Genomic DNA, 49,169 nt, shown 5'->3' on the forward strand with positions numbered 1-49,169 from the left:
TCACGGTTGCCCGTCGTCGTCAGGAAGACGTCGCCGACTTCGGCGGCCTCGGCCATCGGCATCACGTCGTAGCCCTCCATGTGGGCCTCGAGCGCGCGGCGGGGCTCGACCTCAGTGACGATGACGTTCGCGTTCTGGCCCGCTGCCTTCTTCGCGACGCCCTTGCCACAGTAGCCGTAGCCGGCGACGACGACGTTCTTGCCGGCCCACGAGAGATTGGTCGTCATCGCGATGGAGGCCAGCGAGGATTCGCCGGTGCCGTGGACGTTGTCGAACAGCCGCTTCATCGGCGTGTCGTTGACCGCGAAGACGGGGTAGTCAAGCGCCCCGTCGTCGTCCATCGCGCGCAGGCGGTGGACGCCGGTCGTGGTCTCCTCGGCACCGCCGATGATGCCGTCGATCAGTTCGGGGTAGTCCTCGTGGATCGCCGCGACGAGGTCCATCCCGTCGTCGACGGTGATCGTCGGCTCGTGGGCGATGACGGCCTCGATAGCCTCGTAATACTCCTCGTCGTCGACGCCGCGTTTGGCGTAGCTGGTGATGTTCTCGTGGGTATCCAGCGCCGCCGAGACGTCGTCATGAGTCGAGAGCGGATTACAGCCCGTGACGGCGACCTCCGCGCCACCTTCCGCGAGCGTCTCGACGAGGATCGCCGTCTTCGCCTCGACGTGCATCGCCATCGCGATGCGCTCGCCCTCGAAAGGCTGGTCGGCGACGAACTCTTCGCGGACGTGCTCGAGAATCGGCATGTGCTGGCGGCCCAGTCCATCTTCCGGCGTCCCTCCGCGCGAGCGGACTCGAGATCGTCCAACTGCTCGCTGATCGGGGATACGCAGTATCGGTCATAGATCGATTGAGTGGGAGCGCGGCAAAAACGCTACCGAACCGCTCCGGCGGCCGATTTCTGCCGGCGGTTCGATCGTGGCAGGGGTGACATGTCTCGAGCGGGTTCGAAATAAACAGCGAAAACGGTGGGTGAGTCGTGATTACTACGTGCCTGATCGATCGGGGTGGCCACGGTTCGGTGGCGAGCGCCGCGATCGTGGTTCAATACTGGCGATAGCTGACGGACCGTACGCCAGCGTCAATCCTTCGACCGACGGTCGAGAGCGATATCAGTTCGGACCGGCGTGGCTGGGTGGGCCGCCGCCGTTTCCGTTATTTCCGCTGCTACCGCTGCCGCTATCGTCGCTGTCGCTGTCTTCGGTGTCGTCGTCGTCGCTGTCTTCGGTGTCGTCGTCTTCGCTGTCTTCGGTATCGTCGTCGTCATCCACATCGTCGCTATCAGTCGGCGGGCCCGCGTGTTCCGGTGGCCCCCGTTTGTCGTCATCGTCGTCGTCAACGTCCTCGCTGTCGTCGTCAGTCGGCGGACCAGCGTGTTCCGGTGGGCCTCGTTTGTCGTCTTCGTCTTCGTCATCATCGTCGCCCGGCGGGCCAGCGTGGCCCGGTGGACCGGCGTGGTCCGGTGCGTTACCCGGGTTGTGCTCGACGACAAAGTTCGCGATTCGAAGGCCACGCGTCGTGTCAGAGTCGGATTCTGCCTCTTGCTCCTCGGCGAACGCGGAGACGAGCGCGCCGAAGTTCTCGTACTCGGCTGCCTCGAGCGTCACCGTCGTCTCAGCGGATTCGCTGTCGGCCGTCGCGGTGATGGCGACCTCGACGCTGTCGTTCCCGACGGCGCGGACAGACTCACCGTGCCGTTCTCGTCCGTCGTGTACGTGCCCTCGTCAGTGTAGGACACGTTCTCGTCGACGGTCGAGACGTTGACCGTCGCGTTCGGAGCGGCAGTGTCGTTCTCCGTAACCGTCACGGTGACGTCGTCATTGTTCTGTTCGACGGAGATGTCGAGCCCTTCGGATTCAGTCTCGGTCGTCGGCTCGAGCATTGCCACCGTCGTCCCCGAAGCGTTTCCGGACGACGCGTTGACTGTCACGTTGACTGTCGTCTCGGGAGCAGAGAGGTCGAGCGTGCCGTTGGTGTCAGTCGTCCCGTTTGCGGCATACGAGACGTTCTCGTCGAGGCTCGTCACGTTGACAGCCGCGCCCTCGACCGTCCCGTTCTTGGTGGTCTCGTTTTCAAATGCACTCTCGTTCCACGTAACCGTCACAACGGTGTCGTCGACGGATACGTTCAGCTCGTCTGTCTCATCGGGCGATACATCAGTATTGGCTGCTGCTGCCGCCGACACTGTTCCCAGCGGGGCGGCCACAGACAGGATCATCGCGGTAGCCAACGCCACCACGACAATCGATTTTGCTTCATCTCATCCAAGAAATTCAGGCATTCATGAATAAAGCCACCCGGCAGTTCTCAGTGTTTTCCGGATCCAGAAAACTAGTAGAAAATAGTTTTTTAGAGTTTATAGCAACTTCTGAGCGTTCAGTTTTCGTTCACCAGCCTGAATGGAAGGCGGCCCAGAGATCAGTCTTCAGCGCGGGCGATCAGCGCCTCAGCCGCCTCGAGCGCTCGCTCACGAACCGCCGTTCGTCCAGCGTCAGCACCTCGCGGTCGCGCATGAGTACCTGTCCGTCACAGACGGTGTGGCGGACGTCCGACGCCGCGGCCGCGTAGGCGAGGTGACTGACGAGGTCGTGCGGCGGGGTGAGGTGAGGTTGCTCGAGGTCGATTACGGCGAGATCGGCCGGCGCACCAGCCTCGAGCCGGCCCGACTCGAAGCCGATCGCGTCGGCGCTGCCTCGAGTCGCCATCTCGACGACGGCCTCGGCGGGCACCGCGCTGGCGTCGTCGGCCGCGAGTTTGCCGAGCATGGCCGGTCGCGGGCCTCGTCCAGCATGGAGAGGTCGTTGTTCGAGGCCGCGCCGTCGGTGCCGAGCCCGACGGTGACGCCGGCCTCTCGCATCCGCTGGACGGGGGCCATCCCGCTTCCCAGTTTCATGTTCGACGCCGGGCAGTGGATCACGGCGGTCCCGGCCTCCGCGAGCAGGTCGATCTCGCGGTCGTCGACGTGGACGCCGTGGGCGACGAAGTCCTCGGGCTCGAGCATCCCGTGCTCGGCGGCGTACTCGAGCGGCCGCTGTCCGTGCTCCTCGACGATCGGCGTGACTTCGGCTTCGGTCTCGTTGGCGTGGTAGTGAACCGGGATCCCTGCCTCGCGCGCCTTGGGGATGAACTCCTCGAGATACTCGCCGCCGACGGTCGTCAGCGAGTGAGGCTTGAACGCCGTCGAGATCCGACCGTCTGCCGCGCCGTCGTACTCGCGGGCGATCTCGAGGCTCGTCTGGGCGTCCTCGCGGGCGGCCTCGTCGTCTTTTCCGACGGTGACGATACCGTGACCGAGTCGCGCCCGAACGCCGGCGTTCTCGACCGCCGCGGCGACCTCGGGGACGTGAAAGTACATATCCGCAACGGCAGTTGTTCCGGATTTGATCAGCTCGAGCAAGCCGAGTTCGGCACCGATGCGGACGTCCTCGGGGGTCATCTCGCCTTCGGCAGGCCAGATGTCCTCCTGAAGCCACGCGTCGAGCGGTTTGTCGTCTGCGTACCCCCGCAGGAGCGTCATCGCGACGTGACAGTGGCCGTTGACGAATCCCGGCGTCACGAGCGAACCGGCAGCGTCGAGCGTCTCGTCGGCGTCGGCCGCCAGTTCGGGGGCGATCTCGCGGATCTCGCCGGTGTCCTGATCGACCAGTACGTCTGCGGTTGTCACCGTCAGATCGGGCCGGAGTACCTGTCCGTCGGTGATCGCAAGTGTCGTCATTAGATTGGGGTTCTCGCCGGGCGGCCTTAGCCTGTCGATGACCCGCGACGAGCCGAGCCGCGGGGTTTATGGAACAGTTCGACAATATGAAACTATGGACAATCGGACCCAGCGCGAGCGCGACCGATCCAACAGCGGCTATCCACCCGTGCCGCGCTCGCCGACGCGTGGGACGAACACAGCCGATACGTCGGCTTCGCCGCCGGCCTGTTCGCGGTCGGGATCGTCGTCGGCATCGCGCTCATGATCGCCGGCTACAACTTGCTCGAGATCATCCAGGAGGTGGTCGGCGAGCCGCTGTTTCCCGACATCAGCGACCGGAGCCGGCTCGAACTGGCACAGTTCCTGCTCGTCAACAACAGCCGGGCGTTCCTGCTGTCGATCCTCGGCGTCCTGACGCTCGGGCTCCTGACGGCTTGGGCGATGGTGTTCAACGGGATCATCGTCGGGAACGTCGGTGCCTTTATCGCCGGCAGCGTCGGCGTCGGCTACATCCTCGTCGGCCTGTTACCTCATGGCATCTTCGAGCTCCCCGCGCTCTTTATTGCCGCCGGCGTCGGCTTCCGGCTGCTCTACCGCGTCGGCCAACGGATTCGAGGGTCCCGCAGTTCAATCATCACGAAACGCTATCTCTACCGGACCGGGCTGCTCGTCCTCGCGGGCTGGCTCTTGCTCGTCGTCGCCGCCGTCGTCGAGGCGTTCGTCACGCCTGCGCTGCTCGAGACGCTGTTTGCCGACCGGCTCGAGGCGATGGGGTCATCCCCGTAATCGGGGCCGTTTATCCAGTTTATAAGCTGTTGAACGGTCGTAAACGGATCGAATCGTCGTCCCCCTTTTTCTCGAGATGGTGACTGTGCTCGGATATGAACAGACGCACAATCCAACTCGTATTGGTGGCAAGCCTCGTCGCCATCGCCGGCTGTGCCGGTGGGATGGGCGGCAACCCGGGAACCGACGCGCCGACTGACGACAGCTCGATGACGGACTCGAGCGGCGGGACGGGAACGGCCGCGTTCTACGTCAGCGACGAGCCGAGCGTGATCGACGACTTCGAACACCTCAACGTGACGATTACGAAAGTCGGGTTCAAGAAGACCGACAACGTGACCGCCGACGCGACGAACGAGACCGACGGTAACGTCACCGATGGCAACGTCACGGAGGCCGAGTCGGACAGCGCCGGCAACGAATCGACGACCGAAACGCCAACTAACGAGACGGCCGAGAACGACAGCGAGGACAGTGCGGCCGACGAGCAGTGGATCGAGCGCGAGGTCAACGAAACGACCGTCGACCTCACCGAGCTGAAAGGCGCGAATGCATCCATGATCGACGAGTTCGAACTGCCCGCCGGTGAGTACGAGACGGTCTTCATCTACGTCAGCGACACCGAGGGCGTCCTGACCGACGGCACGGAGACGCAGGTGAAGCTGCCGAGCAACAAGCTCCAACTGCACACGACGTTTACCATCGGGAACAACGAGTCGGTCGACTTCGTCTACGACATCGCGCCCCACAAAGCCGGTAAGAGCGGGAAGTACGTCCTCAAGCCGGTGATCAGCGAGAGCGGAACGGGCGACGAAGTCGAGATCCACGACATCGACGAGCAGAAGCCTGACGAATCGACGGACGGTGAGCAGCAAGACGACACGACGGGAGACGAAACCGAAGCAACGCAGGCAAAAAGCGGCGGACAGCAGCCCACGGACACACCACAGCAGGGCTAACGCGACCGACAGCCGTCACAGAACGCACGGAGTGGGCCGTCGACACTAACAGCGGTGGCACCTCACTCGCCACCCGAATCGAACGCTATTTTGCAGGCAGATCGACAGCGCAGAAGCAGTCGGCTCGAGCCGTCAACGCCGGAGCCACCCGAACAGCCGGTAGTCGTGGTCGGGCGTGTACCGGCGGAACAGCAGGCTGTTCGAGAGGACCGACACCGACGACAACGCCATCGCACCGGCCGCGAGCACCGGCTGGAGCAGGCCCAGCGAGGCGAGCGGGATCATCGCGGTGTTATAGCCAAGCGCCCAGACGAGGTTCTGCTTGATCTTGTCCAGCGTGGCCTGCGAGATCCGGATCGCCTTCACCACGTCGAGCGGGTCGTCGCGCATCAGCGTTACGTCCGCTGCCTCGATGGCCACGTCCGTCCCCGACCCGATGGCGGTACCGACGTATGCGACCGCGAGCGCGGGCGCGTCGTTGACGCCGTCGCCGACCATCATGGCCTTGCGACCCCCGGACTGGATGTCTTCGACCGCGTCGGCCTTGTCCTCGGGGAGGACACCCGCCCGGACGTTGTCGGGGTCGATCCCGACCCGTTCGGCGACGGCGCGGGCCGTCCGCTCGTTGTCGCCGGTGATCAGCATGACGTCGAGGTCGCGCTCCTGCAGAGCCGCGACCGCGTCAGCCGAACTGTCCTTGACCGTGTCGGCGTCCGCGACCACGCCCGCGACCGCGCCATCGACTGCGACCAACATCGCGGTCTTGCCCTCGTGCTCTAAGCGTTCCATCTCGTCGGCTGCAGGCGCAGGGTCGACGCCCTCGCTCTCGAGCAGCCGCCGATTCCCGACCAGCACCTCGCGACCCTCGACGGTCGCCCGGACGCCCTGTCCAGGGACGTTCTCGAACTCGTCGGGGGAGGCGGGCTCGAGACCGCGTTCCTCGGCACCCTCGACGATCGCCTGTGCGAGCGGGTGTTCGCTGTTGCGCTCGGCGCTGGCCGCGAGGCGGAGCACTTCGTCACCCTCGAGCGGCGCTCGAGTCGCCACTGCGCCGCCGTCGGTCGCCGGTTCGCCACCGTCGGTCGCCGCCCGATCGCCCTCGAGGGCGACCACGTCGGTCAGCGTCATCTCGCCGGTCGTCAGCGTCCCGGTCTTGTCGAAGACGACGGTGTCGACGTCCTTCGCGCGCTCCAAGACGTCACCGCCCTTGAACAGGACGCCGTTTTGTGCGCCGAGGGTGGAGCCGACCATCGTCGCCGCGGGCGTTGCCAGCCCGAGCGCGCAGGGGCAGGCGATCAACACGGCGGAGGCGAAGACGACAATCGCGAACTCGAACGTCGAGAGCGCCGCCGGGCCGCCGCCGACCAGCCCCCACAGCGGCAACGCGCTGACGAAGCCGGCCAGCGCCTCGGGGAAGAGGAACCAAATCAGTCCCCAGAACGTCGCGTTGAGGATGACTGCGGGGACGAAGTACGCCGAGATGCGATCGGCGAGATTCTGAATTTCTGGCTGGCGCGCCTGTGCCTCTTTGACCGTCTGGACGATCCCCTGTAGCGCCGTGTCCTCACCGACTTTCGTCGCCTCGACGACCAGCACGCCGTTCTCGTTGATCGTCGACCCGATCACCTCGTCGCCGTCCTCCTTCTCGACGGGGACGGACTCGCCGGTCACCATCGACTCGTCGACCGCGGACTGGCCGTCCACGACGACGCCGTCGGTCGGGATCTTCTCGCCCGGCCGGACCTTCATCCGGTCGCCCACGTCGACATCCTCGAGTGGCACCTCACGCTCGGTGCCGTCGTCGTCGTCGACCAGCGTGGCCGTCTCGGCCTCCATCTCGAGCAGCTTTCGCAACGCATCGCCGGCCTGGCCCTTCGAGCGGGCCTCGAGGTAGTTGCCCAGCGTAATGAACACGAGGATCATCGCGGCGGTGTCGAAGTAGAGGTTCCCCGCGAGGAGGTCAAGCAGGACGACGAGGCTGTAGATGTAGGCCGTCGACGAGCCCAGTGCGATCAGGACGTCCATGTTGGCGGTCCGGTTTTTGACGAGCGCCGTGTACGAGTTCGCGAGGAACTCGCGGCCGAGCACGACGTAGACCGGCGTCGCGAGCAGGAACTCGACCCAGCCGAAGGTCACGCCGAAGACCGTCTCAGGCAGCAGCTCCCCGCCGAGCAGGAACCGATTCGCAAGGAAGAACAGGAACGGGGCCGATAGCACCGCGCCGAAGAGCGTCAGCCGAAGCTGCTTGCGGATCTCGGCCTGTCGGGCCGCGTCGCGGCGCTCCTGGTCCGACTGCCCCTCGCCATCGTCGCCCTCCTCCTCGCGAACGGGCATGTAGCCAGCGTTCTCGATGGCTGTGTACAGCTCCTCGAGCGAGGCGTCGACGGGGTTGTGCTCGACCTGGGCCTCGTCGGTCGCGTAGTTGACCTCCACGTCGATGACGCCGGGGACGGACTCGAGTGCCGTCTCGTTGGCCTCGGCGCAGTTCGCACAGGTCATGTCCGTAATGCCGATCGACCGGCTGGCACGGTCGGCGTGGTAGCCGGCGTCATCGATCGTCTCGTAGATCGTGGCGAGTGACACCTGCTCGGGATCGTACTCGACGGTTCCCTCGTCGGTAGCGAAGTTGATACTCGCCTCGTGTACGCCATCTGTGGACTCCAGGGCACTGTTGATCGACTGCGAACAGTTCGCACAACTCATGCCCCGAATATCCAGGTGTGCGGTCCGGGTACTCATTAGTAACTACTAAGGAGTGGTGACTTACCCTCTTTACTGGTTAGAACGCAAAGTTTCGAGCCGTGATTTCTTTCGAGTCGTAACTCATACTGCCAGACAGAACGACGTGCAGCCGGTCGCGACTTCGCGGCCGTCCCCAGTGACGGCCGCACACATGCGACCGGCGTCGTCGTGACTGCTGTCCAGTAGTATCACGCGGCCTCCTCGAGCCGGTCGTACCGCTCTTCGAACCGGCCTCGACAGGATTGACAACAGAAATGGTACACTTCGCCGTCGATGCGGGTCGACTCGCCTTCGCTGTCGACGGTGTTGCCACACTCCGCGCAGGTGAGCGCGAACGCCGTCCCGTCGAGCGACGGTGTCCACTCGGCGTCGTCGATCAGCGTCACGTCGTAGTCGACGCCGTCGACGGGAAACAGTCCCTCGAGCCACTCGTGGACCCGCTGGAGTTGCGCGCGCGCGTAGAACCAGCAGTCACCGTCGGCGGTGACGAACACGTGTTCGACCGCGTCGGCGTCGACGAGCGCTGCCTTGCAGTCGGCGACAGTGCCCGGCGGAACGGTCGCGCGCACGAACACCGGAACGCCCGCCCGAAGCTGTGACTGGTCGACATCGACAGTGAAGCCGTTGATGACGCCCGCCGCCTCGAGGCGCTCGACGCGGTCGGAGACGGCCGGCCCGGAGAGGCCGACCGCCTCAGCGATCTCGCTGTACGGTCGGCGAGCGTTCTCGGCCAGCAACCGCAGGATCTCCATGTCTGTTTCGTCGAGGTCGCGCATACAGACGGGTGGTGCTCGATAGCAAAGAGTGTAGCGGCAGCTACTTTCGGGTCGAAAGTTTCGGTCGCGCTCGGTTTGGAATCGAAAGTAGAAATGTACAAAGATCGGGTGTCCATACACGGCCGTATGAGCCAGACGATCACCGTCGAGGGGATGTCGTGTGAACACTGCGAACAGAGCGTCGAAGAAACGCTCGCGAACGTTCAGGGTGTCCAGTCGGTCGAGGTCGACCTTGACGCAGCGCAGGCGACCGTCGAAGGTGACGCGGCGACTCAGGACCTCGTCAGCGCGGTCGACGAGGCCGGCTACGACGCGTCAGCGTAAGTACCGCCTCGAGTCGGTCACCGACCGGACGATCAGACAGCGTCCACTCGGTGGGACGGTGATACTGCCGGACAGAACGACGTGAAGATCGGTCGCGGATTCGCGGCCGTCTCCACCGGTGACGGCCGCAGCAGAGCGACCGACTTCGTATTGACTTCTGTCCGACAGTATGAGAAGAGCGCTATAGTAGCAACTGAAACGATTTACACACCGATCGCACAGTCGTCGTGCGATCGGGTGTGCAGTAACGTTCAGTGGCTACGATAGTTTTTCAGCGGAGCGCAGCGGGAGTCAGTGATTCTCGTGTGACCGGTCGGCATCCGAAATGCGCGGAGAGGTGTCCGCGAATTGGGCAGGTGCATCCTCGAACGCCCGCTTGCAGGCAGTCGAACAGAAGTAGTACGTCTCACCGTCGTGTGTGGCGCTCGGGCCGTCGACATCAGTTCGCATCCCACAGACCGGATCGCGGTACTGGCCGGGTGCACCGAGTCCATGGCGATACACGTACAGGAGGAAGCCGGAAAGCGCGAACGCGACGAGGTTGAGGTGGAAGGTGTAGTTGACCGCGAAGTACGTCTGCTCGGTCGCCGTCTCGCCGCCAGCCAAGTTCGGGACGATGCCGAGCGCGTCGAAGAGCAACTCCATGAGGAACCCGGTGAAGGCCATCGTCACGAAGAAGACGCCGAGGATGTAGAGCATGACCGACCAGCCGTAGTACTTCCGGTAGACGTTCAACACTGGGATGGTGATGAGATCGGCGTAGACGAACGCGATGACGCCGGCAAAGCTGATGCCGCCGCCCCAGAGCGCGACGGCGAACGGGACGTTTCCCATGCTCCCGACGAAACTGATGACGGCGATCGTGACGCCCATGATCGCGTTTTCGGCGGTGATTAGGAGCCCATCGCCCTCGAGGAACAGCGCGTTCCAGACCCACTGCGGGACGAACACGATGACGAACCCCGAGATGAGAAAGCCCGCGACGATGTCCGTCCAGATCATCGACCACTCCTTGCGGTACTGGTTCCCGAGTTGGTACCAACCACCCCACGAGCGGAGGTCGTCGTACCACGCGCCGCTGCCCGCCGTCTGCTGACGGTAGGTCTCCAGACAGCCCTCAGAACAGAACTGCAGCGTCTCACCGCCGTCGGTGACGATCGTGTGTTCGTCGGACCCCTCCATGCCACAGGTCGGGTCCACCATGGCGCCGTGATCGTGGTCCTGGCGGGTGAGTTCCGTGCGAACGTCGTCGAACAGCGTCTCCGGGAGCGTCAGCCGGACGATAAGCGCCATGACCGCGATGAGGACGAGCCCACCGAGCAGTTCCGCGACGAGGAACTCCCAGCCCAGCAGGATCAAGATCATCAGGCCGAGTTCGACGATGAGGTTCGTCGAGGCGAACATGAACGCGAGGAAGTTCACCACGTGTGCGCCCTTCGCGAACAGCCCCTTGCCGATGGCGACCGCACCGAAACTACAGCCGCTACTCGCCGCGCCGAACGCCGTCGCCATCGCGAGACTCGAGAGGTCGTCGTCCCCGAGCACCCGCGCCATTCGTTCCTTCGAGACGTACACCTGGACGAGACTCGTAATCGTGAGTCCCATGATGATCGCCCAGGCCGCCGTCCAGAGGAATCCGAGCCCGATCCGGAGCGACTCGAGAACCCCTTCGAGAGGTGGCACCACCATACATAGTCTATCGGATGGATCGGCTATTGCGATTGCCCTTCGAAAATCGGCATCGTTGGCCCCTCAAACGACCGATTCGAAAGTGATCGACCCTGTAGGGTTAGGATAGCAGCGTGAGGACGATCGATATCTCGACGCGCCAGTACGGAGGTTTCGAGGCGACCATCGCACACTCGAGACGCCGCTACAGACGGACACGACGCTGCATAGGACCGCGAGCACGTCGCGTACCCCCTCGAACGTCTGATTGTGACGACGTGCGATTCAATCGCGATAGTTGAATTGATCGGATCTAGAGATCGAAGTTTACTCTCCCACAGGCATTGGATTTGAAGGGAGAACTGCATTGACTTGGGAGGCCGTACACCTAATTGGAGACGGGACGCTCCGTCGCCGGTGAATGAACATGGCAACAGACACACGCGATACACGACTGGTCACAATCGTCCTCATCGTCATCGGCGCTCTCGTCGTGCTGCCGATGGTCTTCATGGGGTTCGGAATGATGGGCTTCGGGCCGATGATGGGCGGCATGTGGGGCCACGGAACCTGGGGTGGCGGAACAGTACCCGGCTGGATGCCCCTCGTCGCCGTCCTGATGCAACTGCTGTTCGTCGCCGCCATCGTCGGTGGCGGCTATCTCCTCTATCGAGCGGTCACTGGAACGGACGGCGACGGCGACCGCGCGCTCGAGGAGCTTCGCCTCGCGTATGCCCGCGGCGAGATGAGCGACGAGGAGTACGAACAGCGCCGAGAAGCGCTCGAGCGCGACTCACGCTGAGGGAGACTCGCCAGCGTGTGACGTCTCCAGGGCCGTCCCGTCGCGCGGACAGTACTCGTACGCCGGATCACGTGTCTGAAACCCACAGACGGGACACGTTCGAACCGGTGGTTCCGACGACTTTCGTCCCGACCTACCGAACAGAAACGGAACGAAGGGAACGAACAGAAAGACCGCGACCGTATCGAACCGCCACCAGAGGACGGCACTCACGAGGAGACTCCCCAGCAGTCCGACCACGGCGGTCGCGGTTCGCGACCCGAACATACGGTGGTCTAGGTGGTCGTCGATGAAAGGCACAGCGGATCGACGCCGCCGACCCACGGCTCGAGCGAGGTCCACGCCGTCGGCGACGCCGACCGTTTGCCCGGATGAAAAGACAATTCCCCACTGCAATCCAAACGGTGTCACATGCGAATCGCCGTTCCCAACAAGGGCCGCCTGCACGAGCCGACGATCGATCTCTTAGAGCGGGCGGGGCTCCATCTCGAGAACGGAGCCGACCGGAAACTCTACGCCGATACGGTCGATCCCGATGTCACTGTGTTGTTCGCCCGCGCAGCCGATATCCCGGAGTACGTCGCCGACGGCGCGGCCGATCTGGGGATCACCGGCTTCGACCAGGTCTGTGAGGCCCGCGTGGACAACGTCGCAGAGTTGCTCGACCTCGAGTTCGGGCGCTGTCGGCTCGTCCTCGCAGCGCCCGAAGACGGAGACATCACGTCCGTCGACGATCTGGCTGGCAAGATCGTTGCCACCGAGTTCCCGAACATCACCGCCGATTTCTTCGCTGACACCGGCGTCGAACCCGACATTGTCGAGGTCTCGGGCGCGACGGAACTTACCCCCCACGTCGAGATGGCCGACGCCATCGTCGACATCACGAGCACCGGTACCACGCTGAAAATGAACCGGCTGGCCATCGTCGACGAAGTCCTCTCGAGTTCGGTGCGGCTGTTCGGCCGCGACGACGTCCTCGATGAACCGAAAGTCGGGGAGGTCAGGACCGCGCTGTCCTCGGTCAAACACGCCGAGGGCAAGCGCTACCTGATGATGAACGTGCCACGAGCCGAACTCGACGACGTCCGCGACGTCATCCCAGGTCTTGGCGGCCCGACGGTCATGGACATCGCCGATGAAACGGACGGCGACGGGAAGGTCGCGGTACACGCCGTCGTCAACGAGACGGACGTCTTCGAGACGATCACGGACGTCAAAGCGGCCGGTGCGAGCGACATTTTGGTGACCGAGATCGAGCGTCTCGTCGAGTAATCACGGGCGAGCGCGGCGCGGATTATTGTACCGACTGCTCGAGCGACTCGGACTCGAGCAGGGATTCGAACGCCGAGACGTTTACCGCTGGCCCGACGAGGCTTCGCGCCCGGTCGTAGCGAACGATATCGTGTTCCTCGAGCAGCGGCAGATGCGTCCGACACAGCGAGACGTGGATCCGCTGGCGGAGCTGGTGGATCGGCGTCCCGACCGTGGGATCGTATTCGGCGTCGGCAAGTTGGGCGACGAGCCGCTGGACCGAAATCAGCTCGTCGGCTGCGAGCACGCAGCGAAGCACCCCACGCCGTCGGTCGTTGTCGACGATACGGTCGATCGTCTCGCGTGGGAGCGAACGGCGATCGATCACGCCGTCGTTACCGAGGTGAAATCGATCCGAAACGGCGAGCGATCGATCAGAGTTGATCGTCATGGGCACGTGAGAGTCAGCGACGAGACACCGGATAAACGGAGTCGGTCGTTTCACTTACTATGGCCCGATTCAGGCCAGTAAGCCGCTCTGCGGCCGGAATGAACGGTCGATAATCCGGATAAAGTAACGATTATTCGGGTGATCGATACGGAAGTGACTGCGAACGATCCTCGAGACAGTTCCGAACGGCGGTACGTCATCACTCTTGAAAAGTAGTAAAAGCGGACGGTCGCGGGTGCGTGACCGACGGCAGTCGGTCACCGGCGATACGTCGCTGCAACTGTCGGACAACAGTCCGTGGAGACCGTCGTAGCTCGCGTGCGAGCGGCGTGTGAACCGTGTTGGCCGGCAGTATGAACGGACTGACGCTGGTGGCGTCGCCTCGAGTGAAACCGAACGCGGACGGCGTTACTCGAGCAGCCCCAGATCCTCGAGGCGGGAGACGATCTTGTCGACGGCGTGCTCGGCATCTTTTGGCTTTTTGCCCCCAGTGATCACGAGTTTGCCCGAGCCAAAGAGCAGCGCGACGACTTCGGGTTCGTCGAGTCGGTAGACGAGGCCGGGGAACTGCTCGGGTTCGTACTCGATGTTCTCTAAGCCGAGCCCGATGGCGATCGCGTTCAGGTTGAGGTTGCGGCCCAGGTCGGCCGAGGTGACGATGTTCTGGACGACGATCTCTGGGTCTTCGTTGACCTGAATCTGGAGTTCACGAAGCTTGTCGAAGACGATCCGCAGGCTCTCGTGGACGTCGTCGGTGCTTTTCGCGCCGGTACAGACGATCTTCCCCGACCGGAAGATCAACGCGGCGGATTTGGGATTCTGCGTTCGGTAGACGAGACCGGGGAACTGCTCGGGGTCGTAATCGGCACCCTCGAGGTCCATCGCGACGCTCTGAAGATCGAGTTCCTGTCCGATACCGGTCGACGCCACCACGTTTTCGATGTTGATAGTGTCCTTCGGATCCGTCATTAGTCGCTTAAAAAGACGTATTTAAGGTTTATAAAGGTTGGTGCCGACACCTGATATATCCGGTTCATACACCGGTACCGGTCCAGAACGCCCTGATTTTTGGGTGCAGGAGATCAAACGCAGCGACACTCTCCGGAAAGCAGACAGTTACTGCCGGACAGACCGACGTGCAGTCGGCCGCAAATTCGCGACCGGCGCGTATTGACTGCTGTCCAGTAGTAAATGGCAAACGAGTGCCATGAGCCGCCGACGAACGGCAACACGGCGGGACGCAAACCGAAGCCGTAGTGGGGTGTCGTTTACGAAAAGCGGTAGGCTCATAGCCGACCCGAAGTGACCATCGACCGTGTATCTGCTCGAGTTAGGTGGCGAGGACGACGCGTTCGCGGCCCGTGAAGCGGCACACGCCGCGACCGGCGTTGCTCGAATCGCACCAGGACTCGCCGTCGCGAAGACGATCGTTCCCGAGCGCGTCCGTGGGCTCGCCTATACCCACCGCGCCAGCGAGCTGCTCGGCCGCGGCGACGCCGACATCGCGAGCGCTCGCGCGGTCCTCGAGACCGCACCGATCGAACGAGAGGGGACGGTCGCGGTGCGGGCGACCGACGTCCACGGCTCGAGCGGCATAAGCACCGAGCGCGCGGAGCGTGAACTGGGACAGATCCTGGTCGATCGCGGCTTCACGGTGGATCTCGACGACCCCGACCACTGTCTGCGAGTCGTCTTTGCTGAGGGGACATTCGAGAGCGGAGACGCCAGCATACTCGAACCGCTCGAGGGCGATGAAGGGACCACAGGCGAGCAGGTCTCGGCCAGTGCGATCGGCTGGCTCGCAGCCGAGAGCGTCCGCGATTTCGGGACGCGCGCCCCGACGGACAAACCCTTCTTCCAGCCCGGCAGCATGGATCCGCTGTTGGCTCGCGCCGTCGCGAACATCGCTGGTGCGCAACCAGGACGGACGATTCTGGACCCGATGTGTGGCACCGGCGGCGTCCTCGTCGAGGCCGGCCTCGTCGGTGCGGACGTGATCGGGACCGACGCGCAGGCGAAGATGGCCGAGGGCGCGCAGACGAACTTACGGCACTTCCTCGCGCGCGACGACCCCTCACCGACCGGCTGCGACCGCGGAACGTGGCACGTCGGCCGTGGCGATGCGACCAGACTCCCCTTGGTCGACGACGCGGTCGACGGCGTCGTCTTCGACGCCCCCTACGGCCGCCAGTCGAAGATCGATACCCACCGGCTCGAGGACCTCGTCGCGGGCGCGCTCAGCGAAGCTCGGCGGGTAGCCTCGCGAACGGTCGTCGTCGCCGATCGCTCGTGGGCGAGCGAGGCCCGGGCGGCCGGCTGGGAGATCGAGTCAGTCTTCGAACGCCGCGTGCATCGGTCGCTGACGCGATACGTGATGGTGCTCGAAGATCGTCACAGCGACGGCGACCCCGCCGGGCAGGGTCAGTAGTCGGCCTCGATCGCGCGCTGACGAAGCCGTTCACCTTCCTCCGTGTCGACGGTGAGATCGGGAACCTGAACCGGTGAGCCGTCCTCGTCGATCGCGACGAAGGTAAACGAGGATTCGGTCGTCTTTTCGGTCTCGCCGGTTCGTGGATTCTCGCGTTTGGCCCGTAATGCGACGTGGACGCTCGTTTTCCCCGCGTCGTAGACGTAGGCCTCGACCAGTGCCGTGTCGCCGATCTGGATCGGGCGTTCGAACGCGAGGCTGTTGACCTGTGCGGTGACGCAAGTCTCGCCGGCGAATCGCATCGCCGCCATGCCGGCGAGCTCGTCGAGCCACTTCATCAGGTTGCCGCCGTGGAGCGTGCCGTTGCTGTTCGCATGGTTTGGCTGCACGCGAAAGCGATTCTCGATGTGCGTCTCACGAACCGTTGGCATACAGCGTGTTCACCCACAGCGCGGAGAAAGGTGCTTCGATCATACTGTCGGACAACAGTCAGTGAACACGCGATCGCCGTGTGAATCGTGTCGTCCGGCAGTATCACGAAGCGAGAGTCGGCTATTCAGCGTTGCGACCCAGTTCGGCCAGCAAGTGTGAGACGTGGACGCGGTCGCTGGTCCCCTCGTGCATCTCGAACTCGACGTCGGCAGCGAGCCAGTGGACCCGCGCCAGTTGTGCCCCCTGATAGCGCGTACGGGCCACCTCGAGGATCGACTCGACGACCTCGGTCCCGTCGAGGCCCTCGTCGACGAGCAGGTCGTCGAGCGTCGACCGGGCGTCGGTGAACGCGCCGGCCTCGGCGTCGTCGAGCATCGACTCGATCTCGTCTTCGAGGCCGACATCGCCGAGCGTCTCGTAGGCCGCGCTCATCGTGAGCTCGCCTTCGTCCTCGACGGTCGTCTGGGCCGCCAGGATCGCCTGCCGGAGGTTGCCATCGGCGTAGCCCGCGACGAACTCGAGGCCGTCGGCGTCGTAGTCGACGCCCTCGCGCTCGACGATGCGCTCGAGGACGGTCACGATCTCCCCACTGGTCGGCGACGGGAAGGAGACGGGGAAACACCGCGAGCGGATCGGGGGGATGAGCTTGGTGGGCTGGCGGGTCGCGACGATGAACTGGGTCGTCCGGTGGTGTTGTTCCATGATCCGGCGCAACGCCTGCTGGAAGTCCTCGCGGACGTTCTCGGCGTTGTCGAGCAAGATCGTAGTGTAGCCGCCCGAGACGGGGGCGTAGCTCGCGGATTCTTTGAGGACGTGGTTGATCATGTCCCGTTTGGACATCGACGAGCGGCCGACGAGGAAGTGCTCGAACCGGGGGTCGTTCTTGATCTCGGTTTTGGTCCGCCCGAAGAAGTCGGCGACGTTGATCTCGACGAAATCGTTGTCCGGATCGGCGTGGGCCTCGCGGGCCAGTGCGCGCGCTGCGGCCGTCTTCCCGCTCCCGGGTGGCCCCTGCAGGAGGAGGTTGATCGGCTCTGCGACGGCCCGTTCGAGGTACTCACGAGCGTCGTCCTGTGGCAACTCGGCCAGCTCCGGGGCGTGGGTTTCGGTCCACAGCGGCGCGTCCATCGCCAGCGGCTAGGATCGGGGCGGGTAAGAATCGGTCGGTTACTCGTCGCCGTCACCGGACTCGTCGGCCACGACCCCGAACGTGAACGACGTCCGTACCGGCTCGCCCTCAAACTCGAGCGGCGACGCCGACTCGACGTCACCGGGGTCGCCCGCGTAGAGGGTCACCGTCAGTTCGTCGTCCGCGTCGAACGAGACGTCATCGTCTACGTCGACGGTGACGTTCTCGTGCTCGCCGGGCTCGAGTCGCTCGCTCGTCCCGACGACCGACCCGTCGCGCTCGAGTGCAACGACCCCCTCCTCGGGAATCGCCGCGGAGACCGTCACGCTGTCGTTGCCCGCGGCGTCGACCGCGACGTTCGGCTCGGTGTGGAACTCGAGGTCGATCCGACTGAGTTCGCCGTCGTCGTCGGTGAAGACGCCGATCGACTGGTTGCCAGGTGGCGCGCCGTTCGTCTCCGTCTCGAAGGTCACGTTCCGGACTTCGCCGGGCTCGAGTTCGAACATCTGACGAGCGAAGACGGCCCCGCCGATTCGAACCGCGACGGGCTGTTGGGCTTGGAACTCGGTCGGATTGCGGATCCGGGCGCTCACCGAGATCGTCTCGTTGGTGGTCGCCGACGACGGCGCGTCGATCGATTCGACGACGAACGAATTGCTACCCGCGCTGTCGCCGCTCAACACCGTCGCGGTGGCGCTGACCGGGAACCCGTCCTCGAGATAGGGCTGGTCCTCTTCGCCATCGGTTGTCTCGTAGGCGTAGCCCTCCTGGGAGGCCGTATCCTGATGGACTGTCGCGGTGAGCTGTCCGACGAGCTCGCGGGACGCGTCGTCCTCACGCTCGATGGTCACGTTCTCGTGGGTGCCAGCCTCGAGCCGATCTGAGACGGCAAGTGGCACGTCACCGCCGTCGGTGATGACGACGTAGCCGCCGTCCGAGAGGGTCACCTCCTGGATCGTGACGCTGGTGCCGTCGCCCCGCTGGTCGTCGAACGTGATCGACGCCTCTGGTGGTTCCTCGACGCCGAAGATGGCAGGTGCCTGCCCGACGAGGATCCCGGCTGCGATGACGATCGCGATCGCGATCACGATCGCGCCGATCCGCTTGAGCGTGCTGAACGTCACTCTCGAGCTCATTGGAGGTGTCGTCGTCCCGGTGTTCGGGTTCGACGACCGTAAAACGCGCCGACCGTTCGCAGGTCGGTGAGCCAGTCGAAGACAGGGGCACGATCCTCGGCCATCACGACATCTCAGCGACGGTACCTGCCGTCAGAAACGCGCGTTCAGAGACGACCCGCCCGATCCGCCGGCCAGTAAGCACAGCCGACAGGTCGTTTGGGCGACCCTACCACGGAAATAGGGGCTGGAATCCGCCCGACTCGAGCCGCTGGGAATGGAGATACAGCCCAGCGACACTCACGATCCGAAGCCGGTTTAGCTACGGCCCGCCGAGCATGGATCGATGCCACTGTGCGTGACGTTTCTGGGGACGGCCGGGGCGATTCCGACGACCGAACGGAATCCAAGCAGCGTCTTCATCGCCCGTGAGGGCGAGGGACTGTTGTTCGATGCCGGCGAGGGAACCCAGCGCCAGATGATGCGCTTTGGGACCGGCTTTTCGGTCTCGCACCTGTTCGTCACGCACCTTCACGGCGATCACGTCCTCGGGATTCCGGGACTGCTCGAGACGATGGCGTTCAACGATCGGACGGAGCCGCTGGCGATTCACACGCCACAGGGCACGCGTCGCCAGCTCAAGTCGCTGATCAACGCCCTCGGGAACCGCCCGGCGTTTCCCGTGCGGATCAACGAAGTCGGCGGCGGCGACGTCGCCTACCGTGCCGACGAGTACGAGGTGCGCGCGTTCGGCACCGACCACGACACCAACTCGGTTGGCTACGCGCTCGTCGAAGACGACCGTAAGGGCCGGTTCGACCGCGAACGCGCCGAGGAACTGGGTGTCCCTGTCGGCCCGAAGTTCTCGAAACTTCACGAGGGCCAGTCCGTCGAACTCGAGGACGGCACCGCTGTCGACCCCGAGCAAGTCGTCGGCGAGCCCCGCCCCGGCCGGTCGATCGTCTACACCGGCGACACCCGCCCCGCGGAGGCGACGATCGCCATCGCCGACGAGCCCGATCTGTTGATCCACGACGCGACCTTCGCCGACGACATGGCCGATCGGGCGACCGACACCGCCCACTCGACGGCCCGTCAGGCTGCCGAGATCGCCAACCGGGCCGGCGTGGACCGGCTCGCACTGATGCATCTGTCCTCGCGGTACGCCGGGTACACCGACGACCACGAACGCCAGGCCCGCGAGGTCTTCGCGGGCGACGCCGAGAACGTGTGCGTCCCCGACGACGGGCAGAAACTCGAGCTCTCCTATCCCGACGGCGACGCGTAACCGGTCCCGAACCGGCGGGCGACAGCGACCGTCCCACTGACGAGGGCCGACCGGAAAACCGATCGACACACTGCTCGCCGGCGGTCATCCGACCTCGGCACTAACTATCAGTGGCGGCGATAGCTCCTGATACTGATACTGATACGATCGCCCGAAGGCGAAGCGGATCCGTTCCAGCATGGCGCACAGATCAGCGCTTCCACCGCTGTGAGAGACGATATCACGTACGGCTACTTCCGTCAGACTTTTATCAACTAGTCGATGAGTGAGTTGGAAAATGACGGAGTCACCGCAGTACACCGCGACTGCGTTGCTGAACGCAGCGCCGGACGCGGTCATCACCGTCAACGAGGGTGGGGAGATCACGTACGCGAACGATCGAATTCGAGACCTCTTCGGCTACGAGCCCGCGGACATCGTCGGCGACCGCGTCGAGCGACTCGTGCCGAAGGACATCCGCGAGACACACGTCGACCAACGAGACGCGTTTCTGGCAAATCCGTCGCGGCGACCGATGGGCGTCGGCCTCGAGCTCAGGGGCCGCCACGCCGACGGATCGACGATTCCCGTCGATGTCAGTCTGAGCCCGATCGACACTGATGGTACCACACACGTCGTAGCAGTCGTCCGCGACGCGACCGAACGACGGGAACACCACCGACAGGTCACGAGGCTCCGCACGGCGACACGGGAGTTGATGGAGGCCGAAACGACGGAAGCGGTCGCCGAACTCGTCGCGACCGCTGCGACGAACCTCTTCGGCTACGAGAGTAGCGTATTCCGGATCGTCGAGGGCGGACGCCTCCTCCGGCCGGTTGCCCTCGCTGAGAGCGACGGGATCGACCTGGGCGAGCGACCGGACTACCCGATCGACGAGGAAACGCCGGTGACACGCGTCTACAAGCGAGGCGAACCGGAGTATCACGACGATGTCCGCGACCTCGACGACGGCTACGATCGTGGCGACGCCCGCGGGGCGATGTACATCCCCATCGGCGAGTACGGCGTGCTCAGCGTCCTCGAGCGCGCAGTCGGTGCCTTCGATCGGCCCGATCTCGACATCGCCTCGAGTCTCGCAGCCAACGCCGAGACCATTCTCGATCGCCTCCATCACGAACACGAACTCGAACGACAGATCGAACGCCTCGACGAGTTCAGCGGCGTCGTCTCCCACGATCTCCGGAATCCGCTGAACGTCGCCCAGGGTCATCTCGAGCTCGCCCAAGAGGGGAACGGGCAGGAGAACCTCGAGGCGATCGACGACGCACTCGAGCGGATGAAAACGATCGTCGAGTCGACGCTGACACTGGCCAGACAGGGCAACGTCGTCGGTGAGACCGAGCCACTGGCCGTCGACAGCCTCGCAGAACGTTGCTGGAAGCGGATCGACACACCCGACGCTTACCTTCGGCTCGAGGATCGGTTCCGCGTCGACGGCGACCGCGACCGTCTCGAGCACGTCTTCGAGAACCTCTTTTCTAACGCCGTCGCGCACGGTCGTCAGGACGATACCGAGCACGGCACGCCGGAGATTACGGTACGGGTCGGCCGACTCGACGACGAAGTCGGGTTCTACGTCGAAGACGACGGTCGCGGGATCCCCGCGTCGAAGCGAGATCGGGTTTTCGAGACCGGCTACACGGACTCAGCGGACGGTACCGGGTTCGGGCTGGCGATCGTCAGCCAGATCGCCAGCGCCCACGGCTGGCAGACGCGAGCGACCGAGGGTCGCGATGGCGGTGCCCGGTTCGAGTTCGCTGATGTCGAGTTCGCCTGAGCGACGATCGGACCTGTCTCTCACACGACGACCGCCGCCACGGAGCCACGCGAGGCCGCGCCGGATTTATAGCTGACTCGTTCCTAGAGGCTCCTGTGAGTACGCGAACGAGTGCGCTCGATGCGGTCGTCTTCGGTGTCGACATTCAGAGCGGTGACGTGCGCGGTGACGCGCCATCGTACGCACTGGCGGTTTACGACGGCGACGACGTCACCCGGGACGTCGTCTCCCACCGGAAACTCAGGCGGTTGATCGACGACGAGGAGCCGGCGATCGTCGCGACCGACAACATGTACGAACTCGCCGCCGACAAAGACCAGCTGATCCACTTTCTTGGCTCGCTGCCCGCCGAGACGCGGCTCGTCCAGGTGACGGGTGCCGAACAGCCCGAACCGCTGTCTCGCGTCGCGAAACGCCACGGCATCCCATACGGCAAAGAGCCGATGAAAGAAGCCGAGGCCGCGGCCCGGCTGGCCGCCCACAACGTCGGCCACGAAGTGTCGGCCTTTACCGACACGACGGAGGTCAAGGTCTCCCGGGGGCGCTCGACCGGCAGCGGCGGCTGGAGCGAGGATCGCTACACCCGCCGCATCCACGGCTCCGTGCGGAAACGGGCCCGCGAGGTCGAGTCCGCCCTCGAGGAGGCGAACCTCGCATACGAGCGCGACGTCCGCGAGGCCTACGGCGGCTTCGCCAACGCCGTCTTCACCGTCGAAGCGCGACCGAGCGATATCCCCGTCTCGCGCAACCGGTCTGGTGACGTTCGCGTCGAGATCGAACGCGAGCGCCGCGACGGCATCGAATTCCGGCCGCTGGTCAAACGCCGCGATCACGTCATCGTCGGGATCGATCCCGGGACGACGACCGCCGTCGCCATCGTCGGTCTCGAGGGGGAGGTACTGGACGTCTGGAGTTCTCGGACCAGCGACACCGCCGAAGTGATCGAGTGGATCGTCGAGCGCGGCCGGCCGATTATCGTCGCGGCCGACGTGACGCCGATCCCCGAAACCGTCGAGAAGTTCCGCCGGAGCTTCGACGCCGCGGGCTGGACGCCCACGCGGGATCTGCCGATCGACGAGAAACAACATCGCACGCGCGAGCATCCGTACGAGAACGACCACCAGCGCGACGCGATGGCCGCCGCACTCTATGCCCTCGACGCCCACGAAGACCAGTTCGAGCGGATCGCCGCCAAGCTCCCGCCGGGCATGGATCGCGGCGAAGTCACCGCCCGCGTCGTCGCCGGCGAGGAGAGCGTCGAGGCCGTCCTGCGGGACCTGCGCGACGACGAGGGCGACAGCGACGACGACGCGACCGAACACGAACCCCGCGAACTCACCGCCGAAGAAAAGCGGATCAAATCCCTCGAGCGCCAGGTCGAACGCCTCAAATCACACGTCGATACCCTCGAAGGGCGCGTCGAGGACCGCGACGAACGGATCAACGAACTCGAAAATAGCCTCAGCGGAGCCCGCCGCCAGGAGCGCAAGGAAGTCCGCAAAGACCGCGAGGTGAGCCGCTTAGAGCGGAAAGCGAACCGGCTCGAGCGCGAGCGCGACGAGGCCCGCGAGACGGTCGAGCAACTCGAGAAGAAAGTCGAGCGGATGAAGGCCCTCTGGAAGCTCGATCACTCGAACTTCAGCGACGTCTCCGCGAAGAAAGAGGGGCTGGTCCCGGTCAAGGTCGTCGAGAAGTTCACGAAGGGCGCGATCCGCGAGGCCGACGACCAGTACGGCATCGCCAGCGGGGACGTGGTCTACATCCGGGACGCGAGCGGCGCGGGTCGGTCGACGGCCGAGCTCGTGGCCGAGTTCGAGCCCCGCGTGATCCTCAAAGACGGCGGCCTCTCGGAGATCGCCGACGAGATCCTCTTCGACGCCGAGATCCCGGTCGGTCCCGCCGACGACGTCGCCATGCAGGAAGTCGACGAACTCGCCGTCGCCCGCGAGGACGACGTCGAAGCAGTCATCGACGACTGGCACGAGCGCGCCGAAGCCCGGAAACGGGATCGGAAAGCCGCGATGGTCGACCAGCTCATCAGCGAGCACCGCGCCGGGAACAACGAGGTCTGACCGGGTTCGAGTCGCCGTCCGTTACGTCTCGGGACCGGCTTCTATCGGCGACAACACCTGTGGCACCTCCTCGAGGGCGACCTCCTCGGTCAGGTCCTCGGTGTCGTCGACCGGCCCGTTGATGAACAGCGCGTGGGTGATGAGCGCGATCGCGACGACGCCGAAGCCGACGATCGCAGCCAAAAACGAGACGGCGGTCGCGTAACCGATGAGCGCACCGAGCCCGAGGCTCGCTCCGATACCGCTCAAGACGAGGTCGTAGTACTGGAGCGTGTATTCCATACGGTCGATACGCGACGTAGGGGCAAAACGCTTGACCCGGTGTTCGAGTCGCGCTCGTTCGAGCGATCAGAACATCCCGAAGCTCTGGAGCATCCCCGAGATCAGGGATTTGACGACCAGTCCGAGGCCAGCGAGGATGAGGGCCATCCCCGCGGCGATCAAGAGACTCTCGTACGCGACGAGTGCGATGCCGGCGAGCAAGAGCACGATTCCGACGACGCCGACCGCACCGAGGTTTCGTAACATATCCACGCGTCGAGAGCCAAGCGAAATAAGCAGCGTGGTTCCACGTCCTGCTCGAGACGGCACACCGAGCTGGGACGGTCGCATCGGGTGACGGGCGGATCAAGACAATAAAGGGTTAAACCGCTTGAACGCGAAGCCGCGGCCATGAGCGACGACGGAGATGGCGGTCGGAAGAACCTCCGGATGCCCGAGGGCGACGAGGTCTTCGCGACCGTCACGAACATGCTCGGGGCGAATCGCGTGAAAGTACGCTGTGCTGACGGGAAAGAGCGCACCGCACGCATTCCCGGCAAGATGCAAAAACGCATCTGGATCCGCGAGGACGACGTCGTCCTCGTCGAACCCTGGGACTGGCAGGACGAAAAGGCCGACATCACCTGGCGCTACGAAAAGAGCGAAGCCGACCAGCTCCGTCGCGAAGGTCACATTCAGTAATCGACGCTCGTTTTGCAGTGCTTCGTCCGGGACGAACGCAGTTGCGAGAGTTCGACCACGCAACCCGGTTCCGGTGCGGTATCAAAAGTACCATACCACCTCGTGACCCAGTGGAGCGTACTTAGGTGGTTTCCGTGACCAAGAAACAGGAATACAAAGACGACTATCCCGACAAAACGCTGTATATCCCGGGGCCGACTGAAGTACGCGACGACGTCATCGAGTCGATGTGCGAGCCGATGTTCGGCCACCGCATGGACCGGATGACCGACCTCTATACGACCATCGTCGAGGACACGAAGGAGTTCCTCGGCACCGACAACGAGGTCGTCATCCTCACGGGTTCGGGCACGGAGTTCTGGGAGGCGTCGACGCTCAACCTCGTCGACGAGAACATCCTCGTCCCGACCTGTGGCAGCTTCAGTGAGCGCCACGCCAACGTCGCCGAGCGACTGGGCAAAAACGTCGACCGCCTCGAGTACGAATGGGGCCAGGCCATCAAGCCCGAGGACATCCGCGCGGAACTCGAGGAAAGCGATACCGACTACGACGTGGTCGCGACCGTCATGAACGAGAGTTCGACGGGCGTACGCAACCCAATCGAGGAGATCGGCGACGTGGTCGCCGAATACCCTGATACCTACTTCGTCGTCGACGCCGTCTCCTCGCTGGGTGGCGACTACGTCGACATCGACGAGCACAACATCGACGTGATCTTCGCTTCCTCACAGAAGGCCTTCGCCATGCCGCCGGGCCTGGCGATTTGTGTCGTCAGCGACGACGCCTACGAGCGCGAACTCGAGAAAGATTCGGCGTCGTGGTACGGCGGCTTCCAGCGCACGATCGACTACTACGAGCGCAAAGGCCAGACCCACTCCACGCCCGCGATCCCGATCATGCTGGCCTACCGCAAGCAGATGAAACACATGCTCGAGGAGGGCCACGAGGCCCGCGACGAGCGTCACCGCGAGATGGCCGAATACACCCGCGAGTGGGCCCGCGAACACTTCGATATGTTCCCCGAAGAGGGCTACGAGTCCCAGACGGTGAGCTGTATCGAGAACACGCAGGGCATCGATGTCGCGGAAACCATCGAGACCGTCAGCGAAGAGTACGACTTCGTCTTCTCGAACGGCTACGGCTCACAGCTCGGCGAGAAGACGTTCCGCATCGGCCACATGGGCGAACACGACCTCGAGAGCATCAAGGAACTCACCGACGCGATCGAGGACGTCGCCGGGTTGTAATCTGCGCTCGAGCGTTCGGTTTCGAATCGCCGGCCGTTATTCGACCTGAATGGAACCGATCATCGTGATCTCGTGTGGGTGACAGGCGTACGTAGTCATCTCACTCCTGGCGGTAAATTCGAGGAGCTGTTGCTCGCCAGGATCCGTGACGGGATCGCCCGTCGTGAGGTCGTCGACGACCTCGTCGCTGTCGTTGCGGATCTGTAGGTTGTGCGCAGCACCGTCGCCCTCAGTCCAGCCGATCGAGTATCGCTCGCCTTCCTGCAGCACGAGTGTTGGATTTTCGACGCCCTCGAGTGCGGACGGCGCGAGTCCCTCCCAGTGAGCCGTCTGGCCGCTGAACCGGATGTCCGCTCCGGGCTCGAGTTCGATTTGCTCCCCGGCAGTATCCGTGGTCTCCTCCGTGTCGTCGTCAGTGGCTGTATCCGACTCTACCACCGTCCCGTCACTGTCCACGACCACGATTTCGCCGACCATCGTCGTCGTGTGGAACTGACAGGTGTACGTGGTCATCTCGCTGCTGACCTCGAACTCGAGCCGCTGGTGGTCGGGCTCAACGGCTCTCTCCGTCGCGAGGTCGTTGACGACCTCGCCGTCTGCGTTACGGATTTCGATGTTGTGGTAGGCACCGTCACCGACCGTCCAGCCCAGCTCGTACGTTTCTCCTTCTTGGAGGACGAGCGTCGGGTTCGTCGTCCCTTCGATCGAGGAAGGTGCGATGCCTTCCCAGCCAGTCGTCTGTCCGTCGAACTCGAACGTCGTGCCGGGATCGATTGCGATACCCTGCGCCGCCTCAGCACTCTCGCCATCACTGCTGTCCTCAGCAGCGTCACCATCGGCTGCGTCCGCACCGTTACTGGCATCGGTGCTGTTGCCGTCTGAGTCATCGGTCGGTGACGCAGCCGCGTTGTTACTGGTACTATCGTCCAGACAGCCCGCGAGTGACCCTCCTGCAATCGCGACGCCAGCGAGTTGAAGTACTGTTCGACGGGTGCGGGAATTCTTCTCATCAGACATGTTCGATCACTTCCTCGCTGATAGTATAAGTCTTCCTGATAGGTTGATATGTAAATATATTCGGCCGCGCGCCCTTGTCTTCCATCTGCAGTGGGGTTCACAGCGGGACGTCACCAGCTCACTGCTGGCCGTATCATCGCGGATTGCGCTCTCTCAGAGGGGAACCGCACTCGAGGCAGTGAAATCCGTTCCGCAACACCGTTTGACGGGTCCGCTGATCGGAACCAGTCGTATTCTGTAGTTGGTGGCGAAAATTTGAACGTGTTTATTCCTGTATTAAATGGGGGAGAAGAGCCGCGACCGCATTCGCTATCGGCGGTCATCCAGTGTTGGCGGAAAAATACGAGAGAAACGGAACGAACAGCGACGAATTCGATGTCCGTTAGAGTTCGAATTCGGTGTCGTAACCCAACTGGTTGTGGAGTTACTCGCTGGATTCGTTGCCGCCACCGCTGCCACTTTCGACCTGCAGCTCGCCGACCATCGTCGTCGTGTGGAACTTACAGATGTACGTGGTCATGTCGCTGCTGGCCGTGAACTCGAGGAGCTGACCTTCGGGTTCTTCGGAGGCGGTGCCCTCCGTCGCGAGGTCGTTGACGACCGCGCCGCTGTCGTCACGGATTTCGATGTTGTGCTGGGCGCCGTCACCGGTTGACCAGCCAATCTCGTACGTTTCTCCTTCCGTGAGGACGAGCGTCGGGTTCGTCGCGCCTTCGATCGAGGAGGGAGAGATGCCTTCCCAGCCGGCCGTCAGCCCATTGAGATCGATCGTCGTGCCGGCCGAGATCTCCGTGGGGCCGTCGCTACTGCCGTTGCCGTTGCCGTTGCCGTTGCCGTTGCCGCCACCGCTACAGCCAGCGACGAGCGCCGTCGATGCGGCCGCACCCGTCAGCTTCAGCGCTGTCCGCCGCGAAACTGGATTGTCTTGTGCCATCATCGGACGTTTAGCCTCGAAACATAAAAATTGATACCTTCTTCAGCTAGAGTGTTATGGTAATACATACCACAATATAGCACTACCATAGACTACTGAATAGTGAGGAGACAAACCGAGAGAGCTGTAAGAAAACTGTTATTCGGTTGGGGACGATCGGACAGAAGGTCATCGCCGCTGGACTGTGAGCGTCTTCGGAGCGCGTCGGCGATGTCATCCCACCATCGATGGATACAAAGGGACACCGATGGACAACGAGCGGACTGCTTCGGCAGTTGGCCGAACGGATCGCCACCCGACTGGACGAGATCGGCTACGGGGCGGACGTACAGGTGCTCGACTTCGCGACGCTGGTCGCACCTACACCAGCGGCAGCGCCGACGACTACCAGCTGTACCTGCCGATATTGCGGCCGCCGGCCGTCACGGCCGAACCAACACGATCGTTCATCTCGAAAATACTTATGTAATTGCTGTCCCTCTTTACTCATGTATGAGTAAAATACTCGCCACCGTCACGGCAAGCACGCAGCGAATCGCAAAGACCCGGCGGACGATCGCACACTCCCCTGCGTTCGGTGAAGACCGGACGACTGACGCGGAGGGGCGTCCCGCGACGCGCATTCCACCAGGTGGCTTCCTCACTGGGTGAAGGGGCGCGTCGATGACCGACCAGCACGGCTGCGGCTCTCTTTTTCCAGCGTCCGCCGACCGACACAGTCTCTCACAGCAACCGACAGTTGCACGAGCCAGACGACCCCACGGCGCTCGTGACGGTCTGATCAGTCGAACAACGACGACGGCCGCTTGAGATACACGTCCTGGTCGGTCACCCGCTGGTAGACATCGTACAGCGTCTCCACCGCCGCCTCGTCGGGGTCGAACCGAATGTGAGGCGCAGTGTGATAGCCACGACAACTGACGAGGAAGAAATACAGTGTCCGGTGGTGATCCGGCGTTGCGTCGACGACACCCATCGATCGGCTCCCGAGGTCGTCCGAGAAGTCATTGAGCATGGCCGCGATATCGTCGTGGAGCTGCTCGTCCGGTCGATACTGTGGCAGCCCGAACGCCTGTTGCATATACGTCGTCGCCGCCTCGAGAAACGGATTCGCATCGAGACCCGTCGGATCGACGTCCTGAAACGTCTCGTACAGTTCGAGGATCGTCGACAGTTCCGACCGCGTGACCGCGATCGGCAACACAGGCTCGCCGCGTGGCAGCGAGTAGTCGGGAAACGAGTGCGATCCCGGATCCGGAAGCTGATCGAACAGTCCCTCGAGCGACATGTGCAACACTATGTTACAGAGTGCCAAACGATTACCGGTGTGAACGCGACTCGAGCGTGATACGGTTGGACAGAAGTCAATACGAAGTCGGTCGCGAATTCGCGACCGATCGTCACGTCGTTCTGTCCGACAATATGAGCAACGGATAGACGGGACAGCACAGCAGCCAGCCGTGACTGTTGAACTGTCGGTTTTGGCCACGATCGATGTCGCGACCGGTCTCGCTGAAGAAAATCCCGTTCCAACCCCCAGTTATCGCCAGGCCGGCAACGTCGGTGCGTCCTCGGCCTGCATGGAGAGCCAGGCACCGTCGGCAGAGATGTCCGCAATGACGTACTCATCGCTCGCGGCCGTCGAATCGATCGAACCGACGATAGTGTCGTCGGACGCCATGGCGTTGGGGGATACTGCCATGATAGTGAGCCACACCCACCACCATATAAAGTCATCGGATCTTACTGTCCGTTCGCGATACCGATCGGAAATCGAATCAATCCTGGGTGTGAAACACTGGGTTTATACTCATTTTAGCCGTACGGTGGGGATATGAACGTAGCCGACGCGATGACGCCTCGCGAGGACGTGGTGACCGTCGATCTGCCGGGTACCCGGACCGACGTGCTCGAGTATCTCCAGGAGCAGTCGTTCTCGTCCGTGCCGGTCGTCAAAGCGACCGACGACGGGCTCGAGTACCGCGGGCTGGTCACACGGGAGACGCTGATCGAACAGCCCGACGAGGACCAGCTCGTCATGCTCTTAGAAGAGGACGTGCCGACGACGACGGCCGACACGAGCCTCGAGGCCGTCGCCCGGACGATGGTCGAGGCGGGCGCACGGCGCGTGCCCGTCGTCGACGGCGAGTTCGAGGGAATCGTCACGGTGACGGACGTGATCCACGCGATCGCGACGGGCGACCAGGAGACCGACGCCACCGTCGAGTCCTACGTCAGTGAGGACGTGAACACGACCTACGAGGGAGCGCCGCTGCCCGTCGCCGAACGGGGACTATCCTACGCGAACGTCCCCTACACCGTAGCGCTCGACGACGACGGTCGGATGAGCGGGATTCTCACGGAAGTCGACATCATCGACGTCGCCCGGATCGTCGAGGGCGAGGAGTCGACCGGTGACAACTTCGGCGATCAGGACGACGACTGGTCGTGGGAAGGGATCAAGGCCGTCGGCAGCCGCTATCTCCCCACGCGGGACATCGAGCTCCCGACGGGGCCGGTTCGGGAGTTCATGAGCGACGACGTAGTGACTGTCTCGGTCAGTACGTCGGTGCAGGAAGCAGCCCAGCGGATGATCAGCAACGACATCGAACAGATCCCGTTGGTCACGGGCGAAGACCTCGTCGGCATCGTCCGTGACATCGACCTTCTGGAGGCACTTTATGAGTGAGCAACAGCACACGGACGACAACACCGACAGCACGAGCGAGAAACTGGTCGAACTGGCCAAGCGACGCGGCTACTTCTTTCAGTCCTCAGGGGCCTACGGCGGCGTCGGCGGCTTCTACACCTTCGGGCCACAGGGTGCGGCCCTGAAAGGCAACGTCGAGGACGCCTGGCGCGATCGCTTCGCCGTCGCGGAGGGCAACATGGAGATCGACGCGCCCACGATCATGCCCGAACCCGTCTTCGAGGCCTCGGGCCACCTCGACGGCTTCGACGACATGCTCGTCGAGTGTCCCGACTGTGGCGAGAGCCACCGCGCCGACCACATCGTCGAGGACAACACGATGTACGAAGACGCCGAGAGCCTCGAGATCCCCGAAGTCGAGGAGGTCATCGCCGAGTACGAACTCGTCTGCCCCTCCTGTGGTGCCGGGCTGGCGGGCCAGGCCGTCGAAGACTTCAATCTCATGTTCGCGACGAACATCGGCCCCGGCGACTCCGATCCCGGCTACCTGCGCCCCGAGACCGCCCAGGGCATCTTCGTCGAGTTCCCCCGCCTCAAAGAGTACGCGCGCAACCAGCTCCCCTTCGGCGTCAGCCAGATCGGCCGCGCCTACCGCAACGAGATCAGTCCGCGGCGATCCATTATTCGAACGCGAGAGTTCACGCAGGCCGAACTCGAGTACTTCATCGACCCCGAAGTCGACGAGCCGGACCTCTCGAGCGTCGAGGACGTCGAAGTCACCCTCTATCCGGCCAGCGAGCAGAACAAAGACGACGGCGAGGCCTTCGAGACGACGATCGGCGCAGCCGTCGACGAGAACATCATCACGGACCCGTGGGTCGCGTACTTCCTTGGCGTCGCAAAGCCGTGGTACGAGGCTGTCGGCGTCGACATGGACCGGTTCCGCTATCGCCAGCACTTAGCCGGCGAGCGGGCCCACTACGCCAGCGACTGCTGGGACGCCGAAAGCGAGATCGACGGCAACTGGATCGAGATGGCTGGCTTCGCCCATCGGGGCAACTACGACCTCTCGAAACACGCCGAACACTCCGGCGACCGCTTTACGATCTTCCGGCAGTACGACGAGCCACAGACCGTCGAGCGCGCCACCGTCGATCCCGACATGAGCTACCTCGGTCCTGAATTCGGCGGCGACGCACAGGCCGTCGTCGGCAAACTCGAGGACCTTGCCGCTCGCGACCGCGAGGCGTTCGACGGCGACACCGTCGAATTCGAACTCGAGGGCGAGACCCACGAGATCCCCGTCGAGAAGACCGGCTTTTCGGTCGACGAGGAGACGATCGCCGGCGAACACATCACCCCACACGTCGTCGAACCCTCCTTCGGTGTCGACCGGCTGGTCTACACCGTCCTCCACCACGCCTACCGCGAGGACGAAGTCGACGGCGAGGACCGCACCTTCCTCGAGCTCGAGCCGGAAGTCGCGCCAACCTTTGTCGGCGTCTTCCCGCTGCAAAGCGACGACGAGCTTGAGACACAGGCCGACGCGATCGTCGAGGACCTGCGCGAGGCGGGGCTGTCGGTCACCTACGACGACTCGGGCAACATCGGCCGGCGCTACCGCCGTCAGGACGAAGTCGGCACGCCGTTCTGTGTGACTGTCGACTACGAAACCATCGAAGACGAAGAAACGACGGTTACGGTCCGCGAACGGGATACGACCGACCAGAAGCGACTCCCGGTCGACGAACTCGCCAAGACGCTGTCGGCGATTCGGGCTGGCGACCTCGAGTTCGAATCGTTGTAGCGGAGACGCTGTCGCCAGTGGTGGCGGTACAGGTTTTGTTGCATCTGCGAGTGAACCCGAAGGGTGAACGAGCAGGCCGACGACCGATGTGAAGGCCCCAAAGGGCCGAAACGGAGGGAGGAAGCTTTTGATCAACCCTAAGCGGGAGCGAAGCTCCCGCGAGGTCCGAGAGAGCTTCGCTCTCTCGAGATTTCACCGAGCGACCGAAGGGAGCGCAGTGTAAAAGGTTGGAGGTGATCGACGGACTGAAGGTCACCTCTCACGAGGCACGACATAATGGCCGACGAACTGAAGCGGCGACTCGTCCACGCCAGCGGCTCGGGGCTTGTCGTCCTCTATCTGCTCGCCGACGCCCTCGGGCTCGGGCTTACGTGGGCTCGGTTTCAACTCCTGTTGATTCTCCTCGCGGCCGGGGCGCTCGTCCTCGAGTTCCTGCGACTGCAGGTGGGACTCGACTGGCGGCTCTACGACGTGCTCACCCGTGAGTACGAGCAGGACAACCCCGGGGCCTACGCGCTGTATCTGATCAGCATGGCTGCCGTCGTGGTCGTCTTCGAGCCGGCGATCGCCCTCCCCGCGATGTTGATGCTCGCGCTAGGCGATCCGATAAGCGGCACGGTCTCGGACAACACCCTCCAGCGAGTCAAGCCGCCGAAAGTGCTCATCACGATGTTTCTCGTCTCGACAGTCGTCGCGATCCCATTCCTGCCGGTTGCGGTGGCGCTGATCGCTGCCCTCGGGGCGACGATCGCCGACGGCGTCACCCTCGAGATCCGGACCTACATCATCGACGACAACCTGACGATCCCGATTTATGCTGCCTGTCTGGCGTGGGTGGCACTCGAGTTCGTGCCGGTCTAGTGCCCGTCTCCGGCTGAACCACCGTGGCTGGCGTCGCTCGGTGACTGCACCGGCGCAAGCGACGGTCGAGCGCGAAAGCCACGGACGTTATGATATCGGCAAGCCCGTACCGTTCTGGGCCGCTCAAGACCGTGGCCAGCGAACGGTGACGCGACCTGTGTCACTGCTGAAGCCGAGAACGCGACTGTCGAACGCGCGGTCGTTTCTGTCGGACGGCCGCGGCGAAATCCTCGTCGCTGTCGCCACCGGCTGGTTTCTCTCGATCGGCGTCAGGCTCGCGTATCCCGTCTTGCTGCCCTTCCTCCGGCGGACCTACGGCCTCGATCTGACGACAGCTGGCCTCCTGTTGACCACACTCTGGCTCTGTTATGCGCTGGGACAGCTTCCCGGTGGGCTGCTGGCCGACCGGTTCGGCGAGGGAACCGTCCTCGTCGCGAGTACGGTGATCTCGGCGGTGACGCTAGGCCTCGTCGCCGTCGCCGGCTCCGCGCCGGTCGTCTACCTCGCGACGGGAGCCTTCGGCTTCGGAACGGCATTGTACGGCGTCGCCCGCTTTACGACGCTGTCCGACATCTACCCCGACAACGACGGCACCGCGATCGGGATCACGATGGCGGCGGGTCAGGCCGGCAATACGCTGTTGCCGCTGGCTGCTGGTGGCATCGCGACAGCCGTTACGTGGCAGTACGGCTTCGGACTGGCCGTCCCGGCGTTCGCCGTCGTCGCGGTCGGTCTTCGACTCGTCGTTCCCGCACGCACCTCGAGCGCGACCAGTGCCGTCGACAGCGTCTCGCTCGAGACGGCACGCTACGTCGGCTCGCAGTTGCGCCGGCCTGAGATCGTCACCGTGACCGCGATTCAGATCCTGACCTACTGCGTCTGGCAGGCGTTTACGGGCTTTTATCCGACCTACCTGATCGAGATCAAGGGGGTTTCCGAGGGGGTCGCGACCGGGCTGTTCAGCGCCTTTTTCGCGACCGGCATCGTCGTCCAGCCGCTAACCGGAAGGCTCTACGACCGGTTCGGCATCCGGACGGCACTGCCGCCGGTTCTGAGCGTAGTCGTTGCGTCGCTGGTCGCGCTCCCCTTTCTCGAGGACTTCTGGCCCATCGCCGTCGGGACCGTCTTCCTCTCGAGCATCCTCGGCTACGGGACGATCACGCTGCCGTACATGACCGCAGCGTTTCCCTCGGACATGAAGGGGACTGGGCTGGGCTTCCTGCGAACCGTCTACATGACCATCGGGGCGGCCAGTCCGGTCCTGTTCGGTGCGCTCGCGGATCGAGGCTATTTCGACGAGGGCTATCTCGTGCTCGCCGGTCTCGTGGCGGTCGCGGTGGCGTTGACGTGGTGGCTCCCGGAGCAGTAAGCGGCTAGCGGGCGACCAATCCGCCTAGGCGTTCAGCCGCCAGAGTTCGAAATTGAGCACGGCCGCGAAGGTAATCCACGCGAGATACGGCACGAGCAAGGCTGCCCCACGGCGGTCGACCCGTCGGAACGCGAGGATCGTGCCGACGACGAGCACCCAGAGGGCGACGATGATGCCGAACGCGGCCAGCGGTGCCTCGAGCGCGAAAAACGCCGGCGTCCAGACGACGTTGACCAGCATCTGGGCGGCGAACAGCCCCAGCGCGAGCCGCCGGCCGTCGGCGTCACTGCGCCAGACCAGCCACAATGCGACACCGAGCAGAGTAAACAGTAGAGTCCAGACGACCGGAAACGCGATCGTCGGCGGGTAGAACCACGGTTTCTCGAGGGCGCGAAACCACGGCGTGTCGGGTGATCCGATCGCGCTCGGTGCCGCCCCAACGAGGTTGACCAGCAGGACGAAGCCGACCGCGGTGAGGATCGACCCGACGTCAGGCAGGCGTTGACGGACCGTTCGGGTTTCCATGCGACAGTGTAGGCTGTCTCGATGTATATATCAGCAGCCTAATCGGCCATACGTCATCCGGCACCACTGCAGCCACGAGATCACTTTCACTGTGCTATCTCAATCCTTAACAGCGCCCGCATCGAATCGCATCCAATGGCAACGACGGACGAGGACGTCGCGTCGATCGAGCATCCGTTGCTCGAGTCCGACTTCTTGGAACGCCGCCTCTACCAGCTGAAACTCGCGGGAACGGCCGCGAACCACCACACACTCGTTTGTCTCCCCACGGGTCTGGGGAAGACGACGGTGAGCCTGCTGGTCACGGCCCGTCGACTCGACGAGGTCGGCGGCAAATCACTGATGCTCGCGCCGACGAAACCCCTCGTCCAGCAACACGCCGATTTCTACCGGGAGGCTCTCCAGATTCCGGACGAGGAGATCGTCGTCTTCACCGGTGACGTGAGTCCGGACGACCGCGCCGCAATGTGGAACGATGCAACGGTCGTGATGGCGACGCCGCAGGTGATCGAAAACGACCTCGTCGGGAGTCGCATCTCGCTTGCCGACGTAAGCCACATCACCTTCGACGAGTGCCACCGTGCGACCGGCGACTACGCCTACAACTACATCGCCGAACGGTACCACGCTGACGCCCGCGACCCGCTGGTGACTGGCATGTCGGCCTCGCCCGGCGGCGACGAGGAGGCCATCCTCGAGGTCTGTGAAAACCTCGGCATCGCGGAGGTCGAGGTGATGACCGAGGAAGACGCCGACGTCGACGAGTTCACCCACGAGACCGAGGTCGAATGGGAGCGCATCGACCTCCCCGACGACGTCCTCGAGATTCGGGATGCGCTGAACGAAGTCATCACAGATCGCCTCGAGAAACTCAAGGAACTGGGCGTGGCGAAGTCGACCCAACCCGATCAGTCCCAGAAAGACCTCAATCGGATGCGTGCAGAACTCCAGCAGCTGATCAACAACGACCAGTCCGAGGGGTTCGAGGGGATGTCAGTCCACGCCGAGGTGATGAAACTCCGGCAAGCGGTCACGCTGGTCGAAACCCAGAGCGTGGAGGCGTTGCGCCGGTACTTCGAGCGCCAGCGCAATCAGGCCCGCTCGTCGGGGGCCTCGAAGGCGAGCCAGCGGATGGTCTCGGATCCCCGCGTTCGCGAGGCCATGCAGAAGGCCGAGAGCTTCGACGAGCTCCACCCCAAATACCGCAAAGCGCGGATGCTCCTTGCCGAGACGCTGGGGCTCGAGGGCGGTGAGCGCGTGATCGTCTTCACCGAGTCCCGCGATACGGCCGAGGCGCTGACGGACTTCTTGAGCGAGAGTTTCGACGCGAAACGGTTCGTCGGACAGGGCGACCGGGAGGGGTCAGATGGAATGACCCAGAAACAACAACAGGAGGTCTTAGACGAGTTCCGCGCAGGCGAGTTCGAGGTGCTCGTCTCGACGTCCGTCGCCGAGGAGGGGCTGGACGTTCCGGAGGTCGATCTCGTGCTCTTCTACGAACCCGTCCCGACCGCGATCAGATCGATCCAGCGCAAGGGCCGAACCGGCCGCCAGTCGGAGGGTCGCGTCGTCGTCCTGATGGCCGAGGACACCCGTGACGAGGCCTACTTCTGGATCTCCCGACGGCGCGAAAAAGAGATGGAAAGCGAACTGCGCGATCTGAAAGGGATGGCCAACGAGCTCGAGGACGAACTCGACGACTCCCAGCAGTCACTGACCGATTTCGAGGGCGAAACCGACAGTGAGTGCGGGGTGAAAGTAGACGGAAACGGCGGCAACGCCGACGCCGTCGGCGATTCTTCCACCGGAAGCGAGGGGGTTGCAGACCAGCCCGGCTTACAGGAGTTCGCCGACACGGAAGCGGACGCAGACGAGGACGGGGAAGTCGAAACACACGAGCCACACGCCGAGGGCGAAACCATCGAAATCATCGCCGACCAGCGCGAGATGGACGCCAACATCGCCCGCGACCTCTCGCGACGCGAGGAGATCGAGATCAGCCTCGAGACGCTCGACGTCGGCGACTACGTCCTCTCGGATCGGGTCGTCGTCGAGCGCAAGTCCGTCGCCGACTTCGTCGACTCGCTTGTCGGAGGTGACCGGTCGGTCTTCGAGCAGGTCGGCGCGATGGCGCGTCACTACTCGCGACCGATCGTTGTCGTTGAGGGCGAGGGGTTGTACGAACAGCGGGACATCCACCCGAACGCGATTCGGGGTGCGCTCTCGAGTCTCGCGGTCGACTTCGGCGCGAGCGTCTTGCGGACCGAAAGCGAAGCCGACACGACGGACCTACTCGCCGTGATCGCCGGCCGCGAACAGGCGACCGCCGATCGAGAGGTGTCGGTCCACGGTGAGAAAGGCACCAAGACCTTGAGCGAGCAACAGGAGTACGTCGTCGCCTCGATCGCCGAGATCGGCCCCGTCACGGCTCGCTCTCTCCTCGAGGAGTTCGGGACGGTCGAAAGCGTGATGATCGCGACCGAAGACGAGTTACAGGCAGCCGACGGCGTTGGACAGGTGACCGCCGAGCGAATTCGAGAAGTGATCGGCAGCGACTATACTGGGTAAGGCAGTCGGGAAACAGCGATCAGTCGCTCGCGTCGGACGCGATGCCATCCTCGCCGGGGGGAACCGAACCGGCCGCTCCCTCCGCACGGGTGACGATCCGTTCAGCACCGATGACGCTCCCAACGGCGAGAAGAATGCCCGCGATGACGTCGATCAGCCAGTGGATGCCGAGGTACATCGTCGAGAAAACGACACAGATCGTCACGAACGACGCGATCCCGAACCAGCGCGGGTACTCCCGTCGTGACCGCCAAGCGAACAGCATGACAACGACCGCCAGCGACGTATGGAGCGAGGGGAACACGTTCGTGTTCGCCGACACTGCCGCGGTGACCTCCTGTGTCTGCGGGTAAAACGAGTACATCAGTCCGTCGACGGACGAGAGGTGATTGCGCGGCCCGTAGACGATAAAGAGCGTATAACAGAGCGAGCCGATCAGGTAGTTGAACACGTATGCCAGAAGGAGTTCCTTGAGGTGGCGCTGGGACGGCAACAGGAAATAGAGGATGGGGGCGGTCACCAGCAGGAAGGGAAAGCCGAACATGTACATCGCCGAGAAGAACTCGAGCGTAACTGGGCGGGGAACGACGTCCTGGAGGACCGCGACGAACTCCCCTTCGAGAGCGTAGATCTCCGCGGTGAGATCCCAGTCGAGCGCGCGCGAGATCCGTAGACTATGACCGTGGGTTGCTCGTTTTGCGAGGAAGAATACCCCCGCGACGCCGAGATACGGCGAGATTTCGGTGAGCCGACGATCGTAGTCGGCCGCCGTCCGTTTCAGAGCGGTTCGGTCGAGACAGATCGCACAGGTCCCGAGCAGGCCGACACAAACGACGAGTACCGTGAGTGATACGACGAATCCAAGTGCCATCGGTAGGGTCTCCTCTCACCGTGGGTCGGTGAGCGACCGCGGGCCGGTAGCGTGGAGGGCGGAATCGGTGGCTACCCGGCGCACGACCGACACAGCGGTCGATCTGGCCCACGTTCGAGCGATGTTATGGCACACCATACTATCAAATATATATCTAGTGATGTAGTTTATATCTGTCATATTGAGTGTAGAGAGTCGCGTACGGATCGACGAAGCGACACGCATCCACTCACAGGAGAGACCGTCCAGGAAGCAGTACGACCGGCTCGAGCGCCGTTAGCGCAAAGTGGAGAGCGTCTCGCCGGCCTCGCGCGCCGCCTCAAGACATTCCCGCGCGTATCGTGGGTCGTCGGTCGCGGCCGCCTCCGTGGCGAACTTCTCGAGCGTGCGGACGAGCGCGTCGTGTGCGGCCTCGAGGTCGCCATCGGCCGGTTGCGGACGCTGGGTTGGCGCAGGGGAGCGAGCCGGTGCACTCGGCTCACTCGCTCGACCGTCGGCGGTCCGGTTCGAGACATCGGCCTGGGACGACTCGACATTGGCCTGGGGTGTGGGCTGGCGCTCATCCCGGGATGACGTTGTGACCGAAGATTCGTGCTGGCTGTTCGCGTCCGACGTAGCTGCGGCCGTCGGCTCGGACGATGCAGCAGGGGTGGGTTCGTCCGCGGCGGACTGGTCCGACTCAGATCGATCCGTGGACGACTGTTCGTCGGCCGGTTGGGCCTCGAGGTCGGTTCCCTCGACGGCGTCGGGATTGCCATGGCAGCTGGGACAGAACGTAGTGCCGTCCATCTGGAACAGCGGGTCGCCACAGGTCCCACAGTGAGTGTTGGTCATCGTCGCACCCTTGAGTAACAGATCGCTCATTCGCTGGGTGGCCTTGCGCTCTTCTTTGTCGCGTTCGTACTTCTCACGGAGTTTCTCGCGCTCTGCTTCCTTGTCGAAGTCGCTCATGTCCAGCTAGAGGTGTCGGAGCGTCGAAAAAGCTGCGACAGCGAGATTCCAGGGCCGTGACAGGGTCGATTACGCCTCAAGTGCGGCTTCGACGGCGTCGACAGCCGCTTCGGGAGTGTCGACAGGCTCGAGGTCGACGCCGGCGTCGGCGACGTCGTGGGCCGCAAGTCCGACGACGAGTCGGTCGTAGATGCCAGCGAAGCCGAGTTCGGAGAGGGTTCCGACGCCGCCAGCGAGCGCGATCACGGCGTCACCGTTCAACGGGACGAGCGCGTTTCTGGCGTGACCCAGTCCCGTGGCGATCGGGATATCGACGTAGTCGTTGGCCTGTGCCCGGCGCTCGCTCGGCAGGATGCCGATCGTCGTTCCGCCCTCGGCTTTTGCGCCACGACAGACCGCCTCCATGGTGCCGCCGCGACCGCCACAGACGACTGTGTGGCCGCGCGCGGCGAGTTCGCGGCCCACCGCCTCGGCGCGAGCCGATTGTTCGTCGGTGATCGTTCCGCCGCCGATGACGCTGACGCGCATAGTCGAACGGGCGCAGGCATCGGCCATGATCGGTTCGGTCTTGAGGAAAGGAAAAGGAACGACAGTCGTCGAACTCTCATATCATCAAACTTGTGTGAGGCTGGAAATTCCGACGGATTTAACGTGTGGGATGGGGAAGCATTACGTGGTATGACGAAAGTTAGTGTGGTCGGCGCGGCTGGCACCGTCGGGGCCGCTGCGGGCTACAACATCGCGCTTCGGGACGTTGCGGACGAGCTCGTGTTCGTCGACATTCCGGACAAGGAAGACGATACGGTCGGACAGGCCGCCGACGCCAACCATGGCGTGGCCTACGACTCGAACACGACGATCCGACAGGGTGGCTACGAGGACACCGCTGGATCGGATGTCGTCGTCATCACGGCCGGCATCCCGCGCCAGCCCGGTCAAACCCGGATCGATCTGGCCGGCGACAACGCACCAATCATGGAGGACATCGGCTCCTCGCTGGCCGAGCACAACGACGACTTCATCACCGTCACCACGTCGAACCCCGTCGACCTCCTCAACCGGCACCTCTACGAGACGGGCGACCGCGCCCGCGAGAAAGTAATCGGCTTCGGCGGTCGCCTCGACTCCGCGCGCTTCCGATACGTGATTTCCGAGCGCTTCGACGCCCCCGTCCAGAACGTCGATGCGACCATCCTGGGCGAACACGGCGATGCGCAGGTCCCCGTCTTCTCCAAAGTGCGAGTCAACGGCCAGGACCCCGAGTTCGACGAGGACGAAAAGGAAGAACTCCTCTCCGAACTCCAGACCTCGGCGATGAACGTCATCGAGAAGAAAGGCGCGACGGAGTGGGGCCCGGCGACCGGCGTCGGCCACATGGTCGAGGCCATCCTCCGCGATACGGGCGCAGTGGTGCCCGGCAGCGTCAAACTCGAGGGCGAGTTCGGCCACGAGGACACCGCCTTCGGCGTCCCGGTCAAACTCGGCTCCGACGGCGTCGAAGAGATCGTCGAGTGGGAACTCACCGAGTTCGAGCGAAACCAGCTCGGCGAGGCCGCCGAGAAGCTCTCCGAACAGTACGACAAGATCGCGTAATCGACGGTCGGCACGGAACAGTTTTTGCTTATCGTCAGGGGATCAGCTGCTCGCCGTCGTCGTCGTAGACTGTGATCGCGTCGACGGGACAGGTCCGGGCGGCGAACTTCGCATCGAGTTCTGCGTCTTCGGGTACCTCGCGGACGAAAACGCCGTCCTCGACCTCCTCGCTGTCCTCGAGGACGGCCTTGCCCTTCGATTTGTCCTCCTCGAAGGCGTCCCATTCGGCGACACACTGGAACATCCCAATACAGGTGTTCTCGTCGTATTCGATCTTCATGGGCGGTGATTGGCACGGTTGCGGTAAATCGGTAGCGGTCGTCGGTTCGCTCGAGGCAACGCTTTTGCGGCCGGTCACCGAACGAGAGACAAGCCGAAATGGTCGCATTCTCCTTCACTGCCCTCGTCGGAATCGCCGTTCTCACTTGTCTGTTCATGGCGTGGGTGCTCGGTGCGAACAGCAACTCGCCACCCTTTGCCCCCGCGATCGGTGCGAACGCGATTTCGACGATGCAAGCGGCGTTCGTCATCGGACTGCTCGCGGCCGCGGGAGCGCTCATGCAAGGTGGAAGCATCTCCGAGACGATCGGTGCGGACCTCATCAACGGCGTGACGATCACGCCGCTTGCGGCCACCGCAGGACTGCTGACCGCGGCTGGCTTCATGTCGATCGGCATCTACACGCGGTATCCGATCCCCGCGGCGTTCGCGACGACGGGCGCGATGGTCGGAGTCGGCCTCTCGCTTGGCGGCGACCCGGCGATGGCGACCTACCGCCGGCTCGGCATCTTCTGGCTACTGGTCCCGATCATGTCGGGCGGGCTCGCCTACGCGACGGCGACGATCCTGCGACGTGACGACGTCCCCGAGACGGTCGGCGTCCCGCTGTTGGCCGGTATCGTCGGCGCGATCGTCGCCAACGTCCGCCTCGGTGTGATTCCCGATCCGACCGCCGAGCAGGGCACGCTCGCGGGCTTCGTCGCCCGGCTGTTCGGCGGCGGCCCGACGCTCGCCGCCGGCATCGATCTCGGGACCGTCCTCGTGACGATCGCCGTTGGACTGCTCGCGTTCGCCTGGGTGCGACGGCAGGTCCGCGAGTCAGTCGAAAGCGGGATCCGCTCGTTCCTACTGGTTCTCGGTGGCATCGTCGCGTTCTCCTCTGGCGGCTCACAGGTCGGACTCGCGACCGGCCCGCTCGAGAACCTCTTTCGAACCGAACTCGGCCTGCCGGGGTTCCTGTTGCTCGCGATCGGGGCGGTCGGCATCCTCGCGGGGGCCTGGATGGGTGCACCACGGCTGTTACAGGCCACATCCAGAGAGTACGCCCAGCTCGGCGTACGGCGATCGATCGCGGCGCTGGTCCCGGGATTCATCATTGCCCAGCTGGCGATCGCACTCGGCATCCCGATCTCGCTGAACAACATCATCCTCTCGGGGGTCATCGGCGGCGGACTGGCCGGCGGCTCGGCCGGCGTCTCGCGGCGCAAGATCGGCGTCACGATCACCTTCTGGCTACTGACGCTCGGGAGTTCGGTCGTCGTCAGCTACGGTCTGTACCGGCTGTTCGTGACGATAATAGGCGGCTGATTCTCTCGAGGTCACTCGAGGACTGTCACCGGCTGCGTCGTCCGTTCGACGACCGTGGTGGCGATATCGCGACCGAGAAATCGCCTAATGAACCCGTTCGATCGGGTTCTATCGCCGGCCATCACGACGTGGTCGATCCCCGCTTCCGACGCGTACCGGGGAACGACAGTGCCGGGTCGCCCCTCGCCGAGTTCGATCCGAACGCGGTCTCTTGCGTCTGGATCTGCGATCGACGCGAGCAATTCCTCGGCGCTGGCTCGCGTCTGTGCCATCCGCTGCTCGTCGCGCTCCAAGACCCCGCCTTCGCTAAGCGGCGCGTCGAGCGGCGTCACGACCGCCAGCAGCGTGATCTCGGCGTCTGGGAACGTCTCGAGGGCATACGGGAGCGCCTCGTCCTCTCGTGGTCGGCCGAGTGTGGGGACGAGGACGCAGTCGGGATCGGCCATGGGGTGGGCTTCGGGTGCCGGTCCCATCGGTCTATCGCCGTCGACCCCGCTCTCGCCCCAGGGCGGGTCGCGGATGCATCGATACCCAACTAGATAATCAGTCACCGATCCGGATATAAAAGGAATTTCTGACAAACGCTTTTCATCAGTGGCGGCGGAGGGACAATCATGGGCACCGAAACAGGCATGTCGTCGTCGGCACGATCACTCACGATCAGCGACCTGACACGAGCGGGGGTAGTCGCGCTTGCAGTATCGTTGGGCATCAACTTGCTCATCGTGTTCGTGGCCAACGCCGGCGGTATCGCACCACAACTGGAAGCACTGAATTACGGACCAGTAACGTTCTTTACAACTCTTGGCGTCATCGGTGCGACCGTCACGTACGGGCTGCTCGCGCGATTCAGTGCCAGCCCTGATCGACTGTTTCTCATCGTCGCAGCGATCGTCCTCGTGCTCTCGCTCGTGCCGGATTTCACGGTCATCCCCAATCAACCCGGTGGGAGCCTCTTCGCTGGCGCGATCCTCGGGCTGATGCACGTCACGACAGCGGTCGTCTGTGTGGGCGTCCTGACCGACCGCAGTGCTGGCCAGTGAACTGACGCACCGCGCTCGAGAACACATAGTGGCTCCGACCGACGGAGTCCGAAAGACGATACTTTAAACCGCAAACGGGGCCAAGGACGGACAATGAATTTCGAGGAGCTGTCGGGGCTCCCACCCGGTGCCATCGACCACTTCCACAGCGAGGGCATCGAGGAGCTCTACCCGCCACAAGCCGAGGCGGTCGACGCCGGCGCGACCGATGGCGAAAACCTCGTCGCCGCCGTCCCGACCGCCAGCGGGAAGACGATGATCGCCGCCCTCGCGATGCTGTCGGCGATCGAACGCGGCGGGAAAGCACTGTACATCGTCCCGCTGCGAGCGCTCGCCAGCGAGAAAAAGGCCGAGTTCGAGGCCTACGAGCGCTTTGGCGTGACCGTCGGCGTGACCACGGGCAACTACGAGTCGACCAGCGACTGGCTCGCAACGAAAGACATCGTCGTCGCAACCAGCGAGAAAGTCGACTCGCTCGTCCGGAACGGCGCAGAGTGGCTCTCCGAGCTCACCTGCGTCGTTTCCGACGAGGTCCACCTCATCGATGATCGGAATCGGGGGCCGACGCTCGAGGTGACGCTGGCGAAACTCCGCCAGCTCAACCCCGGACTGCAGACCGTCGCACTCTCGGCGACGGTCGGCAACGCCGACGAGATCGCCGACTGGCTCGACGCCGCACTCGTCGACACCGACTGGCGGCCGATCGACCTCCAGATGGGCGTCCACTACGGGAACGCGTTGAACTTCGACGATGGGTCGACACGGGAGGTGCCCGTCGAGGGATCGGAAAAGCAGGAGGCCGCGCTCGTTCGCGACATTTTACAGGAGGATGGGTCCTCGCTCGTGTTCGTCAACTCCCGACGAAACGCAGAAGCCGCCGCGAAACGGTTGGGAGGTGTCTCGAGAACGGAACTGACTGCCGAGGAAGAAGCCGCGCTCGCAGAACTGGCCGCCGACATCCGCGACGACAGCGACACCGAGACGAGCAGGGACTTAGCCGACTGCGTCGAACGGGGCGCGGCGTTTCACCACGCCGGTCTCTCGAGCACCCAGCGGAGCCTCGTCGAGGATGCCTTCCGCGACCGCCTGTTGAAGGTAATCTCGGCGACGCCGACGCTGGCCGCGGGCGTCAACACGCCCGCACGCCGCGTGATCGTCCGCGACTGGCGGCGCTTCGATTCCAGCGCCGGCGGGATGGCACCCCTGGATGTCCTCGAGGTCCACCAGATGATGGGCCGGGCTGGTCGCCCGGGGCTCGACCCCTACGGCGAGGCCGTCCTGCTGGCCAAAAGCCACGACGAGAGTCAGGAGCTGTTCGACCGCTATATCTGGGCCGATCCCGAACCGGTCCGCTCGAAACTGGCGGCCGAACCCGCCCTGCGAACGCACGTGCTCGCAACGATCGCATCCGGCTTCGCCCGCACGCGAGCGGGCCTCCTCGAGTTCCTCGAAGCCACCTCTACGCCAGCCAGTCGACCGAAGCCGGCCGTCTCGAGACGGTGACCGACACGGTCTTGCAGTACCTCGAGTCGAACGACTTCATCGAGCGCGACAGTAGCGACGATTCCAGCACTGCGGATGGCAGTGCGTTCACATCGGCTGCTGATCTCGCCGACGATGACGGCCGCGAGGAGACGCTCGAGGCGACCAGCCTCGGTCACACCGTCTCGCGGCTCTACCTCGATCCGATGAGCGCCGCCGAGATCGTCCACGGGTTAGAGCGTGCGGACGAACGGCCGACCGCACTCGGCCTCTACCAGCTCGTCTCGCGCACGCCCGATATGTACGAACTCTATCTGCGGTCGGGCGAGGACGAGAAGTTCGGCGAACTCTTCTACGAGCGCGAGGCCGAACTGCTGGGCGACACGCCAAGCGAGTTCGAGGAGGAGCGCTTCGAAGACTGGCTGGCCGCGCTCAAGACGGGTAAGCTGCTCGAGGACTGGGCCGACGAAACCGACGAAGAACGGCTGACAGACCGATACAAGATCGGGCCGGGCGACCTGCGTGGCAAAGTCGACACTGCCGAGTGGCTGCTCGGCGCGGCCGAGTCGCTGGCCGCCGAAATCGACAGCGAGTGGACCGTCGCCGTACGGGAAGCCCGCGCCCGCGTCGAACACGGCGTCGGCGAAGACCTCCTCGAGCTCGTCTCGGTCGGCGGCGTCGGCCGCAAGCGCGCTCGCCGGCTCTACGAAGCGGGGATCGAGGAGCCTGCCGACCTGCGAACGGCCGACAAAGGCGTCGTTCTTGGCGCACTCAAGGCGAGAAGACAGCCGAGAACATCCTCGAGAGCGCCGGTCGCGAGGATCCCTCGATGGACGGCGTCGAGCCGGACTCAGCAAGGTCGGGCGACGGCGGCGTGATAGCCACCTCGAGCGACGGCGACGGGACCGACGACGCGACAGCAACAAACGGAGCAGACGACAGCCAGTCGAGACTGGGTGATTCGAATGAAGCTGCTCGAATGCCGACTCGAGGTCGACGATATCGATTCGTTCGTCGCCGAACTCGGCGATCTCGGCGACCGCCATGACGTGACGATGCAGGCGTTCGACGCCCGCTACGTCGCCGGCCGCCGGCATCTCGAGCAAGCCGTCGAATTCGCGGATCGCGCGATCGACCGCGGTGAGAACGTCGCTCGTGACCGCGCCGTCGAAATTTTGCTGTACGCCGCCGGCCGTCGACAGATCGATCGTGCGCTCGCGATGGGTGTCGACGACGGCGAGACTCGGGCGGTGTGCTCGTCGACGGCGATTCAGACGAGGACGAGGCGGCAGCGCTCGAGGCAGTCGAAACGCTGGACGCGTTCGTCGACCGCGAGCCGACGCTCGAGACACAAGACGTCGAAACGCTGTGTGACTTTTTCGACGTTCCTGACGCCGAACGCGAGGCCACCGACGCGCCGCTGTCGGCGCTGGTTCGCGAGCGGGTGGCGCTACTCGAGGTCGAGAAGTAACGCGCAATTCGCGAGCGTCGTCTCCGCGACGACGGGGCGGGTGCGCTCGAGGCTCTCGAGTCGACCGACGACGTACGCGTCCCGTCGGCGACGAAGACGGAACGGAAGTGTTTAAAATGCGTCACTCTCCTCTGTCGGAAAAGGATCTATGAACCCGAATATCGGTCGGTTGCGATCGCTGGTCGCGCAGTTCGACGACACCGCGGCTCCGTTGATCGATGGCGCTTCTCGATCTAGCACTCCGGGTCGGCGTCGTCATCGTCGCAGTCGGCGTCGCCGGCGTGTCGCTGCAGTGGACTGCTCGACACGCTCGAACAGCCCTTCGAGCGGCCCGGACAGACATGACAGCCCTCGAGACGCGTCCGGCGGGCGTCGTCGCAGCGACCGGCGTCGCTCGTCCCTCCGCCGATCAGGGGATGCTGGAAGCACCGGTCACCGGAACCCCATGTCGCCTACGCTTATCGCGTCTCCCGGGACACGTTCAGGGACGGCCTCAGACCTCGCACCGAAGCGGAAGGGTGCCGAGGCCGTTCCGTTCCGCCTCGACGGTGCGACCGGCACTGCGCGCTCGTCCAGCCGGTCGAACGGGACGGATCGGGCGAGCCGACCGACACGTGGGAGCGGATGCAGGTTCCGGGGATCGAGTGCCCGGCGACGTTCGACGAGGACGTCTACCAGATACTCGGTCAGGAGGTCCCGAGCGTGTCACGGAGATGGTGCCGGAAGCGATCGAGCAGAAACAGGAAGTCTACATCCGGGAGGAGCGACTCGAGCCCGTACCGAGGTATACGTCCTCGGATCGGCTGCCCCCGCTCCCGAGAGGGGCGACGAGCCCGTTATCCGGAATCGGGCGGCGATCCGTTCACCGTCACGGCAGGCGGTCGGAACGCCACGCTCCGGCGGTACGTCCTCGCCGCGGCGGGCAACGCCGCGTTCGGGCTGGCAGCCGCGTTCGTCGCCGTGGTCCTGGCGACGCCAGCGGGACGGTCCTGCCGCCGCTGACGGCGACGTACTATCGACGCCGGCACCACGCTCTTGAAGGGGCCGTGAAAGCGCCGGATCGCACGGCTCAAGGGCGAAAGGGAGGGCCATGGCGACGACAAATCGGAACACGACGAAGGTGGTCGATCCCGATACCCTCCGGCTCCACCGCCGTCCCGTCAGTCGTCCGCGCTTCACTCGAGCCGGCCCTCTCGTGCCTCCCGAAGGCCGTCACAGATGCCGCCTGACTCGACATGTTGACCTGTGCGAGGCGGCCACGTCGGTGGACGAGATCGAACGAGTCGGGATCGATCGGCTCGCCCTCCGGCGTTCGAAACAGGCGGTCGGCCGGGGCCGAGACGAGGCCGATTTCGCGGGCCTTCTCCAGGTAGCGCTCGAGCGGCGCTTCCGGAACGGTGACGGCAAAGGAGCTGTCGCGGACGTAGATCGAGACGGAATCAGCTTCGTCGACGTACTCGAGATCTCGCAGTCGAACGTCGACGATCGCCTCGGCGTCGAGTCCGGCCTCGAGTAGCGCTTCGACCGCGTCGTACTGGCGAGCGACGCGGGCCTTGTCGTCGAGTTCGGCGCGAACCGCAGCGACGTCGCCGTCGGCGTCCGGGAACGCCTCGGCGAACGAGAGGTCCTCGTTGACGCCGCGGTTGATTTCCGTCTCGTGCATGTGCTCGTGGAGCGTGATCCGGACCTCCTCGACCGCCGGCAGCGATTCGATCTCGTCGCGGGCGTCGACGGCCATCATCCACGCGAAGGCCGGCGAACACCACGCGGTCGGGAGCGTGAGGTCGACACTGACGTAGCCACCGGATCTCGATCGCGTCGACGTACTCGAGTGCGACGATCGAACGGTCGAGTTCCGGATCGGTGACCCGATCGAGTCGGTCGCGGACGGCCGCTCGCGCGGGCGCAGGGCCGTCGGATGTCTGCGTGCTCATCAGTCGTCTGCGGCTGCGGGTTCTTCGCTCGCGTAGTGGTCCTCGAGCCCGAACTGCTGGCTGATCTCGTCGTCCTGGAGCGTCTGCCGTTTCGCCTCGATGTCGATGTCGTAGAGGTCGGCGATGTTCTCGCCCATGACCTTCTTTTTCGTCTCGAGGTCCCACTCGACGCCGTACTCCGCGCGGTGTTCCTCGGAGAGTTCGGCCTCGAGGACCTCCTCGACGAGCCAGTCGGGGTTCCACAGCGCGTAGTCCGAACCGAAGAGGACGCGATCCTCACCGAGCCACCACAGCAGTTCGGACATGATCTCGGAGAACTTGCCCGGCCGGTTCTGGGCGAACGGTGCGGCGACGGCCAGTCCGCCGTAGACGTTCGTCTCCTGGGCGGCGATCCAGCAGAAGTCGTCCAGCCGTGGCAGGCCGACGTGCTCGACGATGAAGTTGAGTTCCGGGAACGACGAGGCCGCATCGTCGACGTCTTTTACGTCGAACGCGTCGCGGTTGAGGGGGCGGATCGTCGGTCCTTTGTGAGCGTGTGATGTTCTCGATCCCGAGTTCCTGACACTTCTCCAAGAACTCGAAGGCGTCCTCGTCGT

Annotated in this window: 43 protein-coding genes and 6 pseudogenes; 22 read left to right on the forward strand and 27 right to left on the reverse strand. The window is 64.1% G+C overall.

What is annotated here, in order from left to right; genetic code table 11:
* The 4 genes and pseudogenes from E2L06_RS20425 to E2L06_RS20435 all read right to left on the reverse strand — a co-directional run.
* A pseudogene (locus tag E2L06_RS20425) lies at positions 1-846 on the reverse strand (adenosylhomocysteinase); the annotation flags it as partial.
* Positions 847-1,115: 269 nt separating this feature from the next.
* Positions 1,116-1,610, reverse strand: coding sequence for a hypothetical protein (locus tag E2L06_RS22280; RefSeq protein ID WP_212750826.1), 495 nt, complete (start codon positions 1,608-1,610; stop codon positions 1,116-1,118).
* The gene (locus E2L06_RS20430) at positions 1,607-2,221 is read right to left on the reverse strand and encodes a hypothetical protein (protein WP_212750828.1); all 615 of its coding nucleotides are present in this window, start codon (positions 2,219-2,221) and stop codon (positions 1,607-1,609) included. The genes E2L06_RS22280 and E2L06_RS20430 overlap by 4 nt, the downstream gene beginning before the upstream one ends.
* Positions 2,222-2,421: 200 nt before the next feature.
* Positions 2,422-3,718 (reverse strand): annotated as a pseudogene (locus E2L06_RS20435) (amidohydrolase).
* 243 nt (positions 3,719-3,961) lie between these two features.
* Between E2L06_RS20435 and E2L06_RS20440 the strand changes: the two are divergent.
* Both E2L06_RS20440 and E2L06_RS20445 read left to right on the forward strand, forming a co-directional pair.
* Positions 3,962-4,486, forward strand: a complete 525-nt coding sequence (locus E2L06_RS20440) for a stage II sporulation protein M (RefSeq protein ID WP_249361542.1) — start codon at positions 3,962-3,964, stop codon at positions 4,484-4,486.
* A 95-nt stretch (positions 4,487-4,581) separates the two neighbouring features.
* Positions 4,582-5,445 carry a DUF4382 domain-containing protein gene (locus tag E2L06_RS20445; RefSeq protein WP_138783205.1) on the forward strand — a complete coding sequence of 288 codons (864 nt, stop codon included), beginning with the start codon at positions 4,582-4,584 and terminating at the stop codon, positions 5,443-5,445.
* A gap of 132 nt (positions 5,446-5,577) precedes the next feature.
* On the opposite strand, the gene E2L06_RS20450 is transcribed toward E2L06_RS20445, so the two are convergent.
* On the reverse strand, positions 5,578-8,184 hold the full coding sequence (locus E2L06_RS20450; RefSeq protein WP_138783206.1) for a heavy metal translocating P-type ATPase: 2,607 nt from the start codon (positions 8,182-8,184) through the stop codon (positions 5,578-5,580).
* A gap of 191 nt (positions 8,185-8,375) precedes the next feature.
* The gene (locus E2L06_RS20455) at positions 8,376-8,963 is read right to left on the reverse strand and encodes an AsnC family transcriptional regulator (protein WP_138783207.1); all 588 of its coding nucleotides are present in this window, start codon (positions 8,961-8,963) and stop codon (positions 8,376-8,378) included.
* Positions 8,964-9,089: 126 nt separating this feature from the next.
* Here E2L06_RS20455 and E2L06_RS20460 point away from each other — a divergent pair, with 126 nt between their 5' ends.
* Positions 9,090-9,287 carry a heavy-metal-associated domain-containing protein gene (locus E2L06_RS20460; RefSeq protein WP_138783208.1) on the forward strand — a complete coding sequence of 66 codons (198 nt, stop codon included), beginning with the start codon at positions 9,090-9,092 and terminating at the stop codon, positions 9,285-9,287.
* A 291-nt stretch (positions 9,288-9,578) separates the two neighbouring features.
* On the opposite strand, the gene E2L06_RS20470 is transcribed toward E2L06_RS20460, so the two are convergent.
* Positions 9,579-10,976: a permease gene (locus E2L06_RS20470; RefSeq protein ID WP_138783210.1), complete on the reverse strand. Its 1,398-nt coding sequence runs from the start codon at positions 10,974-10,976 to the stop codon at positions 9,579-9,581.
* A gap of 406 nt (positions 10,977-11,382) precedes the next feature.
* Here E2L06_RS20470 and E2L06_RS20475 point away from each other — a divergent pair, with 406 nt between their 5' ends.
* Positions 11,383-11,757: an SHOCT domain-containing protein gene (locus E2L06_RS20475; protein WP_138783211.1), complete on the forward strand. Its 375-nt coding sequence runs from the start codon at positions 11,383-11,385 to the stop codon at positions 11,755-11,757.
* Here E2L06_RS20475 and E2L06_RS20480 read toward each other — a convergent pair.
* The gene (locus tag E2L06_RS20480; protein ID WP_138783212.1) at positions 11,749-12,024 is read right to left on the reverse strand and encodes a hypothetical protein; all 276 of its coding nucleotides are present in this window, start codon (positions 12,022-12,024) and stop codon (positions 11,749-11,751) included. The two genes, E2L06_RS20475 and E2L06_RS20480, sit on opposite strands and share 9 nt — an antisense overlap.
* 144 nt (positions 12,025-12,168) lie before the next feature.
* On the opposite strand from E2L06_RS20480, the gene hisG reads away from it, so the two are divergent.
* Positions 12,169-13,029: an ATP phosphoribosyltransferase gene (hisG, locus tag E2L06_RS20485; protein WP_138783213.1), complete on the forward strand. Its 861-nt coding sequence runs from the start codon at positions 12,169-12,171 to the stop codon at positions 13,027-13,029.
* A gap of 22 nt (positions 13,030-13,051) precedes the next feature.
* Here hisG and E2L06_RS20490 read toward each other — a convergent pair whose 3' ends face one another.
* The gene (locus tag E2L06_RS20490; protein ID WP_138783240.1) at positions 13,052-13,459 is read right to left on the reverse strand and encodes a hypothetical protein; all 408 of its coding nucleotides are present in this window, start codon (positions 13,457-13,459) and stop codon (positions 13,052-13,054) included.
* 408 nt (positions 13,460-13,867) lie between these two features.
* Positions 13,868-14,428: a TATA-box-binding protein gene (locus tag E2L06_RS20495; protein ID WP_005554970.1), complete on the reverse strand. Its 561-nt coding sequence runs from the start codon at positions 14,426-14,428 to the stop codon at positions 13,868-13,870.
* Positions 14,429-14,774: 346 nt separating this feature from the next.
* Here E2L06_RS20495 and E2L06_RS20500 point away from each other — a divergent pair, with 346 nt between their 5' ends.
* Positions 14,775-15,887 carry a THUMP domain-containing protein gene (locus tag E2L06_RS20500; RefSeq protein WP_138783214.1) on the forward strand — a complete coding sequence of 371 codons (1,113 nt, stop codon included), beginning with the start codon at positions 14,775-14,777 and terminating at the stop codon, positions 15,885-15,887.
* Here the strand turns inward: E2L06_RS20500 and E2L06_RS20505 are convergent.
* The 3 genes from E2L06_RS20505 to E2L06_RS20515 all read right to left on the reverse strand — a co-directional run bounded on the left by E2L06_RS20505 (position 15,881) and on the right by E2L06_RS20515 (position 18,584).
* Complete coding sequence (locus E2L06_RS20505) at positions 15,881-16,318, reverse strand: acyl-CoA thioesterase (protein WP_138783215.1); 438 nt, start codon at positions 16,316-16,318, stop codon at positions 15,881-15,883. The two genes, E2L06_RS20500 and E2L06_RS20505, sit on opposite strands and share 7 nt — an antisense overlap.
* Before the next feature lie 121 nt (positions 16,319-16,439).
* The gene (locus tag E2L06_RS20510; protein ID WP_138783344.1) at positions 16,440-17,447 is read right to left on the reverse strand and encodes an AAA family ATPase; all 1,008 of its coding nucleotides are present in this window, start codon (positions 17,445-17,447) and stop codon (positions 16,440-16,442) included.
* A gap of 39 nt (positions 17,448-17,486) precedes the next feature.
* Positions 17,487-18,584, reverse strand: a complete 1,098-nt coding sequence (locus tag E2L06_RS20515; RefSeq protein ID WP_138783216.1) for a DUF4179 domain-containing protein — start codon at positions 18,582-18,584, stop codon at positions 17,487-17,489.
* Between the two features lie 325 nt (positions 18,585-18,909).
* On the opposite strand from E2L06_RS20515, the gene rnz reads away from it, so the two are divergent.
* The 3 genes from rnz (at position 18,910) to E2L06_RS20530 (ending at position 23,700) form a co-directional block, all read left to right on the forward strand.
* Positions 18,910-19,851 (forward strand): ribonuclease Z, encoded by a 942-nt coding sequence (gene rnz, locus E2L06_RS20520; protein WP_138783345.1) that lies wholly within the window; start codon positions 18,910-18,912, stop codon positions 19,849-19,851.
* A gap of 277 nt (positions 19,852-20,128) precedes the next feature.
* On the forward strand, positions 20,129-21,628 hold the full coding sequence (locus E2L06_RS20525; RefSeq protein WP_138783346.1) for a PAS domain-containing sensor histidine kinase: 1,500 nt from the start codon (positions 20,129-20,131) through the stop codon (positions 21,626-21,628).
* A 95-nt stretch (positions 21,629-21,723) separates the two neighbouring features.
* Positions 21,724-23,700 (forward strand): DUF460 domain-containing protein, encoded by a 1,977-nt coding sequence (locus E2L06_RS20530; RefSeq protein WP_138783347.1) that lies wholly within the window; start codon positions 21,724-21,726, stop codon positions 23,698-23,700.
* 21 nt (positions 23,701-23,721) lie between these two features.
* Here the strand turns inward: E2L06_RS20530 and E2L06_RS20535 are convergent, their stop codons facing one another.
* Both E2L06_RS20535 and E2L06_RS20540 read right to left on the reverse strand, forming a co-directional pair.
* The gene (locus E2L06_RS20535) at positions 23,722-23,982 is read right to left on the reverse strand and encodes a hypothetical protein (RefSeq protein WP_138783220.1); all 261 of its coding nucleotides are present in this window, start codon (positions 23,980-23,982) and stop codon (positions 23,722-23,724) included.
* A 66-nt stretch (positions 23,983-24,048) separates the two neighbouring features.
* Positions 24,049-24,228, reverse strand: a complete 180-nt coding sequence (locus E2L06_RS20540; RefSeq protein WP_138783221.1) for a hypothetical protein — start codon at positions 24,226-24,228, stop codon at positions 24,049-24,051.
* A gap of 144 nt (positions 24,229-24,372) precedes the next feature.
* Here E2L06_RS20540 and eif1A point away from each other — a divergent pair, with 144 nt between their 5' ends.
* Together eif1A and E2L06_RS20550 are read left to right on the forward strand one after the other, a co-directional pair.
* Positions 24,373-24,663, forward strand: a complete 291-nt coding sequence (gene eif1A / locus E2L06_RS20545) for a translation initiation factor eIF-1A (RefSeq protein ID WP_138783222.1) — start codon at positions 24,373-24,375, stop codon at positions 24,661-24,663.
* A gap of 134 nt (positions 24,664-24,797) precedes the next feature.
* Complete coding sequence (locus E2L06_RS20550; protein WP_138783348.1) at positions 24,798-25,910, forward strand: alanine--glyoxylate aminotransferase family protein; 1,113 nt, start codon at positions 24,798-24,800, stop codon at positions 25,908-25,910.
* Between the two features lie 36 nt (positions 25,911-25,946).
* Here E2L06_RS20550 and E2L06_RS22930 read toward each other — a convergent pair whose 3' ends face one another.
* A complete protein-coding gene (locus E2L06_RS22930) occupies positions 25,947-26,927 on the reverse strand; it encodes a plastocyanin/azurin family copper-binding protein (RefSeq protein WP_343192879.1) in 981 nt (326 codons plus the stop codon).
* Positions 26,928-27,351: 424 nt separating this feature from the next.
* Complete coding sequence (locus tag E2L06_RS20560; protein ID WP_138783349.1) at positions 27,352-27,861, reverse strand: hypothetical protein; 510 nt, start codon at positions 27,859-27,861, stop codon at positions 27,352-27,354.
* Positions 27,862-28,353: 492 nt separating this feature from the next.
* Between E2L06_RS20560 and E2L06_RS22150 the strand changes: the two genes are divergently transcribed.
* Positions 28,354-28,512 carry a hypothetical protein gene (locus tag E2L06_RS22150; RefSeq protein ID WP_171052450.1) on the forward strand — a complete coding sequence of 53 codons (159 nt, stop codon included), beginning with the start codon at positions 28,354-28,356 and terminating at the stop codon, positions 28,510-28,512.
* A 130-nt stretch (positions 28,513-28,642) separates the two neighbouring features.
* On the opposite strand, the gene E2L06_RS20565 is transcribed toward E2L06_RS22150, so the two are convergent.
* On the reverse strand, positions 28,643-29,149 hold the full coding sequence (locus tag E2L06_RS20565) for a hypothetical protein (RefSeq protein WP_138783224.1): 507 nt from the start codon (positions 29,147-29,149) through the stop codon (positions 28,643-28,645).
* Between the two features lie 252 nt (positions 29,150-29,401).
* Positions 29,402-29,563 (reverse strand): hypothetical protein, encoded by a 162-nt coding sequence (locus E2L06_RS22155; RefSeq protein WP_171052274.1) that lies wholly within the window; start codon positions 29,561-29,563, stop codon positions 29,402-29,404.
* Positions 29,564-29,695: 132 nt separating this feature from the next.
* Here E2L06_RS22155 and E2L06_RS20570 point away from each other — a divergent pair, with 132 nt between their 5' ends.
* The 4 genes from E2L06_RS20570 (at position 29,696) to E2L06_RS20585 (ending at position 34,548) form a co-directional block, all read left to right on the forward strand.
* A complete protein-coding gene (locus E2L06_RS20570) occupies positions 29,696-30,550 on the forward strand; it encodes a CBS domain-containing protein (RefSeq protein ID WP_138783350.1) in 855 nt (284 codons plus the stop codon).
* The gene (gene glyS, locus E2L06_RS20575; protein ID WP_138783351.1) at positions 30,543-32,318 is read left to right on the forward strand and encodes a glycine--tRNA ligase; all 1,776 of its coding nucleotides are present in this window, start codon (positions 30,543-30,545) and stop codon (positions 32,316-32,318) included. Before E2L06_RS20570 ends, glyS begins: the two co-directional genes overlap by 8 nt.
* Before the next feature lie 276 nt (positions 32,319-32,594).
* On the forward strand, positions 32,595-33,179 hold the full coding sequence (locus tag E2L06_RS20580) for a dolichol kinase (protein ID WP_138777421.1): 585 nt from the start codon (positions 32,595-32,597) through the stop codon (positions 33,177-33,179).
* A 157-nt stretch (positions 33,180-33,336) separates the two neighbouring features.
* Positions 33,337-34,548, forward strand: a complete 1,212-nt coding sequence (locus E2L06_RS20585; protein WP_138782461.1) for an MFS transporter — start codon at positions 33,337-33,339, stop codon at positions 34,546-34,548.
* A 24-nt stretch (positions 34,549-34,572) separates the two neighbouring features.
* On the opposite strand, the gene E2L06_RS20590 is transcribed toward E2L06_RS20585, so the two are convergent.
* Complete coding sequence (locus E2L06_RS20590; RefSeq protein WP_138777423.1) at positions 34,573-35,073, reverse strand: TspO/MBR family protein; 501 nt, start codon at positions 35,071-35,073, stop codon at positions 34,573-34,575.
* Positions 35,074-35,208: 135 nt separating this feature from the next.
* Between E2L06_RS20590 and E2L06_RS20595 the strand changes: the two genes are divergently transcribed.
* Positions 35,209-37,641, forward strand: coding sequence for a DEAD/DEAH box helicase (locus E2L06_RS20595; RefSeq protein WP_138777425.1), 2,433 nt, complete (start codon positions 35,209-35,211; stop codon positions 37,639-37,641).
* A gap of 19 nt (positions 37,642-37,660) precedes the next feature.
* Here E2L06_RS20595 and E2L06_RS20600 read toward each other — a convergent pair whose 3' ends face one another.
* From E2L06_RS20600 to E2L06_RS20610, 3 genes are all read right to left on the reverse strand, one after another.
* Positions 37,661-38,512, reverse strand: a complete 852-nt coding sequence (locus E2L06_RS20600; protein WP_138777427.1) for a phosphatase PAP2 family protein — start codon at positions 38,510-38,512, stop codon at positions 37,661-37,663.
* 276 nt (positions 38,513-38,788) lie between these two features.
* Complete coding sequence (locus E2L06_RS20605; RefSeq protein ID WP_138777429.1) at positions 38,789-39,463, reverse strand: Sjogren's syndrome/scleroderma autoantigen 1 family protein; 675 nt, start codon at positions 39,461-39,463, stop codon at positions 38,789-38,791.
* A 69-nt stretch (positions 39,464-39,532) separates the two neighbouring features.
* Positions 39,533-39,991 (reverse strand): TIGR00725 family protein, encoded by a 459-nt coding sequence (locus E2L06_RS20610; RefSeq protein ID WP_138777431.1) that lies wholly within the window; start codon positions 39,989-39,991, stop codon positions 39,533-39,535.
* Between the two features lie 150 nt (positions 39,992-40,141).
* Here E2L06_RS20610 and mdh point away from each other — a divergent pair, with 150 nt between their 5' ends.
* Complete coding sequence (gene mdh / locus E2L06_RS20615; protein WP_138777433.1) at positions 40,142-41,056, forward strand: malate dehydrogenase; 915 nt, start codon at positions 40,142-40,144, stop codon at positions 41,054-41,056.
* A 34-nt stretch (positions 41,057-41,090) separates the two neighbouring features.
* On the opposite strand, the gene E2L06_RS20620 is transcribed toward mdh, so the two are convergent.
* Complete coding sequence (locus tag E2L06_RS20620; protein WP_138777435.1) at positions 41,091-41,336, reverse strand: ferredoxin; 246 nt, start codon at positions 41,334-41,336, stop codon at positions 41,091-41,093.
* 98 nt (positions 41,337-41,434) lie between these two features.
* Between E2L06_RS20620 and E2L06_RS20625 the strand changes: the two genes are divergently transcribed.
* The gene (locus E2L06_RS20625) at positions 41,435-42,643 is read left to right on the forward strand and encodes an inorganic phosphate transporter (RefSeq protein ID WP_138777437.1); all 1,209 of its coding nucleotides are present in this window, start codon (positions 41,435-41,437) and stop codon (positions 42,641-42,643) included.
* Between the two features lie 11 nt (positions 42,644-42,654).
* Here the strand turns inward: E2L06_RS20625 and E2L06_RS20630 are convergent, their stop codons facing one another.
* The gene (locus E2L06_RS20630; protein WP_394348725.1) at positions 42,655-43,116 is read right to left on the reverse strand and encodes a universal stress protein; all 462 of its coding nucleotides are present in this window, start codon (positions 43,114-43,116) and stop codon (positions 42,655-42,657) included.
* Between the two features lie 141 nt (positions 43,117-43,257).
* Between E2L06_RS20630 and E2L06_RS20635 the strand changes: the two genes are divergently transcribed.
* From E2L06_RS20635 to cgi121, 3 genes and pseudogenes are all read left to right on the forward strand, one after another.
* Entirely contained in the window at positions 43,258-43,686 is a 429-nt protein-coding gene (locus E2L06_RS20635; RefSeq protein WP_138777439.1) for a DUF6069 family protein, read from the forward strand.
* Positions 43,687-43,779: 93 nt separating this feature from the next.
* Positions 43,780-46,129 (forward strand): annotated as a pseudogene (locus E2L06_RS20640) (ATP-dependent DNA helicase); the annotation flags it as partial.
* Between the two features lie 4 nt (positions 46,130-46,133).
* Positions 46,134-46,639, forward strand: a pseudogene (gene cgi121, locus E2L06_RS20645) (KEOPS complex subunit Cgi121).
* 1,175 nt (positions 46,640-47,814) lie between these two features.
* On the opposite strand, the pseudogene E2L06_RS20650 reads toward cgi121, so the two are convergent.
* Together E2L06_RS20650 and E2L06_RS20655 are read right to left on the reverse strand one after the other, a co-directional pair.
* Positions 47,815-48,573: pseudogene (locus E2L06_RS20650) on the reverse strand (iron-sulfur cluster assembly protein).
* Positions 48,573-49,169: pseudogene (locus tag E2L06_RS20655) on the reverse strand (amidohydrolase family protein); the annotation flags it as partial. The pseudogenes E2L06_RS20655 and E2L06_RS20650, both read right to left, overlap by 1 nt.

The sequence above is a fragment of the Haloterrigena sp. H1 genome, from assembly GCF_005938085.1.
Lineage (GTDB): Archaea > Halobacteriota > Halobacteria > Halobacteriales > Natrialbaceae > Natrinema.

What these genes read in the sequence shown, in the direction of transcription:
- E2L06_RS20430 (WP_212750828.1), bottom strand. Translation starts at nt 2,221, where the DNA reads ATGATCCTGTCTGTGGCCGCCCCGCTGGGAACAGTGTCGGCGGCAGCA.
- E2L06_RS20440 (WP_249361542.1), top strand. Translation starts at nt 3,962, where the DNA reads ATGATCGCCGGCTACAACTTGCTCGAGATCATCCAGGAGGTGGTCGGC.
- E2L06_RS20445 (WP_138783205.1), top strand. Translation starts at nt 4,582, where the DNA reads ATGAACAGACGCACAATCCAACTCGTATTGGTGGCAAGCCTCGTCGCC.
- E2L06_RS20450 (WP_138783206.1), bottom strand. Translation starts at nt 8,184, where the DNA reads ATGAGTACCCGGACCGCACACCTGGATATTCGGGGCATGAGTTGTGCG.
- E2L06_RS20455 (WP_138783207.1), bottom strand. Translation starts at nt 8,963, where the DNA reads ATGCGCGACCTCGACGAAACAGACATGGAGATCCTGCGGTTGCTGGCC.
- E2L06_RS20460 (WP_138783208.1), top strand. Translation starts at nt 9,090, where the DNA reads ATGAGCCAGACGATCACCGTCGAGGGGATGTCGTGTGAACACTGCGAA.
- E2L06_RS20470 (WP_138783210.1), bottom strand. Translation starts at nt 10,976, where the DNA reads ATGGTGGTGCCACCTCTCGAAGGGGTTCTCGAGTCGCTCCGGATCGGG.
- E2L06_RS20475 (WP_138783211.1), top strand. Translation starts at nt 11,383, where the DNA reads ATGGCAACAGACACACGCGATACACGACTGGTCACAATCGTCCTCATC.
- E2L06_RS20480 (WP_138783212.1), bottom strand. Translation starts at nt 12,024, where the DNA reads ATGTTCGGGTCGCGAACCGCGACCGCCGTGGTCGGACTGCTGGGGAGT.
- hisG (WP_138783213.1), top strand. Translation starts at nt 12,169, where the DNA reads ATGCGAATCGCCGTTCCCAACAAGGGCCGCCTGCACGAGCCGACGATC.
- E2L06_RS20490 (WP_138783240.1), bottom strand. Translation starts at nt 13,459, where the DNA reads ATGACGATCAACTCTGATCGATCGCTCGCCGTTTCGGATCGATTTCAC.
- E2L06_RS20495 (WP_005554970.1), bottom strand. Translation starts at nt 14,428, where the DNA reads ATGACGGATCCGAAGGACACTATCAACATCGAAAACGTGGTGGCGTCG.
- E2L06_RS20505 (WP_138783215.1), bottom strand. Translation starts at nt 16,318, where the DNA reads ATGCCAACGGTTCGTGAGACGCACATCGAGAATCGCTTTCGCGTGCAG.
- E2L06_RS20510 (WP_138783344.1), bottom strand. Translation starts at nt 17,447, where the DNA reads ATGGACGCGCCGCTGTGGACCGAAACCCACGCCCCGGAGCTGGCCGAG.
- E2L06_RS20515 (WP_138783216.1), bottom strand. Translation starts at nt 18,584, where the DNA reads ATGAGCTCGAGAGTGACGTTCAGCACGCTCAAGCGGATCGGCGCGATC.
- rnz (WP_138783345.1), top strand. Translation starts at nt 18,910, where the DNA reads ATGCCACTGTGCGTGACGTTTCTGGGGACGGCCGGGGCGATTCCGACG.
- E2L06_RS20525 (WP_138783346.1), top strand. Translation starts at nt 20,129, where the DNA reads ATGACGGAGTCACCGCAGTACACCGCGACTGCGTTGCTGAACGCAGCG.
- E2L06_RS20535 (WP_138783220.1), bottom strand. Translation starts at nt 23,982, where the DNA reads ATGGAATACACGCTCCAGTACTACGACCTCGTCTTGAGCGGTATCGGA.
- E2L06_RS20540 (WP_138783221.1), bottom strand. Translation starts at nt 24,228, where the DNA reads ATGTTACGAAACCTCGGTGCGGTCGGCGTCGTCGGAATCGTGCTCTTG.
- eif1A (WP_138783222.1), top strand. Translation starts at nt 24,373, where the DNA reads ATGAGCGACGACGGAGATGGCGGTCGGAAGAACCTCCGGATGCCCGAG.
- E2L06_RS22930 (WP_343192879.1), bottom strand. Translation starts at nt 26,927, where the DNA reads ATGTCTGATGAGAAGAATTCCCGCACCCGTCGAACAGTACTTCAACTC.
- E2L06_RS20560 (WP_138783349.1), bottom strand. Translation starts at nt 27,861, where the DNA reads ATGGCACAAGACAATCCAGTTTCGCGGCGGACAGCGCTGAAGCTGACG.
- E2L06_RS22150 (WP_171052450.1), top strand. Translation starts at nt 28,354, where the DNA reads ATGAGTAAAATACTCGCCACCGTCACGGCAAGCACGCAGCGAATCGCA.
- E2L06_RS20565 (WP_138783224.1), bottom strand. Translation starts at nt 29,149, where the DNA reads ATGTCGCTCGAGGGACTGTTCGATCAGCTTCCGGATCCGGGATCGCAC.
- E2L06_RS22155 (WP_171052274.1), bottom strand. Translation starts at nt 29,563, where the DNA reads ATGGCAGTATCCCCCAACGCCATGGCGTCCGACGACACTATCGTCGGT.
- E2L06_RS20570 (WP_138783350.1), top strand. Translation starts at nt 29,696, where the DNA reads ATGAACGTAGCCGACGCGATGACGCCTCGCGAGGACGTGGTGACCGTC.
- glyS (WP_138783351.1), top strand. Translation starts at nt 30,543, where the DNA reads ATGAGTGAGCAACAGCACACGGACGACAACACCGACAGCACGAGCGAG.
- E2L06_RS20580 (WP_138777421.1), top strand. Translation starts at nt 32,595, where the DNA reads ATGGCCGACGAACTGAAGCGGCGACTCGTCCACGCCAGCGGCTCGGGG.
- E2L06_RS20590 (WP_138777423.1), bottom strand. Translation starts at nt 35,073, where the DNA reads ATGGAAACCCGAACGGTCCGTCAACGCCTGCCTGACGTCGGGTCGATC.
- E2L06_RS20595 (WP_138777425.1), top strand. Translation starts at nt 35,209, where the DNA reads ATGGCAACGACGGACGAGGACGTCGCGTCGATCGAGCATCCGTTGCTC.
- E2L06_RS20600 (WP_138777427.1), bottom strand. Translation starts at nt 38,512, where the DNA reads ATGGCACTTGGATTCGTCGTATCACTCACGGTACTCGTCGTTTGTGTC.
- E2L06_RS20605 (WP_138777429.1), bottom strand. Translation starts at nt 39,463, where the DNA reads ATGAGCGACTTCGACAAGGAAGCAGAGCGCGAGAAACTCCGTGAGAAG.
- E2L06_RS20610 (WP_138777431.1), bottom strand. Translation starts at nt 39,991, where the DNA reads ATGCGCGTCAGCGTCATCGGCGGCGGAACGATCACCGACGAACAATCG.
- mdh (WP_138777433.1), top strand. Translation starts at nt 40,142, where the DNA reads ATGACGAAAGTTAGTGTGGTCGGCGCGGCTGGCACCGTCGGGGCCGCT.
- E2L06_RS20620 (WP_138777435.1), bottom strand. Translation starts at nt 41,336, where the DNA reads ATGAAGATCGAATACGACGAGAACACCTGTATTGGGATGTTCCAGTGT.
- E2L06_RS20625 (WP_138777437.1), top strand. Translation starts at nt 41,435, where the DNA reads ATGGTCGCATTCTCCTTCACTGCCCTCGTCGGAATCGCCGTTCTCACT.
- E2L06_RS20630 (WP_394348725.1), bottom strand. Translation starts at nt 43,116, where the DNA reads ATGGGACCGGCACCCGAAGCCCACCCCATGGCCGATCCCGACTGCGTC.
- E2L06_RS20635 (WP_138777439.1), top strand. Translation starts at nt 43,258, where the DNA reads ATGGGCACCGAAACAGGCATGTCGTCGTCGGCACGATCACTCACGATC.